The sequence below is a fragment of the Oscillibacter sp. GMB15532 genome (assembly GCF_041020825.1).
Lineage (GTDB): Bacteria > Bacillota > Clostridia > Oscillospirales > Oscillospiraceae > Oscillibacter.
This window is the reverse complement of sequence record NZ_JBEVTO010000005.1, coordinates 112,014-168,331: the sequence shown is the minus strand read 5'-3', so window position 1 is coordinate 168,331 and position 56,318 is coordinate 112,014. Positions and strand designations below refer to the sequence as shown.

At 58.0% G+C, this 56,318-nt stretch carries 55 protein-coding genes, 3 tRNA genes and 1 pseudogene (2 of these 59 cut by a window edge); 28 read left to right on the top strand and 31 right to left on the bottom strand.

Features of this window, described 5'->3' with window-relative positions:
- The 10 genes from rimP to ribF form a co-directional block, all read left to right on the top strand.
- Positions 1-236 carry the 3' portion of a ribosome maturation factor RimP gene (rimP, locus tag ABVS15_RS07875; protein WP_369283181.1) on the top strand. The gene continues 229 nt to the left of window position 1, outside the view, so the window shows 236 of its 465 coding nt (coding positions 230-465); its start codon lies off the left edge, out of view; the stop codon is at positions 234-236.
- 88 nt (positions 237-324) lie between these two features.
- Complete coding sequence (nusA, locus tag ABVS15_RS07870; RefSeq protein WP_369283180.1) at positions 325-1,494, top strand: transcription termination factor NusA; 1,170 nt, start codon at positions 325-327, stop codon at positions 1,492-1,494.
- A gap of 24 nt (positions 1,495-1,518) precedes the next feature.
- Positions 1,519-1,794: an RNase P modulator RnpM gene (rnpM, locus tag ABVS15_RS07865; RefSeq protein WP_369283179.1), complete on the top strand. Its 276-nt coding sequence runs from the start codon at positions 1,519-1,521 to the stop codon at positions 1,792-1,794.
- Positions 1,787-3,127, top strand: a complete 1,341-nt coding sequence (locus tag ABVS15_RS07860) for a hypothetical protein (protein ID WP_369283178.1) — start codon at positions 1,787-1,789, stop codon at positions 3,125-3,127. The genes rnpM and ABVS15_RS07860 overlap by 8 nt, the downstream gene beginning before the upstream one ends.
- Positions 3,128-3,305: 178 nt before the next feature.
- Positions 3,306-5,732, top strand: coding sequence for a translation initiation factor IF-2 (gene infB, locus ABVS15_RS07855; protein ID WP_369283177.1), 2,427 nt, complete (start codon positions 3,306-3,308; stop codon positions 5,730-5,732).
- A gap of 95 nt (positions 5,733-5,827) precedes the next feature.
- Entirely contained in the window at positions 5,828-6,208 is a 381-nt protein-coding gene (gene rbfA, locus ABVS15_RS07850; RefSeq protein WP_369283266.1) for a 30S ribosome-binding factor RbfA, read from the top strand.
- On the top strand, positions 6,205-7,167 hold the full coding sequence (locus tag ABVS15_RS07845) for a bifunctional oligoribonuclease/PAP phosphatase NrnA (protein WP_369283176.1): 963 nt from the start codon (positions 6,205-6,207) through the stop codon (positions 7,165-7,167). Before rbfA ends, ABVS15_RS07845 begins: the two co-directional genes overlap by 4 nt.
- Before the next feature lie 16 nt (positions 7,168-7,183).
- Positions 7,184-7,549, top strand: coding sequence for a DUF4180 domain-containing protein (locus ABVS15_RS07840; RefSeq protein ID WP_369283175.1), 366 nt, complete (start codon positions 7,184-7,186; stop codon positions 7,547-7,549).
- Positions 7,550-7,582: 33 nt separating this feature from the next.
- Complete coding sequence (gene truB, locus ABVS15_RS07835) at positions 7,583-8,449, top strand: tRNA pseudouridine(55) synthase TruB (protein WP_369283174.1); 867 nt, start codon at positions 7,583-7,585, stop codon at positions 8,447-8,449.
- Between the two features lie 3 nt (positions 8,450-8,452).
- On the top strand, positions 8,453-9,346 hold the full coding sequence (ribF, locus tag ABVS15_RS07830; RefSeq protein ID WP_369283173.1) for a riboflavin biosynthesis protein RibF: 894 nt from the start codon (positions 8,453-8,455) through the stop codon (positions 9,344-9,346).
- A 131-nt stretch (positions 9,347-9,477) separates the two neighbouring features.
- Here the strand turns inward: ribF and ABVS15_RS07825 are convergent, their stop codons facing one another.
- From ABVS15_RS07825 to ABVS15_RS07815, 3 genes are all read right to left on the bottom strand, one after another.
- Positions 9,478-10,584, bottom strand: coding sequence for a M20 family metallopeptidase (locus ABVS15_RS07825; RefSeq protein ID WP_369283172.1), 1,107 nt, complete (start codon positions 10,582-10,584; stop codon positions 9,478-9,480).
- 195 nt (positions 10,585-10,779) lie between these two features.
- Positions 10,780-12,465, bottom strand: a complete 1,686-nt coding sequence (locus ABVS15_RS07820) for a peptide ABC transporter substrate-binding protein (protein WP_369283171.1) — start codon at positions 12,463-12,465, stop codon at positions 10,780-10,782.
- 302 nt (positions 12,466-12,767) lie between these two features.
- Complete coding sequence (locus ABVS15_RS07815) at positions 12,768-13,424, bottom strand: HAD hydrolase-like protein (RefSeq protein ID WP_369283170.1); 657 nt, start codon at positions 13,422-13,424, stop codon at positions 12,768-12,770.
- Positions 13,425-13,615: 191 nt separating this feature from the next.
- Between ABVS15_RS07815 and ABVS15_RS07810 the strand changes: the two genes are divergently transcribed.
- The 3 genes from ABVS15_RS07810 to rbr are packed head-to-tail and all read left to right on the top strand — an operon-like array spanning position 13,616 to position 15,684.
- On the top strand, positions 13,616-14,083 hold the full coding sequence (locus tag ABVS15_RS07810; protein WP_369283169.1) for a metallophosphoesterase: 468 nt from the start codon (positions 13,616-13,618) through the stop codon (positions 14,081-14,083).
- Positions 14,080-15,033, top strand: coding sequence for a tRNA glutamyl-Q(34) synthetase GluQRS (gene gluQRS / locus ABVS15_RS07805; RefSeq protein WP_369283168.1), 954 nt, complete (start codon positions 14,080-14,082; stop codon positions 15,031-15,033). Before ABVS15_RS07810 ends, gluQRS begins: the two co-directional genes overlap by 4 nt.
- 57 nt (positions 15,034-15,090) lie before the next feature.
- Entirely contained in the window at positions 15,091-15,684 is a 594-nt protein-coding gene (rbr, locus tag ABVS15_RS07800; protein ID WP_369283167.1) for a rubrerythrin, read from the top strand.
- A 79-nt stretch (positions 15,685-15,763) separates the two neighbouring features.
- Here the strand turns inward: rbr and ABVS15_RS07795 are convergent, their stop codons facing one another.
- The 4 genes from ABVS15_RS07795 to ABVS15_RS07780 form a co-directional block, all read right to left on the bottom strand.
- Complete coding sequence (locus tag ABVS15_RS07795) at positions 15,764-17,020, bottom strand: coproporphyrinogen-III oxidase family protein (protein ID WP_369283166.1); 1,257 nt, start codon at positions 17,018-17,020, stop codon at positions 15,764-15,766.
- Between the two features lie 66 nt (positions 17,021-17,086).
- Complete coding sequence (locus ABVS15_RS07790) at positions 17,087-17,842, bottom strand: helix-turn-helix transcriptional regulator (RefSeq protein ID WP_369283165.1); 756 nt, start codon at positions 17,840-17,842, stop codon at positions 17,087-17,089.
- Positions 17,843-18,185: 343 nt separating this feature from the next.
- A tRNA-Tyr gene (locus ABVS15_RS07785) sits at positions 18,186-18,270 on the bottom strand.
- 9 nt (positions 18,271-18,279) lie between these two features.
- Positions 18,280-18,355, bottom strand: a tRNA-Thr gene (locus ABVS15_RS07780).
- Between the two features lie 78 nt (positions 18,356-18,433).
- On the opposite strand from ABVS15_RS07780, the gene ABVS15_RS07775 reads away from it, so the two are divergent.
- The 6 genes from ABVS15_RS07775 to ABVS15_RS07750 all read left to right on the top strand — a co-directional run bounded on the left by ABVS15_RS07775 (position 18,434) and on the right by ABVS15_RS07750 (position 21,214).
- On the top strand, positions 18,434-18,619 hold the full coding sequence (locus ABVS15_RS07775) for a hypothetical protein (protein WP_369283164.1): 186 nt from the start codon (positions 18,434-18,436) through the stop codon (positions 18,617-18,619).
- Positions 18,619-18,852, top strand: a complete 234-nt coding sequence (locus ABVS15_RS07770; RefSeq protein WP_369283163.1) for a hypothetical protein — start codon at positions 18,619-18,621, stop codon at positions 18,850-18,852. Before ABVS15_RS07775 ends, ABVS15_RS07770 begins: the two co-directional genes overlap by 1 nt.
- Positions 18,833-19,138, top strand: a complete 306-nt coding sequence (locus ABVS15_RS07765; RefSeq protein ID WP_369283162.1) for a sigma-70 family RNA polymerase sigma factor — start codon at positions 18,833-18,835, stop codon at positions 19,136-19,138. Before ABVS15_RS07770 ends, ABVS15_RS07765 begins: the two co-directional genes overlap by 20 nt.
- Positions 19,139-19,264: 126 nt before the next feature.
- Entirely contained in the window at positions 19,265-20,152 is an 888-nt protein-coding gene (locus tag ABVS15_RS07760; protein ID WP_369283161.1) for a YitT family protein, read from the top strand.
- Positions 20,153-20,336: 184 nt separating this feature from the next.
- On the top strand, positions 20,337-20,981 hold the full coding sequence (locus ABVS15_RS07755; protein WP_369283160.1) for an HAD family hydrolase: 645 nt from the start codon (positions 20,337-20,339) through the stop codon (positions 20,979-20,981).
- Entirely contained in the window at positions 20,963-21,214 is a 252-nt protein-coding gene (locus ABVS15_RS07750) for a hypothetical protein (RefSeq protein WP_369283159.1), read from the top strand. Before ABVS15_RS07755 ends, ABVS15_RS07750 begins: the two co-directional genes overlap by 19 nt.
- Before the next feature lie 22 nt (positions 21,215-21,236).
- Here the strand turns inward: ABVS15_RS07750 and ABVS15_RS07745 are convergent, their stop codons facing one another.
- The 15 genes and pseudogenes from ABVS15_RS07745 to recJ all read right to left on the bottom strand — a co-directional run bounded on the left by ABVS15_RS07745 (position 21,237) and on the right by recJ (position 34,960).
- Positions 21,237-21,734: a S1 RNA-binding domain-containing protein gene (locus tag ABVS15_RS07745; protein ID WP_369283158.1), complete on the bottom strand. Its 498-nt coding sequence runs from the start codon at positions 21,732-21,734 to the stop codon at positions 21,237-21,239.
- A 94-nt stretch (positions 21,735-21,828) separates the two neighbouring features.
- On the bottom strand, positions 21,829-22,137 hold the full coding sequence (locus ABVS15_RS07740) for a septum formation initiator family protein (protein ID WP_369283268.1): 309 nt from the start codon (positions 22,135-22,137) through the stop codon (positions 21,829-21,831).
- Positions 22,138-22,351: 214 nt separating this feature from the next.
- Positions 22,352-22,603, bottom strand: a pseudogene (yabQ, locus tag ABVS15_RS07735) (spore cortex biosynthesis protein YabQ); the annotation flags it as partial.
- Position 22,604: 1 nt separating this feature from the next.
- On the bottom strand, positions 22,605-22,886 hold the full coding sequence (locus ABVS15_RS07730) for a YabP/YqfC family sporulation protein (protein ID WP_293009085.1): 282 nt from the start codon (positions 22,884-22,886) through the stop codon (positions 22,605-22,607).
- 70 nt (positions 22,887-22,956) lie between these two features.
- A complete protein-coding gene (locus ABVS15_RS07725) occupies positions 22,957-23,208 on the bottom strand; it encodes an RNA-binding S4 domain-containing protein (protein WP_369283157.1) in 252 nt (83 codons plus the stop codon).
- A gap of 102 nt (positions 23,209-23,310) precedes the next feature.
- Entirely contained in the window at positions 23,311-23,586 is a 276-nt protein-coding gene (locus ABVS15_RS07720) for an HU family DNA-binding protein (RefSeq protein ID WP_312611283.1), read from the bottom strand.
- 60 nt (positions 23,587-23,646) lie between these two features.
- Positions 23,647-24,453, bottom strand: coding sequence for a nucleoside triphosphate pyrophosphohydrolase (gene mazG / locus ABVS15_RS07715; RefSeq protein WP_369283156.1), 807 nt, complete (start codon positions 24,451-24,453; stop codon positions 23,647-23,649).
- Positions 24,454-24,511: 58 nt separating this feature from the next.
- Complete coding sequence (locus tag ABVS15_RS07710) at positions 24,512-26,134, bottom strand: polysaccharide biosynthesis C-terminal domain-containing protein (RefSeq protein ID WP_369283155.1); 1,623 nt, start codon at positions 26,132-26,134, stop codon at positions 24,512-24,514.
- 79 nt (positions 26,135-26,213) lie between these two features.
- Positions 26,214-26,612 carry a zinc ribbon domain-containing protein gene (locus ABVS15_RS07705; RefSeq protein ID WP_369283154.1) on the bottom strand — a complete coding sequence of 133 codons (399 nt, stop codon included), beginning with the start codon at positions 26,610-26,612 and terminating at the stop codon, positions 26,214-26,216.
- 18 nt (positions 26,613-26,630) lie between these two features.
- The gene (locus ABVS15_RS07700; RefSeq protein ID WP_369283153.1) at positions 26,631-27,563 is read right to left on the bottom strand and encodes a uridine kinase; all 933 of its coding nucleotides are present in this window, start codon (positions 27,561-27,563) and stop codon (positions 26,631-26,633) included.
- 57 nt (positions 27,564-27,620) lie between these two features.
- Positions 27,621-29,126, bottom strand: coding sequence for a coproporphyrinogen dehydrogenase HemZ (gene hemZ, locus ABVS15_RS07695; RefSeq protein WP_369283152.1), 1,506 nt, complete (start codon positions 29,124-29,126; stop codon positions 27,621-27,623).
- Between the two features lie 3 nt (positions 29,127-29,129).
- Positions 29,130-29,750, bottom strand: a complete 621-nt coding sequence (locus ABVS15_RS07690) for an MBL fold metallo-hydrolase (RefSeq protein WP_369283151.1) — start codon at positions 29,748-29,750, stop codon at positions 29,130-29,132.
- 12 nt (positions 29,751-29,762) lie between these two features.
- A complete protein-coding gene (gene dtd / locus ABVS15_RS07685; protein ID WP_369283150.1) occupies positions 29,763-30,209 on the bottom strand; it encodes a D-aminoacyl-tRNA deacylase in 447 nt (148 codons plus the stop codon).
- A 438-nt stretch (positions 30,210-30,647) separates the two neighbouring features.
- A complete protein-coding gene (locus ABVS15_RS07680) occupies positions 30,648-32,861 on the bottom strand; it encodes a bifunctional (p)ppGpp synthetase/guanosine-3',5'-bis(diphosphate) 3'-pyrophosphohydrolase (RefSeq protein WP_369283149.1) in 2,214 nt (737 codons plus the stop codon).
- Complete coding sequence (recJ, locus tag ABVS15_RS07675; RefSeq protein WP_369283148.1) at positions 32,858-34,960, bottom strand: single-stranded-DNA-specific exonuclease RecJ; 2,103 nt, start codon at positions 34,958-34,960, stop codon at positions 32,858-32,860. Before recJ ends, ABVS15_RS07680 begins: the two co-directional genes overlap by 4 nt.
- 239 nt (positions 34,961-35,199) lie before the next feature.
- Between recJ and ABVS15_RS07670 the strand changes: the two genes are divergently transcribed.
- On the top strand, positions 35,200-36,723 hold the full coding sequence (locus ABVS15_RS07670) for an S-layer homology domain-containing protein (RefSeq protein WP_369283147.1): 1,524 nt from the start codon (positions 35,200-35,202) through the stop codon (positions 36,721-36,723).
- Between the two features lie 108 nt (positions 36,724-36,831).
- On the opposite strand, the gene ABVS15_RS07665 is transcribed toward ABVS15_RS07670, so the two are convergent.
- The 3 genes from ABVS15_RS07665 to ABVS15_RS07655 all read right to left on the bottom strand — a co-directional run bounded on the left by ABVS15_RS07665 (position 36,832) and on the right by ABVS15_RS07655 (position 39,955).
- Positions 36,832-37,242 carry a hypothetical protein gene (locus tag ABVS15_RS07665; protein ID WP_369283146.1) on the bottom strand — a complete coding sequence of 137 codons (411 nt, stop codon included), beginning with the start codon at positions 37,240-37,242 and terminating at the stop codon, positions 36,832-36,834.
- Between the two features lie 146 nt (positions 37,243-37,388).
- The gene (locus tag ABVS15_RS07660; protein WP_369283145.1) at positions 37,389-38,723 is read right to left on the bottom strand and encodes a glucose-6-phosphate isomerase; all 1,335 of its coding nucleotides are present in this window, start codon (positions 38,721-38,723) and stop codon (positions 37,389-37,391) included.
- Between the two features lie 113 nt (positions 38,724-38,836).
- Positions 38,837-39,955 carry a D-alanyl-D-alanine carboxypeptidase family protein gene (locus tag ABVS15_RS07655; RefSeq protein ID WP_369283144.1) on the bottom strand — a complete coding sequence of 373 codons (1,119 nt, stop codon included), beginning with the start codon at positions 39,953-39,955 and terminating at the stop codon, positions 38,837-38,839.
- A gap of 233 nt (positions 39,956-40,188) precedes the next feature.
- On the opposite strand from ABVS15_RS07655, the gene ABVS15_RS07650 reads away from it, so the two are divergent.
- Positions 40,189-40,262 (top strand) — tRNA-Gly (locus tag ABVS15_RS07650).
- Positions 40,263-40,651: 389 nt separating this feature from the next.
- On the opposite strand, the gene nhaC is transcribed toward ABVS15_RS07650, so the two are convergent.
- Together nhaC and ABVS15_RS07640 are read right to left on the bottom strand one after the other, a co-directional pair.
- Complete coding sequence (gene nhaC, locus ABVS15_RS07645; protein WP_369283143.1) at positions 40,652-42,061, bottom strand: Na+/H+ antiporter NhaC; 1,410 nt, start codon at positions 42,059-42,061, stop codon at positions 40,652-40,654.
- Between the two features lie 13 nt (positions 42,062-42,074).
- Positions 42,075-43,268, bottom strand: coding sequence for a MalY/PatB family protein (locus tag ABVS15_RS07640; protein ID WP_369283142.1), 1,194 nt, complete (start codon positions 43,266-43,268; stop codon positions 42,075-42,077).
- On the opposite strand from ABVS15_RS07640, the gene ABVS15_RS07635 reads away from it, so the two are divergent.
- The 4 genes from ABVS15_RS07635 to ABVS15_RS07620 all read left to right on the top strand — a co-directional run bounded on the left by ABVS15_RS07635 (position 43,258) and on the right by ABVS15_RS07620 (position 47,397).
- The gene (locus ABVS15_RS07635) at positions 43,258-43,620 is read left to right on the top strand and encodes a hypothetical protein (protein ID WP_369283141.1); all 363 of its coding nucleotides are present in this window, start codon (positions 43,258-43,260) and stop codon (positions 43,618-43,620) included. The two genes, ABVS15_RS07640 and ABVS15_RS07635, sit on opposite strands and share 11 nt — an antisense overlap.
- Before the next feature lie 678 nt (positions 43,621-44,298).
- Positions 44,299-45,717 (top strand): GntP family permease, encoded by a 1,419-nt coding sequence (locus ABVS15_RS07630; RefSeq protein WP_369283140.1) that lies wholly within the window; start codon positions 44,299-44,301, stop codon positions 45,715-45,717.
- A gap of 109 nt (positions 45,718-45,826) precedes the next feature.
- On the top strand, positions 45,827-46,615 hold the full coding sequence (locus ABVS15_RS07625; RefSeq protein ID WP_369283139.1) for an SDR family NAD(P)-dependent oxidoreductase: 789 nt from the start codon (positions 45,827-45,829) through the stop codon (positions 46,613-46,615).
- 29 nt (positions 46,616-46,644) lie between these two features.
- Positions 46,645-47,397, top strand: a complete 753-nt coding sequence (locus ABVS15_RS07620; RefSeq protein WP_369283138.1) for an SDR family NAD(P)-dependent oxidoreductase — start codon at positions 46,645-46,647, stop codon at positions 47,395-47,397.
- A gap of 210 nt (positions 47,398-47,607) precedes the next feature.
- Here ABVS15_RS07620 and ABVS15_RS07615 read toward each other — a convergent pair whose 3' ends face one another.
- Positions 47,608-48,405, bottom strand: coding sequence for an IclR family transcriptional regulator (locus tag ABVS15_RS07615; RefSeq protein WP_369283137.1), 798 nt, complete (start codon positions 48,403-48,405; stop codon positions 47,608-47,610).
- 273 nt (positions 48,406-48,678) lie between these two features.
- Here ABVS15_RS07615 and ilvD point away from each other — a divergent pair, with 273 nt between their 5' ends.
- A complete protein-coding gene (ilvD, locus tag ABVS15_RS07610; RefSeq protein ID WP_369283136.1) occupies positions 48,679-50,361 on the top strand; it encodes a dihydroxy-acid dehydratase in 1,683 nt (560 codons plus the stop codon).
- Between the two features lie 61 nt (positions 50,362-50,422).
- Positions 50,423-53,947, top strand: a complete 3,525-nt coding sequence (gene nifJ / locus ABVS15_RS07605; RefSeq protein WP_369283135.1) for a pyruvate:ferredoxin (flavodoxin) oxidoreductase — start codon at positions 50,423-50,425, stop codon at positions 53,945-53,947.
- A 206-nt stretch (positions 53,948-54,153) separates the two neighbouring features.
- Here the strand turns inward: nifJ and ABVS15_RS07600 are convergent, their stop codons facing one another.
- On the bottom strand, positions 54,154-54,555 hold the full coding sequence (locus tag ABVS15_RS07600) for a bacteriohemerythrin (protein ID WP_293009273.1): 402 nt from the start codon (positions 54,553-54,555) through the stop codon (positions 54,154-54,156).
- Between the two features lie 268 nt (positions 54,556-54,823).
- Positions 54,824-55,171, bottom strand: a complete 348-nt coding sequence (locus ABVS15_RS07595) for a DUF6176 family protein (RefSeq protein ID WP_369283134.1) — start codon at positions 55,169-55,171, stop codon at positions 54,824-54,826.
- 347 nt (positions 55,172-55,518) lie between these two features.
- On the opposite strand from ABVS15_RS07595, the gene ABVS15_RS07590 reads away from it, so the two are divergent.
- Positions 55,519-55,854 carry a hypothetical protein gene (locus ABVS15_RS07590; RefSeq protein ID WP_369283133.1) on the top strand — a complete coding sequence of 112 codons (336 nt, stop codon included), beginning with the start codon at positions 55,519-55,521 and terminating at the stop codon, positions 55,852-55,854.
- 67 nt (positions 55,855-55,921) lie between these two features.
- Here ABVS15_RS07590 and ABVS15_RS07585 read toward each other — a convergent pair whose 3' ends face one another.
- A protein-coding gene (locus ABVS15_RS07585) for a YfcC family protein (RefSeq protein ID WP_369283132.1) crosses the window boundary here: on the bottom strand, positions 55,922-56,318 show its final stretch. The gene runs 989 nt beyond the window's last position; only the last 397 of its 1,386 coding nucleotides appear in the window; its start codon lies off the right edge, out of view; its stop codon occupies positions 55,922-55,924.

The following is a 56,318-nucleotide window of genomic DNA, read 5'->3' as shown; positions in this document are numbered from 1 at the left end:
TCGGCTCCGCCGGCGCGGAGCGGGCGCTGAAGCGGCCCGGTGATTTCGTGCGCTTTATGGGCAGCCCCGTGGCCGTCCGGCTGTATCGCAACCGGGACGGGCGGAAGGAATTTGCAGGGACGCTTACGGGCTACGACGAGGGGACCGGAGCCGTCACCGTGCGCATCGGCGACAATGAGACGACCTTTGAAAAGGCGGACACCGCGCTGGTGCGCCTGCGGGTGGAGTTCTCCTGAAAAGGCGCCGCTGCCGGGCGCGCGGATTTTTTGCTGCAAAATAAAACGAACGAAGAAGACGTATCATATCATAAAAGGAGTACAGGCAATGAGAGGCAAGAAGCAGAAGGAACTCGTCGGCATGAACTGCGACGAGATTTTCACCGCGCTTGAGATGATCGAAAAGGAGCGCAACATCCCCCAGTCCTTTATGCTGGAGAAAATTGTCCAGGCGCTGATCACCGCCTATAAACGCGATTGCAAGGATCAGGTGGATAACGTGATCGTGGACGTGGATGTGGAGCACCGGACGCTTCAGATGTTTGTCCAGAAAAACGTGGTGGACGAGGAAGACTACGTGGACCCTTTCAACGAAATGCCCTTGGAGGAGGCCAAAAAGCTCTCTGCCAAATACGAAATCGGTGACGTAATTAATGTTGCCGTGAATAATACGGATTTTGGACGCATCGCTGCCGGCAACGGCAAGCAGGTGATTATTCAGGGCCTGCGGGAAGCCGAGCGCGGCATGGTGTACGAGGAGTTTAACTCCAAGCAGCACGAGATTCTCACCGGTGTGGTCACCCGGCTGGACCCGAGAAACGGAAACGTCTCTTTGCGCATCGGCACCGGAACCGAGTCCACCGAAGCGCTTTTGATGTCCGGCGAACAGGTTCCCGGCGAGGAACTGGTGGAGGGAATGCACGTCAAGGTCTACGTGGTGGAGGTCCGTCGGTCCACCCGTGGTCCGCAGGTGCTGATTTCCCGGACCCATCCGGGCCTTGTCAAGCGCCTGTTTGAACTGGAGGTTCCCGAGATTTTCGACGGAATCGTGGAGGTTCGCTCCATCGCCCGGGAGGCGGGAAGCCGCACGAAGATGGCCGTCTGGTCCAACGAGGACAACGTGGACCCCATTGGCGCCTGCGTGGGCCCCAAGGGCCAGCGGGTGGAGAGCATCGTGGCGGAGCTGCGGGGCGAGAAAATCGACATTGTGAAGTACAGCGAGGACCCGGCAGAGTTTATCGCGGCCGCACTGGCGCCCGCCGACGTGGTGGATGTTTGGATGGCGGACGAGGGCAAGGCCTGCCGTGTGCTGGTGCCGGACGATCAACTGTCTCTGGCCATCGGCAAGGAGGGGCAGAACGCCCGTCTGGCGGCCCGGCTTACCGGCTATAAAATTGACATCAAGCCCGAGAGCTTCCGAGAGGAAGCGGCGGAAGAGAGCGCCCCCGCAGGCGAGAAGCCCGCAGAAGACGACTTGCCCGCGGACGACGCGGAATAAGCGCGCGGAAACGGGGGGAACGCCATGCCGAAGGTGAAAAAAGTTCCGCAGCGGCAGTGTGTGGGCTGCCGGGAGATGAAAGATAAAAAGGCGTTGATCCGGGTGGTCAAGTCCCCTGAGGGGGAGGTCAGCCTGGACGACAAGGGCCGCAAGCCCGGCCGCGGTGCATATGTGTGCCGGGATGTGGAGTGCCTGCGCAAAGCGCGCAAGTCCCGGGCGCTGGAGCGGGCCTTTGAGGCCCAGATTCCCCCGGAGGTATATGACGCCATGGAGCGTCAGTTGGGAGAAGCCGATGAATAAAGAATTACTGTCTACGCTGGGCCTTTGCAAGCGAGCCGGGCTGCTGGAGGTGGGCGAAGAGCCGGTGGAGGCCGCCGCCCGGGCACGGGAAGTGCGCTTGCTGCTGCTGGCGTCCGACGCGGCGGAAAATACCGCACGGAGGGCTGACCACTTCTCGGAGATGGGCCAGTGCATGAAACTTCAGCTTCCCTTTACTAAGGAGGAGCTGGGGCAGGCCATGGGCCGGGGCGAGTGTGCCATTATGGGCGTGACCGACGTGGGCTTTGCATCCGCTATTGCCCGCCGATTGGCGGACGAGGATGCGGAAACCTACGGCGACGCAGCAAACCGGCTGGAGGTCAAGGCTCAGCGGGCGTCTCTGCGTAAAACAGAGGAGGCGCTTCACGAAAAGAACCTCCGCCGGGGTAAAAAGCGTAAACCCGGCGAGGCAAAAGCGGCGGAGAAGCCGCCGGAGCCGTCGGCGCCGGCGCGGCCTTTGCGCCAAGCCCGAGGTGGCGGCAAGCCACCTGCCGGGAAAAGCTTTGGAAGAAAGCCCTTTGAGCGAAGCGAAGCGGGCCGAGATCGGAAGCCCTACGGTAAGCCCGGCGCACCCAGCGGAGACCGGAAGCCCTACGGTAAGCCCGGCGCACCCAGCGGAGACCGGAAGCCCTACGGCAAGCCCGGCGCATCCGGCGGAGACCGGAAGCCCTACGGTAAGCCCGGCGCACCCAGCGGAGACCGGAAGCCCTACGATAAGCCGTATACACCAAGCGGTGACCGGAAGCCTTACGGCAAGCCCGGCGTACCCGGTGGAGATCCGAAACCCTACGATAAGCCGTATACACCAAGCGGTGACCGGAAGCCTTACGGCAAGCCCGGCGCACCCGGCGGCGAACGGAAGCCCTACGGCAGACCCGGTGCACCGACTGGTGACCGGAAGCCCTACGGCAAACCCGGCGCACCCGGCGGAGATCGGAAACCCTACGGCAGACCCGGTGCACCGACTGGTGACCGGAAGCCCTACGGCAAACCCGGCGCACCCGGCGGTGCTCGGAAGCCCTATGGTAAACCCGGCGTACCCGGTGGAGATCGGAAACCCTACGATAAGCCGTATACACCAAGCGGCGAACGGAAGCCCTACGGCAAGCCCGGTGTACCCAGCGGTGATCGCAAGCCTTACGGCAAGCCCGGCGCACCCGGCGGTGATCGCAAGCCTTACGGCAAACCCGGCGCACCCGGCGGAGATCGCAAGCCTTACGGCAAACCCGCGTTCAGCGGCAAGGGGCCCAAGCCCTTTGCCCACAGCTATCCCGTAAAGCGCGGGAAGGGCACCTTCCCTAAGAAGGACAACTGAGAATACTCCCCCATCCGGGGGGTGGCAGAGGGCGACGCTCCCTTTGCTTCGCCGCGAGGCGGCGATAGATATATTGCGTTTCCGGCGGTGATTTTCCGGAGACGTGCCCTGACCCACCCGCCAAGGAAGGCGGCGCGGGCCGCAGAGAGGAGACGGCGTCCCCCCTCGCAAGCGAACGATGGAGGTGGCTTTATTGAGTACGAGTGCAGCAAATAAATACAGGGTCCGGGAGCTGGCCAAGGATTTAGGCCTGAGCAACAAGGACATCATGGAGATTTTGGGGAAGTATGGCGAGGCCCCCAAGAGTAATATGCAGGCATTGACGGACAAAGAGCTGTCGTTGGTGTTTGAGGCCTTGACCCAGGCCCATCCGGCGTCCGGCATTCAGGAGATTTTCGCCGATACCTACCGGGAGCCGGCAAAGCAGGAGCAAAGCGTCCCCACGCCTGCACCCGCTCAGGCCGTTGTGGAAAAGCCCGCCGCGCCCGCAGCTCCGGCGGCTCCGGTTCAGAGGGCGGCGGCTCCCGCGCCCCATGCGGCGCCCCGGCCTGTTAATCCCCAGCCTGCCGCTGGGCAGGCGAAGCCTGTGCTTTCCCAGCCCGCGACCCGGGTCCCCCAGAAAAAGGTGGTGGATACCCGCAAGGGCGGCGACGTGAATCTGGCGAAGTATGACGAGCGGCTGGAGCAGATGGCGCCCGATAAGGCCCGACGGATGCAGGCGCCCCCTGCGGGAAAGCAGAAGCTCCGCCCCAATAACAACCGCCGTCCCGGCCCCGGCATGACCTTTTCCAACAAGCGGCGGCAGGATGAGCAGGAGAAAATGCGCCGCCTTCAGCTTGAGATTGCCAAAAAGGCGCCTCTGAAGGTTTCTATTCCCGATGAAATTAGCGTGGGCGAGCTGGCCTCCCGCATGAAGAAGACCGGCGCGGATGTGGTCAAGGTGCTGATGAAAAGCGGCATCATGGCCTCCCTGTCCCAGATCATTGACTATGATACCGCCGCTTTGGTGGCGCTGGAATTTAACTGCAAGGTGGAGCACGAAGTCACCGTCACCATCGAAGAGCAGTTGATTGACACCCACCAGGACAAGGAAGAGGAGCTGATTTCCCGCGCCCCCGTGGTGGTGGTCATGGGCCACGTCGACCACGGCAAGACCTCTTTGCTGGACGCCATCCGCGACACCTCTGTCGCCGAGGGCGAGGCGGGCGGCATCACCCAACACATCGGTGCGTATCAGGTGCAGCTGGACGGAAAGCCCATCACCTTCCTGGATACGCCGGGCCACGAGGCATTTACCTCCATGCGCGCCCGCGGCGCGATGATTACGGACATTGCCATTCTGGTGGTGGCTGCGGACGACGGCATCATGCCCCAGACCGTGGAGTCCATCAACCATGCAAAGGCCGCCGGAATTCCCATCGTGGTGGCCATCAACAAAATCGACAAGCCTGCTGCCAACCCCGAGAAGATCAAGCAGCAGCTGACGGAATACGGCCTTGTCACCGAGGACTGGGGCGGCGAAACCATCTGTTGTCCCATCTCCGCTAAAAAGCGCACCGGCATCGACAAGCTGCTGGAAATGGTGCTGCTCACCGCCGAAATGGCAGAGCTGAAAGCCAATCCCAACCGCGCCGCCTCCGGCACTGTGATTGAGGCCCGGCTGGACAAGGGCCGCGGCCCTGTGGCGACGCTTTTGGTCCAAAACGGAACCCTGCGGCAGGGTGATACGATTATCGCCGGAACCGGCGTGGGCCGCGTGCGGACCATGACCAACTCCAAGGGCAAGCGCATCGAAGAGGCCGGCCCCTCGGTCCCCGTGGAGATCGCGGGCCTGTCTGAGGCCCCTGCCGCCGGCTGCACCTTTAACGTGGTGGCTGATGAGCGTATGGCCCGGGAGCTGGTTGAACAGCGCAAGGAAGAGGAAAAGTTCAAGTTCGCCGCGCCGGTGCAGAAGGTGTCTCTGGAGAATTTGTTCGACCAGATTCAGGCAGGCGAGCGCAAGGAACTGGCCCTCATTGTCAAGGCCGACGTGCAGGGCAGTGTGGAGGCCGTTCGCGTGTCTCTTGAAAAGCTCAGCAATGCTGAGGTGGCCGTCCGGGTCATCCATGGCGGCGTGGGCGCGATCAACGAGTCCGACGTGATGCTGGCCGCCTCCACAGGCGCCATCATCGTGGGCTTTAACGTCCGGCCCGACGCAGCCGCCAGAGACGGCGCGATCCGGCAGAACGTGGATATGCGGATGTACCGCGTGATTTACGACTGCATTGACGAAATCGAGTCCGCCATGAAGGGCATGCTGGCTCCCAAGTTTAAGGAAGTGGTTCTGGGCCACGCGGAAATCCGCCAGACCTATAAGGTGTCCTCCATCGGCACCGTGGCGGGCGCATATGTGCAGGACGGCAAGCTGGTCCGGGATTGCAGCGTGCGCGTGGTGCGGGACGGCATCGTGATTCACGAGGGGAAGCTTGGCTCTCTCCAGCGGTTTAAAGACACTGTCAAGGAGGTCACCACCAACTACGAGTGCGGCCTGACGGTGGATCGGTTCAACGACATCCGAGAGGGCGATATTATCGAGGGATTCACCATGGAGGAGATTCCCCGGTAACCGGATACAATAAGGGGGCGGCGGCATGGCCGCCGCCCCCTGCTTTTGATACAGAGGATGGCGTTCTGATGGACGCCTATGGAAAGGAGCATATTATGGCCAGTAATCGCATCGGCCGCATCAACGAGGAAATCCAGCGGGAGCTGGCGGCCCAGCTTCGCGGATTGAAGGACCCACGGGTCAGCGGCGTGGGCATGGTGAGCATTACCCGGGTGAACACTACGCCGGATTTGCGCTATGCTCAGGTATTTGTCAGCGTGTTGGATAAGGAGCAGGAAAAAGAAGTGCTCAAGGGTCTGAAATCCGCGGCGGGCTTTCTGCGGCGGGAGCTTGGCGGTGCACTGCGTCTGCGCTATACTCCGGAGCTGCAATTTGTAGCGGACGATTCCATTGCCCACGGAGCCCATATTTTAGAGCTGCTTCGCAGCGTGGAGCGCAGGGATGCCGAACAAAACGGGCAGGGGGAAGAGGAATGACGGACTTGACGGCGGCTCAGGTTGCCGCGCTGCTGCGGGAGTTTGACGACATTCTGATTCTGACCCATGTGCGCCCCGACGGGGACACGGTGGGCTGCGCGGCGGCCCTGTGCGCGGGACTGCGGCACATTGGCAAGCGGGCCTATCTGCTGGAAAATGACGGCAAAACCCGCACCACTGCGCCCTATATGCAGCCCTATGAAGCGCCGGAGGGCTTTGTTCCCGCCCATGTGGTGTCCACCGATATCGCGGTGACGGACCTGTTTCCCAAAAACGCGGAGCAATACAAAGGTCGGGTGGATTTGGCGATTGACCACCACCCCTCCTTTGCGCGCTTTGGTAAGGCGAACATGGTTCGGACGGAGGCTGGGGCCTGCGGCGAAATTATCTACGACATTTTAAAGGAACTTGGCCCCGTCACGGCGGAGATGGCCCTGCCTTTGTATGTGGCGATTTCCACCGATACGGGCTGCTTTCAATACAGCAACACCACCGCCAATACCCATCGGGTGGCGGCCGAGCTCCTGGACACCGGCATTGACTATCGAACCGTAAATCAGGTGTTCTTCCGCACCAAAAGCCGCAAGCGGCTGGAGCTGGAGGGCGACATGCTGGCGGGTATGGAGTTTTACGACGGTGGACGAATCGTAGTGATGAAGGTTCCCATTTCGCTGATGGAGCGGGTTGGCGCGGACGAGACGGACGCAGAGGATTTAAGCTCTCTCGGCGGGCAGATCGAAGGCACCGACTGCGGTATTACCATGCGGGAGCTGCGGCCCAACGTGTGGAAGTTTTCTGTGCGCACCGGGCCCCGCATCAACGCCAGCGTTGTGTGCGCCGAGCTTGGCGGCGGCGGGCATGCGGCCGCCGCGGGCTGCACCATAGAGGCCCCCATGGCGGAGGCCAAACGGCAAATGCTGGCGGCGGTAGAAAAGACGACCGGGAAATTCGCCGACTGACAGAGAGGAGCAAACCATGCAGATCGAAAGTATTTTACGCGGCGGCGCGAAAATCGCCGTGGTGACTGGCGGCGAAAAGATCCTGACCGATGCGCAGTCAGCTTTGGATTTGCTGGCCACGGTGAACTATGAAACCGGCACGGACAGGATTGCGATTGACAAGGATGCTGTGGTGGACGACTTTTTTGTTCTGAGCACGGGCCTTGCGGGCGACGTGCTTCAAAAATTTGTGACGTACCGTACCAAGCTTGCCATCTACGGCGACTATACCGGATACACCAGCAAGCCGCTGAAGGACTTTATCTATGAATCCAACAAGGGAAGCCATGTCTTTTTCGTGCCGACGAAGGAAGAGGCTCTCGAAAGGCTTGCGGGCGGCTGACAGACCGCCAAATTTCAACGGGGAGGGCGCGTTATGCCCAGCGGAATCATCATCATCGACAAGCCCATGGACTGGACCAGCATGGACGTATGCGCCAAGCTGCGGGGCATCCTGAAAGAAAAGCGGGTGGGCCACGGCGGGACGCTGGACCCCATGGCCACCGGCGTGCTGCCCGTTTTTGTAGGACAGGCCACTCGGGCTGTGGAGTTTGCCGAAAAGGGGAAAAAGGAATACGTGGCGGGACTGCGTCTGGGCCTTGTCACCGACACGCAGGACGTGACGGGGACGGCGCTGGAGCGCTGTGAGCCAGCGGTTTCCCGGGAAATGCTGGTGGCGGTGCTGCCCCGGTTTACGGGGGAGATTTTGCAGATCCCGCCCATGTACTCCGCCATTAAAATCGGCGGAAAGAAGCTGTATGACATTGCCCGAAAGGGCGGCGAGGTGGAGCGCGCACCCCGGCCCATCACCATTTTCGAGCTGGAGCTTTTGGAGCAGACCGGCCCCGCCGAGTTTACCCTGCGGTGCCTGTGCTCCAAGGGAACCTACATCCGCACCCTCTGCCACGACATCGGACAGGCCCTTGGCTGCGGCGGGTGCATGTCCTCGCTACGGCGGACTATGGCGGCGGGCTTTACGCTCAGTCAGGCGGTGAGCCTTGAAGATGTGCAGGAGCGCGGCGCGGCACTGCTGATGCCCACGGATACGTATTTTTTAGAGTACCCCGCCCTTCACCTATCCACGGAGCGGCAGGAACACCGCTGCCGGAACGGAAATCCGGTGGACGCCGCTGCGTGTCCCGACGGGACAGTGCGGGTATACGGGCGGGAGGGAGACTTTCTCTGTCTCTCCCAAGCCAGAGACGGCGTGCTGACGTCGGTTAAAAACTTTTTTGGAGCGTAAGATATGAAAGAACGCGTGATTGCTCTGGGCTTTTTCGACGGGGTTCACCTGGGCCACGCCGCCCTGCTTCGCCGCGCGGTGGAGGAGGCCGCCCACCGCGGCTGCATCCCCGCCGTATTCACTTTCAGCCGTCCGCCCAAAGAGGTGGTCACGGGGATTCCCTGCCCGCTTATCAATTCTCCGGAGGACCGGCAGGGCCTTCTTCGGCGGCTGTTTGGCATCAAGGATGTCCTGATGGTGCCCTTTGATCAGGAAATGATGACGACCCCTTGGGATGCGTTTGTAACGGAAATTATGGTGAAGCGGTACCATGCTGTCCATCTGGTAGCGGGGCATGATCACCATTTTGGACATAAGAATCAAGGTTCGCCCGAGCTCTTGCTGGAAAAATGCGTCCAGCTTGGGATTGGCTGCGACATCATTCCCAAAGTGGAGCGGGGCGGCATCGAGGTCAGCTCCACTTACATCCGCCGATTGGTGGAAATGGGACAGATGGAGCGGGCGGCGGAATTTCTGGGGCATCCTCACGTATTGTCTCAGGAGGTGAAGCATGGGCGGCGCATCGGCCGGACCATCGGCATTCCCACCATCAACCTCACGGTGCCGCCCCATGTGCTGGTGCCCGGACACGGGGTTTACGCCGCCAAGGCCTGCCTGCCGGACGGCAGAGAGCTGGCTGGCGTGACGAATGTAGGGACCCGGCCCACCGTGGAAAACGGGACGGACGTGACCGTGGAAACCTTTTTGCTGGACTTTGACGGGGATTTGTACGGACAGACAGTCCGGCTGGAGTTTTATAAGCGGCTGCGGGACGAAATCCGCTTTGATTCTCTGGAGAGCCTGAAGGCACAGATTGCCCGGGACGCGGAGACGGTGCGGGCTTTGCTTGCGAAATAGCCCAGGGCTTCTGCCCGAAAGGTTTGCCCTTCGGGTGGCGAAGCGGCTAATTTGGATATGGAACGCGGGGCGTCTCATCGAGATGCCCCGCGTTGGCTTTATCATCGGAAACAGTCCGGTTGGCCTTGGGTTTAGGCCAGAACCAGCAGCTTCTTTAAAAATTCCACACCCTTGGGTAGAATCTGCTCGTCATCAAAGGAAAAGGTGCTTGCGTGAAGCTGGGGCACATCTCCCGCGCCCAAAAAGAAAAACACGCCGGGGATTTGCTGCTGGTAGAAGGAGAAGTCCTCCGCCGCCAGCGCGGGCTGGGGGAGCAGGGAGACTTCGCCGTTCCCCAGACCGGCGCGGATCGTTTCAAACAGGCCCTCGTGGTTCCATACCGGAGGATAACCCTCGTTGAGGTGAAGTAACACCTCGCAGCCGGTGGAGCGCTCCACCCGACGGCAGGTCTCCGCCAGCTCCCGGCGCAGCAAGTCAAAGGATGCGTCGGAAAAGGTGCGCAGACAGCCTAAAAGCTCCGAATGGCCGCTGACCACATTTCGAGCATCGCCGGAGTGCAGCGTGCCGAATCGCAAAACGCGGGGGTCCTCCGGGGGCAGGGCGCTTCGCTCCGTCTCCGTCACCTGGCGCACCAGCTCCACGGCGGCAAGGAGTGCGTCCCGGCCCTGATCGGCCCGGGAGATGTGAACGCTTTCTCCGGTAATGTTCACGGTAATCTGACTGGCCCGGGCCATCTGTGGGCCGGGCTTCGCCCACACCGTTCCCTCCGGAAGACCTGGCCACAGGTGCAGCCCGAAAATCCGGCGGACCTCCAGCCGCTCCAAAAGGCCTGTTTCACAGATCAACCGCGCGCCGCCGGTGGTTTCCTCCGCAGGCTGAAAAATAAAAAGCACGTTCCGCGGAAGGGCTTCCATATGACTGTCAACGTATTCCGCCAGCGCCAAAGCCATGGCGGTGTGCCCGTCGTGGCCGCAGGCGTGCATTTGGCCCGGATGCTCCGAGGCAAAGAAAAGGCCCGTCTCTTCCGTCTCCGGCAGGGCGTCCATATCCGCCCGAAAGGCCACCGTCTCCGCCTTTCCCACATCAAAAAATGCGCAGATGCCGCCCTTGATGGGTGATGAAAGACGGCAGCGCAGCTTCTCCAGCCGACTTTGTACGAAGGCCAGGGTTTTCGGAAGCTCATTGTCCAGCTCCGGAATGCGATGCAGCGTTCGGCGATACGTGATGACGGAGTCCATGCCGCCACCTCCCTTTTTTTTCGCTCAGTATAGCACTGCCCGGAGTAAAAAGACAGAGGGCAAAACCGAATTGTAAAAACCCCACAAGAACAGTGCTGGAAGGTCTTTTAAATCAGGGAAAGTTGACAAACAGCGTTCGCCGCCAATTGGCAGCGAACGCTGTTAAAAATTAATATAAGGATTCCACGACCTCCGTCAGGAGACAGCCGCCACGCCCGCAAAGCTGAACCAGCCTCTGGGGTCCCGGCACAGGCCGGACCAGCCCTCCCGCAGCTTCCACAGCGTTCCCGTGGTGTAGAGCGGGGAAACCGCCGCATCCTCCAGCAGAAGAACCTCTGCGTCGTGGAGGCAGGCAATCCGCGCGGCAGGGTCTGAGGCGCTGTCAATGATTTTCAGCAAGGTGTCGTAAGCGCCGCTGGAATAGCGGGCGGTATTGAGCGCGGACTTGCTGGAAAAGGGCGCGAGAAACGTCTCTGCATCATTGACGGATGCCGACATATCTACGTCCGCCAGCGCGTATTCCCCGGTGCGCAGGGCGGCGGACAGCTCCGCACGGGTCACGGCCCGGGGCTGAATGTGCAGCCCCAGCACGGAGCGCCACTGCTCCGCCAGCGCGGTGGCAATGGCTGCTGCCGGACCTTCATCCACATAGAGATAGTCCAGAGCGCTGTTTCTGACATAGCTGCTGGCGCCGCTGTCATAGCCGCTGCCGGATAAAAGCTGCTCTGCCTTTTCGCAGTTGCTTTCATAATCCTCTGCGGAAGAGTTTAAAAGGTCGCCGCCCTCGGTGCGGAAGTCCTCTTCCGCGCTGCCGGGCACACCGTAGGGTACCAGCCCCGTGGCCGCGCTGGCAGAGCCCCCAGCCAAGGCGGCCACGGCCTGCCGGTCCACCGCAAGGGTCAGCGCCTTGCGGAACGAGGGGTCGTCCAGGGGGTATTGTGCTCCGTTGAACAGCACCGTGTGGGTGGTGAGCACCGGGGTGAGGGACTGACCGTGGGCAACCTGTGCGTCCACTTGTTCCTGAGGCAGGGCATACGCCAGGTCCACCGTTTCTCCGTCATACAGAGCCCACGCCGTTTCCGGACTGTCGGCAAAGAAAACGCGTACCCCATCGTTTCTCACCCGGCCGTAATAATGCTCGCTGCGGGTCAGCTCCAGCGTCTTTCCCGATTGATAAGCGGAAGCCTGATAGGCCCCGTTGGTGACAAGCAGGGTGGGGGCGTACCACCATTTCAGGGGCGCGGCGTCCTCTCCCGCAGTTTCGGAGGCGGCCTGCGCCTGCTCCTTCAGGGACAGCACTACATCCTGCCGCAGGGGCACGGTGGCGGGGGAGGAGCACACGCCGGTCAAAAACCAGTCGTACTTCCCGGACAAAACCACCTCCAGCGTGGTGTCGTTCTTGGCGGTGACGGCCAGCTCCTCCGGGGCTCCCCCATCCTGAACCGCGTCGTAGCCCTGTACCACTGACAGCAGCGCCGCATTGGGAGACAGGGTCAGGGGATTTGCAAGGCGCTGCCAGGCGTATACAAAGTCCTGCGCCTTCACCTCTGTTCCATCGGACCAGCGTGCACTGCGCAGCCGGAAGGTGTAGACCACCGTGCCGTCAAAATTCTCCGTTATATCCACGGACTTTGCCATGCCCTCGGTCACAGTGGTGCTGCCGTCGCCGTCGCAGGTCATGCGCATCAGCGGCTCGTAAAGGCTGAGCGCCACCGTGTTGTCCGTGTCGGTGGAAACATAGGCCGGGTCAAAGGTGGTCACTCCGTTCCCCACAGACACCGGCAGAATGGATGGGGCTTCTTCCTCGCCGCAGCCGCTCAGGATTCCGGCGCACAGTACGGCGGACAGCACCAGAGCCGCCCATCGCTTCATTCGTCTCATGTGTGATTCTCCTTATGGAACACGGCCCGCCGCGCGGCGTTCTCCGTTTTATATGAATTGTGTATGCAATCAGCGCACTTCCGCCGGAACGCGGGAAATGCCAAATAGCATTATACGCGGTTTTGCAGGCAATTGTAAAGCAAAAGAGAAAATTTAGTAACAAATATTTACAAAATTAAGAAAATTTTAATAAATATAGGCCGACGGGGCAGACAGAAGACCTGCGGCGCGCAAAAGACCCGCCGAAAAAGCAGTTGCTCCTTCAGCGGGTTAAAATTAAAAAGCAGAGGGCGCAAGCCCCGTCAATGGGCCAGAATAAACCGCTCCAGCTCCGCCGCGGAGCGTACCACCGCCACGGCACCGGCCTCCTCCAGCTCACCGGGGGCGGCATAGCCGAAAAATTCCACGCCGACGCAGTCCACGCCGCACTCTTTTGCACCCAGCACGTCGTATTTCCGGTCGCCCACCATCAGGATGTCGGGCCGGTCCGCCTCGCTCAGGTTCAGGCGGTCAAAGGTGTCCCGGATCACGTCGGCCTTCGTGTGGTCCCCGTGGAGCGGGCCGCCTGCGATGACGCTGAGAGACGGTGTGTAGCCAAACCGCGCACAGATATCCACGCACAGCTTTTCCGGCTTGGAGGACGACAGCGCCAGCACGTATCCCGCTTCCTTCAAGCGCCCGCACAGCTCGGGCATTCCGGGAGCCGCCGCGTTTTCAAATTTCCCGATGGGCTCATACCGCTCACGAAACGCCTCCACAGCCGCAAAGGCCTGTTCCTTTGTAAAACCGCATACATCCATAAAGGTTTCCTGCAAAGGTGGGCCGATAAATTGAAGCAGAGTGGCCTCGCCGGGCACGGGTTTGCCAAGCTTTTCAAACGCGTAACATAACGAATTCAGGATGCCCTCCTTGGAATCCGTCAAAGTTCCGTCCAAATCAAAAAAAATATAACGATACAAAAATTTCTCGCCTCCGTTCCACAAAATTCTATCATGTTTTGCCGCTTCATGCAAGACGGTAGTAAGGTCCGCGCCCGCGCCTCCGGGACGAAGAGGCAAATCCCCACGTTCCGAAAAGAAAAGCGAATTTGGTTGCCAAATCGTTTCGCAGGGGGTATACTGGCGGCATCAAAACCGAAGGACGGAACTTTATGAAGATACTGGTATTCTCCGATTCCCACGGCAACGTGGAGCATATGGTGACCGCTCTGGAGCGGGAGAGGCCGCAGCGCATCTTCCATCTGGGGGACGGCTGGCGGGATGCGGAGCACCTCCGGGACATGTTTCCCGATATTCCGCTGGATCAGGTTCCCGGCAACTGCGACCTCCGTCTGGAGGAGGCGCCCATGAAGCTATTGGAGCTGGAAGGCAAGCGCATCCTTCTTTGTCACGGGCACACCTGCCGGGTGAAGGAGGGCCTGATGGACGTGAGCTATGCCGCCCGGGAGCACAAGGCGGATTTGCTATGCTTTGGACATACCCATGTTCCCACGCAGGAGTGGGTTGGGGAGTCTCTTTTATTAAATCCCGGCAGCATTGGCTATTGGGGACGGCCTACCTATGCCGTGGTCCGGATTGAACGCGGCCGTCTTACGGCGGACCTGCGCAGGCTGCTGTGACAAGCGGAGCCGAACGGGGCCGATTTGCCCCCTCTCCCAGCGGGCGGATGCATCTTGGAAATCTGTTTACAAGCCTTCTGGCGTGGCTCTCTGCAAAAGCCTCGGGGGGCCGGGTTGTTTTGCGGATTGAGGATTTGGACGCGGGGCGCTGTACCCGGGCCTGTGGGGACCAACTGGAGGAGGACTACCGTACGCTGGGGCTTTTCTGGGACGAGGGGGGCAGCGCGGGCGGGCCAGGCGGACCCTATTACCAAAGTGAGCGGGAAGAGCGCTATATCGCCGCGCTGGAGACACTGCGGGAAAAGGGACTGGTGTATCCTTGCTTTTGCACCCGCGCCCAGCTCCACGCCGCCTCGGCCCCCCACCGGGAGGATGGGCAGGCAATTTATCCCGGAGCATGCCGGGACTTGACGCCCGATCAGGCGGCGGAGCGGGCAAAAATTCGTCCTCCCGCTGATCGCCTGCGGGTTCCGGACCGGGAGATCGCATTTGAAGACGGGCATCTTGGCCCATACGCTGAGAATCTCGCCCGGGACTGCGGGGACTTCCTGCTCCGCCGGTCTGACGGCCTGTGGGCCTATCAGCTTGCGGTGGTGGTGGACGACGCGGCCATGCAGGTTACGCAGGTGGTGCGGGGGAGCGATTTGCTGTCCTCTACGCCCCGGCAGTTGTACCTCTATGGGCTGCTGGGGCTGACGCCGCCGAAATTTTACCATGTGCCTTTGCTGCTGTCGTCTGACGGGCGGCGGCTGAGCAAGCGGGACGGAGATTTGAGCCTGGATGCGCTGCTCTTGCGAAGTACGCCGGAGGAGTTAATTGGAAAGCTCGCGTATCTTGCGGGGCTGAATCCCTCTGCCAGGCCCCGGACTCCTGAAAGTCTGCTGGCAGAGTTTGACTGGGAGCGGGTTCCGAAGAAGGATCTCTTCGTACCACTGGGTCTGTTTTTCTGAAATCCGCATAAAACCGCCCCCTTTGCGCAAGCTGGCACAAAGGGGGCGGCTTATTTTATGGATTTGAAAAACAGCGAAACAAAAATCAGCCTGATGCGGGCCTTTGCGGGGGAAAGTCAGGCCCGGAACCGCTATACGTTTGCAGCGTCTCAGGCGAAAAAGCAGGGACTGCACGTCATCGAGGCGGCGTTTCTGTTTACGGCGAATCAGGAAAAAGAGCACGCGGAGGTGTTCTACAAGCATCTGGAGGCGCTTTCCGGTGAGACGGTGCTAATCGACGGGGGCTACCCCGTGGATGCGGCGCAGGATATGGCGGCGCTTTTGCGGATGGCGCGGCACAACGAGCTGGAGGAATTTGAAGACGCCTATCCCGCCTTTGCAGAGATTGCAAAAAAAGAGGGTTTCTCCCGCATTGCCGACTCCTTCTCCCGCATCGCGGCCATTGAAAAAACCCATGCCGACCGGTTTGAATTGTTGGCGGACCTGCTGGAGCGGGAGCGCCTGTTCGTGGCGGATGCGGAATGCGGCTGGATGTGCCTGAACTGCGGCTATGTCTTCACCGGGAAGGCTGCCCCGGAAAAATGCCCTGCCTGCGACCACGACCGGGGTTATTTCATTCGCCTGACCATGGCTCCGTACACGGAGCTGTAACCAGAGAAAACGCCGGCATAAAAAATCGGCGACACAGACGGCCCGGACGCTGTAACGCGTCCGGGCCGTATTATATCGCTCATAAAATAATTTCCTTGGGAAACGCTTCCCTTCGGAGAATGCCCCACATTTTATCGATGTACGCCAGCGTGTAGTAATTTTCGTAATAGTGATAGTAGAATGCGCCCTTGAGCGTCATGCGGAAGATTCCTTGCTCCTCCGTGGCAAAGCCAAGCTTTTTCGCAAGCCAGAATTCAAAGCCGTAGACCTTGTTCAGCGGCACGCCAAAAAATTCTTCAAATCCCCTTGGGTCCACCTCCGTGCTGTAAGCCGTCCAAAACAGGTAGTAGAGCATCCGCTGGCGGGTTGTAAAGCGCAGGGTCAGTGAGGTGGGCAACGTGCCACCCTGAATTCTCCTGCGGTATTCCTCCACGGAAAAGGTGTTGACCTTGAACTGATTCTTTAACAGCGTGGTGGCGGAGCAGCCGAAGCCTAAAAAATTCTCCCGGGTCATGGAGGAATAGCTTGCCCCCGGCGTGCCGGAAAAGGTCCAGATGGACTCCCGCCGGTATCCCATAGCCTCGCAATACCCGGTGATGTCGTCTAGCAGTCGTCGTTTTTGCTGCTTGCCCATGGGCTTGACGGTGGAGCCGGTGAAGGCAAAGTCAATAAAGGGATAGATGGCCACATGGTTTGCCCCGATGGAAAAAGCTGTGGCAATATCCGTCTTTAAATCCTCCACCGTCTGTCCCGGCAGGGCAAAAATAAAATCCATGGACACAGTTTCAAAGGGCACGGCCCGCAGAGTAGCAGAGAGACGCTCCGGGTCAAAGCCCTTGCGCCCCAGAATCCCCAGAAATTTATCCCCAAAGGACTGAATCCCGATGCTGATTTTCGTAACGCCCGCCGCCCGCAGGGCCGAAAGCGTCTCCACCGTCACATTGTCCGGGTGAAGCTCCAGACCGATGCCCTCCGTGATGATGAAATGCTCTTGCAGCGCGGCGACAAGCTCCCCAATCCGCCGGACGGCAAGCGCAGGCGTTCCGCCGCCGAAATACAGGCTGGTGGCCTGCTTTTTCTCCTGCGTCTGCCCGCCCACCAGATGGATTTCCCGAAGCAGGCAGTCGATATATTCATCGCACAGCGCTTCGTCGTACAGTTCCTTGCAATAGGGGCAGAAGGTGCAAAGCTGCCTGCAAAAGGGAATGTGGACATACAGGCCCAGCCTCCGGCTTCCAGCAAAGGGCAGCGCTTCGTCATATTCATTCTGAAACCGAAACGGACGAAGCGACCGCGTGAGAAACGCCCGGGTCAATGTCGTTAAATAGCTCATCATTCACCTGCATGCACTTCCGTTGATATTCAGCGGCACAAAAAGCAGCCGGGTAAGCCATGTCAACCGTTATCTGTCCAGCTTCGGCAAGGGCAGTTTATGCATCATCACGCGGCCAAAGGATACCAGCGTCTGTCCGCTGTCGGCGGTGAGCACCACGTCCGCGTCTGAGCGCGCCCGGTTCAGGGAGAACAGGTACACCGTCCCCATGGGGTCCCGGTAATACTGCTTACAAACCATTTCCCCGTCCACGCAGAAGATGCCGACGTCCCCTGCCTGTAATGGGTCCCGATTCACATAGACCGTCGCCCCGTCCGCAATCCATGGAGACATGGAGTCGCCCCGGATCTGTACGGCAAACTCCGCAGCGGGCGGTACGTCCCCGCCTACGGACACATAATCGAAATCCTCGCCAAACACCGGCGCGGCAAAGCCCGCCGCTGCCGGGCTGCAATACAGGGGGATGCGCCGCTCCGCAAGTTGGGGCCGGGCAAGCTCCAGCTCGTCCTGATACTGGCACAGCGCCCTCAGCACGGAGCGCACGGTGTCCCGCCCCACAGCGGAAAGACTTCGGTACTGGTCTAAAACCTCCCGCTCATCGTGGCTTAAAACGCTCTTTCCGCCCCAGAAGTGGTCCCGGTACAGTGTGTTGGGGTCCACCCGCAGGCTGTCAAACAGGCGCAGAAGTACCTCTTCTTTAGGGAAGCTGATCCCCGTTTCATAATTGCCAATGGCGGAAACCGTCACGCCCAGCGCCTCGGCCAGCTCCCGACGGGACATATTCAATTCTTCTCTCCGCTCCCGCAGCCGTTCTCCAAACCCCATGTGGCGCGCCTCCCCGCAGTTTCTTGGACAAGATTAAACTTTGCTTTATCCTATCGTTATTTTTTGGCTTTGTCAATTGCGAAAAACAGGAAACTTGTAGAATGCACCTTGACAAAACATAATACTTGTGATATTTTGGGATTGCTCACAGGATTCTTGTGAGTTGCAGGAAATAGCGCACGAGGAAAGGCAGAGGGACAAGCTCTGGGAGCGGGCAGATCCCCGGGGTGTGGAACCCGGCGCAAGGGACCTCTTTAAAGCAAGGTGCCGGGCTTTCCCCGAATACGCGAAGGCTTTTCCAAAATAAAAGCACTCACATGTTCCGAAAAACATGTGAGCGCAATGGTGGGGGAAGATGGATTCGAACCATCGAAGTCGTAGACAACAGATTTACAGTCTGCCCCATTTGACCGCTCTGGAATTCCCCCATATTCACTTGGAGCTGGTGGACGGATTCGAACCCCCGACCTGCTGATTACAAATCAGCTGCTCTACCAGCTGAGCTACACCAGCGCATCCAACAGCAAAAGTTATTCTAGCAGACGGAGAAGAGTTTGTCAACCTTGTTTTTTAATGGGAGGGTAATTTTTTATGAGAAAGAGATTGTACAAGGGGAAGGGAGGTCCCCGCTGTGGCCTGTGCGGCGGGGAACTATGCCCGGAAGAATCCTATTGGCAGATCAACGGAGCGCTGATTTGTGCCGCATGTCTTCCGGAATATGCCCGGGGAGAGCTGGAGCCCTTTCGCCGGGTGCTGGGGGAAGAGGTGAACGCCTGATGACCATGCTTGAAATGTCCGTTACATACCGGGCCGGGGCCGATGCCCTGCGCCTGCGCATCCGGGAGCTGCGGCAGGCGCGGCAGGGAGAATCCGATCCGGGGAAAATTTTTCGGCTGACCCGGCGCATCGCGGAGCTGGAGCCGCTCCTGCGGGAGGCGCGGGAGCTGGCGGCGGTGACCGCCCATTATTACGAAAGGGGATATCACAAGGATGAAAAGTACTGCTTCTGATACCTTTTCCACCCGCTCCAGCGAGTGGATGGGAGATATGACGGTGTGGCTGCGTGAAAACAGCGGGGACAACGCAGATCGTCTGGCTCGCCTGCGCCGCCAGCTCCATGTGGCGCGCCAAAGAGAGCTGACACCCCGACAGCGCCAGTTTTTGGAGAGGTACTTTGACGACGGACTGACCATGCGGGAAATTGCGGAGGAGGCAGGCGTGGATCCTTCCACTGTGTCCCGTACGCTTCACCGGGCAAAGCAGCGCCTGCGCCGCGCCCTGCAATATGCGCTGTAAGGAATTTCCCGGCTTTGCCCCTTGTGCTTTTGCCCTGCTTTACGTATAATAAGCTTGCGACAATCTTTGCTGTGCTTGAACCCCGCGCGTTCCTCCGGGAGCCGGGGAAATAGAAGGAGGAGCCTTATGATTTACACCGCGCTGCACAACCGCTGGCTGCGTCTTCTGGGCGCCGTATTCGGGCAATTTCTCGCCGCGCTGGCGATGAATTTATTTCTGGTTCCCATGCACCTGTACACCGGCGGAGTCATGGGGTTTTGCCAATTGCTCCGGACGCTGATGACGGACTATATGGGGATGAACTTCGGGCAGTATGACATTGCGGGAATTCTTTATTTTCTGCTGAACATCCCCATTCTGCTCTTTGCGTGGAAGACGCTGGGGCGCGGGTTCGTGGTGCGGACATTGATCTGCACGCTGGCGTTCTCTGTTTTTTACTCGGTCATTCCCGCAGCGACCACGCCCATTGTGGAGGATATGCTGACCTCCTGTCTTCTGGGCGGCATTATCACGGGCGTGGCCTATGGCATCGTGCTGACCTGTGGCTGCTCCGGCGGCGGGCTGGACGTGGTGGGGCTGGCGCTGGCGGCACGGGGAACCAATATTACCGTGGGCAGGTTCAGCTTGGGGATCAACGCGGTGCTGTACACTGCGTGCCTCGTGCTGTTCAGCCCGGAAATTGCGATCTACTCCGTGATTTACAACTACTTTTCCGCCACCATTCTGGACCGGATGCACCAGCAGAACATCTCCATTCAGGCCATGATTTTTACCAAGCAAAACGAGAAGGAACTGGCAAAGTATATTACCCAATCCTTCGGCCGGGGCGTTACCTATTGGATGGGAGTGGGGGCCTATACCGGGGAAAACGTCCATGTATTGTACGTGTGCCTGTCCAAATACGAGGTGGAGGAACTGCGCCGGGCGGTTCATACCATGGACCCCCATGCGTTTTTTGTAATTCAGTCCGGCATTGAGGTGGACGGCAACTTCCGCCGGAATCTGGGGAACTGAGAAGCGGACACAAACTGGTGGAGCGGCGGCTGTTCCGGCGGGAGCGTTTGGGGATATCCGGGCGCGTGCTTTTTTGCGGACCCGACGCGGAACTGCTTGGATATTCAGAAACGGAAAAAACGAAGGAAAGACAAAAGGCGCCGCTCCGGCGGCGCCTTTTTCATGAAAGGGGAGCATAAAAGCTATGCGGCTGCAAGGTGCAATTTTTGATATGGATGGAACGCTGCTGGATTCCATGGGGGCATGGAGGGCCTTGGGTTCCGCCTTTATCCGACGGCAGGGGAAGGAGCCGGAGGAGGGGCTTGACCGAACGCTCCATGCCATGAGCATGGAGGAGAGCGCGGCCTACTGTGTGGAGCGGTACGGCCTGGAGGTCAGGCCGGAGGAGATTTCCCGGCTGCTGTACGCGGAGATGGAGGAGTTTTACCGGTTTCAGGTGAAGCCAAAGGCGGGCGTAGAACGGCTGCTGTCCATTTTGAAGATGGAGGGTGTGTGGATGTATGTTGCGACAGCCACGGACCACCCTTTGGCAGATCTGGCCCTGGAGGTTTCGGGTCTTGGAAAATATTTTCGTGGGCTGATCACCTGCGGCGACGCGGGCCATGAAAAGAACCATCCAGAGGTGTATGAAATGGCGCTGCGCCGCCTGCGCTGCCGGAAGGAGGACACCGTGGTGTTTGAGGACTCCCTCTTTGCCCTGCGCACGGCCAAGGCCGCAGGCTTTCGCACGGCGGCGGTTTACGACCCGACCGAGCCCAATCAGGACGTCATGCGGGCGGAGGCGGACTATTACATCCGCTCCTTTGAGGATTGGACGCAGATGGAGTAAGCAGCTCTTGGCGGCCTGTTGACGCCGGAGAAAATCAGCCTGAAAATGAAAAAAAGGGGCCGCCGGCGAATGATACGCCAGCGGCCCAAATGGGTGGGATATTGGAAAGCTTCCATGACTATCGTACTCCATACGCCCCAAAAACGCAAGGGGGAAAATTGGTCGATTTTTCACTTATTTTGGAGAAACCCGCCTTTTTCAAACAGGGTAAAAAAGAAAATCCGCAGCTCTGAAAAGGAGCCGCGGATTTTTTGGTTATTTTCTTCTTTTGCCGCCGCGCTTTCCGTCTACGCTGCGATTCAGATCGGCCATCTTTCCCTCGGAGGCGGAAAGAAATTTTTTCAGCTTGTCCTCAAAGTCCACGTCGCCGGAGGGCGGAATCGCCTGCGCCCGGGCGGGGCCGGAACGGTTCGCCGGCGCATATCCGCCGCCGGCAGGACGGGGACCACCGCTGCTGACAGCAGCAGGGCGCGGACCTCCCATGCCCCGGGGCGCGAAAGAACGGCCCTCCTCCGGAGGAAGCGCCTTTTTAATAGAAAGATTGAGCTTTCCGTTTTCCGAGGTCAGCACCCGGACCTTGACGCTCTGTCCCTCCTGTAAATAGTCGTGGACATCGTTTACGTAGCTGTTTGCAATCTCCGAAATATGTACGAGGCCGGAGCGGCCTCCCTCCAGGGCGACGAACGCGCCAAACTTCATAATGGCGGTTACCTTGCCCTCCATGATGCTCCCAACCTCAGGCTCTACTCCCATATTGCGTCCTGTTTCTCCCTTCTCAGGTTTCGTTTGTCCGCCAAAGGCGGAAAGATATTTAGATGACCGGCAGGGCGCACCGCGCCCGTGCCGCTCAATTGCTCACATCGTAGAACACCCGGTCCCCCGGGGCCACAAGACCCAGCTCATCCCGGGCGATTTGCTCCATCTGATCCTGTGTGCCGCCGCCATCGATGGCCTTTTGAAGCTGATCGTTGCCCTGCTGGCTGCTGCGAACCTGCTCGCTCAGCAGAACCTTCTGGGTTTCCGCCTGCTCCACCTGCGTCCGCAGATGGTACAGCTGTAACCCCAGCGCGACGATGAGCGTTGCCAGCAGCAGCTTTCCGAACAAGCCCAGCCTGAGCTGCCGACGGCTTTTTTTGGGCGCGCCTGTCTTTGCCACGGCTGCTCCCTCCTCGACCAATTTTGTAACGCCGACACGCAATTTTCTCTATTGTATAGCATTTTTTCATAAAAAGAAAGATGTTTTTCAGACGAAGGCCCATTTTTTTGGAGAAATTTTTCAGCCAAATCCAAGGAATTTGCAGCAAATGAAGCAAAAAGTCCAGCGTATCGGCCCAAAAATCCCAAATCGGACGCAGAAGCGCGGAAAATAAGGTGAAAAACAGTACCGTGCCGCCAAGGGTGCCAATCAGCGCAAAAATGCGAAGCTGCCCCTGGGTTCGGTTCAGGGCGAAGAGAAACAGCGCCGCCGCTGCCCACAGGCAGTAGACCGCGTCCAGCACCCACGCAAATCGGGGCAAACGAAGGCGGAAGGGGCGAAGCAGGTCGTGGGCCACCCCGATGGCCAGCCCCAGCAGAATCGACTGGAGAAAGATCCCCAGCTGCTGGTCCACAAAATTCCGCATATCATCCCAGCAGCCGCCGCAGCAGCCCGCCCCGGCTTGCGGACGGCTCCTCGTAGGATAGGGAATCAATTTTCCCGTCCACCCGCAGCTCGCCGCCCTCCAGCGAAAGCTGGCCGATATGCAGTTCTTCCCCTGTCACCACCAGTGTTCCGGCGGCGGTGGACATGACAATCCCCGTCTCATCAAACCGCTCCACATCCTCCACGCCGGAGACAATCAGGTGCTCCCGTCCGTTCAGCTCGACGCGATGGGCCTGCGGCATGGCGTTTCCATAGTCGTTCATCTTACGTCCCTCCCCGGTCTGCGCCGGTCCAAGCCGGCGGTCACACCATTCTATGGGAGAGAGCGGCGGATTATGCCCCTCCGGTAATTTCGCGGTACAGGCCTGCCGCGTCTGCCTGACGGACGTTTTCCGAAACCGCCAGAACCTCCACCGTCAGGGCCCTTACGCCGAACCGCAAAGAGAGCACGTCGCCCACCTTCACCTCATAGCTGGCTCTGGCAGGCTTTCCGTTGACCGTTACAAGACCGTTGTCGCAGGCCTCGTTGGCCACGGTGCGCCGCTTAATCAGGCGCGAGGTTTTGAGATATTTGTCCAGCCGCATAAAATTGCTCCTTTTTAAAAGTTCCTGAAAACCCTGGATTGGAAAACGCGCGGGGGGACGTAAGTCCCTCCGCGCGAGGCGTTTATTTGGTGTTAACCGCGCTTACTTCGCGACGGTGTCCTTCAGCGCCTTGCCGGCCTTAAAGGTGGGGATCTTGGAGGCGGGAATCTTGATCTCCTCCTTGGTCTTGGGGTTGCGGCCGATGCGCTCGGCGCGGCTCTTCACTTCAAAGGAACCGAAACCAACCAGCTGGACCTTGTCGCCCTCTTTCATGGCGGTGGTAATCGCGTCCAGCGTGGCGGCAATAACAGCCTCGGCCTCTTTCTTGGAAACCTCCGTCTTGGCGGCAACAGCGTTGATCAGTTCAGCTTTGTTCATTTGTATTTCCTCCTATAAAATTCACATCTTCCAGAATATATCTCAAAGCGAAGTCCGCTTTTAAGATTCTTGTTTTTTGGCCCGTTCCCACAGGGCCGTCTTTTCCGCAAAGGGAAGGGAAGCAAGGTCCTCCGAAGCGTGCTCTTCCACAAATCGGAAGCGGCGGGCAAATTTATCGCACCCGGCGTGCAGCGCCTCCTCGGGGTCTATTCCGTAGCGCTGGGCAATCCGCGCGGCCACAAACAGCACGTCGCCAATCTCTTCTCGGATGCCGTGGGGCGCGTCCAGGGGACGGGCGGCGTCCTCCGCCGCTTCGCGGAGCTCGGCAACCTCCTCGGACAGCTTGTCCATCGCGCCCGAGGCCTCCGGCCAGTCGAATCCGGCTGCGGAGGCTTTGCGCTGGATTTTCTCGGCCCGCCACAGGGCGGGAAGGGTTTTGGCAACCGCATCCACCGCGTCCGCGGCAGAGGTCTGGCCCTTTTCCTTGCGTTTCATGACCTCCCACCGGGCGGATTCCTCGGCGGAGTCTTTCACCTCCTCGGAGCCGAACACGTGTGGGTGGCGGTAAATCAGCTTTTTACAGATGCCGTCTGTCACGTCGTCCATGGTGAAGCCGCCCTGCTCGCGTTCAAGCTGCGCGTGAAACACCACCTGCAGCAGTACGTCGCCCAGCTCCTCGCACAGGGCCGCCGGGTCCCCCCGGTCGATGGCCTCCGCAGTCTCGCAGCACTCCTCCATAAGATTTCGCCGGAGGGAGGCGTGATCCTGCTCCCGGTCCCAGGGACAGCCGCCGGGGGAGCGAAGCAGCTCCATAATCCGTAGAAGGTCCTCATATCCGTATCGGGGCTTACATTGAAAATCTATCATATCTTTTCTGCCTTTGCAAGATAAATTCACGGGAAATCCTTGATTGTTCAGGTTTTTTTCACTTCAGCCTTAAAATTTTTGCCAACTTTTTGCCATGGGGCACGGATTCCAGATCCTCCGCCCGCAGAATCCGCAAAGCCAGCACCAGAATGCCGTATACCACAACTGCCACCGCGATGGCGCCCAAGGTAGCCGCGGCACCGGCCAGATATCCTGCGCCGGGACCCGCCAGCAGACGGCTGAGAATGCCGTGGGCCGCCCAGGCGGAGAGGCCCATTGCTACGGAGGCAATAGCCGGTTTTGCAAAAATCTGGAGATACCGGGGCTTTTCCGGAGAGTATTTCCATACAAAGTACAGGTTAAATCCGGCGATGACCAGATAGCAGCAAAGGGTGGAGATGGGCGCGCCCATGATATTGATGGAGGGCGTGCCCACCAGAACATAGTTCATGGCAATTTTGGTGACGCCGCCGGCAACCATGGTGTAAATAGGAATTTTCTCCTTGCCGTAAGACTGCAAAATGGCGTTGGTCAGGTTCATCAGGCAGATGAAGATGCACGCCACGCCCTGGACCCGCAAAAGCGGTGCGCAGGCAATGGCATCCTGAACCTGCGCGGGATACAGCAGCAACAGAATCGGCCCGGCCAGAACGCTTAACCCAACGCCTGCGGGAATGGCCAGCAGGGCAATCAGACGCAGAGCGGAGGAGACGACCCGGTTGGCCCTGGCGTTTTCATGCCGGGCCAGCGCCGCCGCCACAAAGGGAATCAGGCTCATGGTCACGGGGAAGACAAAGGAGGGCGGCAGGTTCACCAAGTCCGTGCCGTAGCCGTATTGTCCAAACAGGACGCTGGGCGCGGCGGGAAGCTGGTTTTGGATATCGGACAGCCGACGCAGGACAATGGTGGTATCCAGCATGGTCAGAAGACTCATGGCGGAATTGCTCAGCGTGATGGGAATTCCGATGTGCAGAACCTGCTTCATCAATACCCCACTGGAAGGGGGCACATCGGCGGAAAGAGCCTGATTGTCCCGATGGCGGAACAGATAGAGCGACATAAAGCCCAGAGAGATCACTTCGCTGACCGTGACGCCCAATATGGCGCCGGCGGCGCCGTAGGCCACGCCCTTTTGCACCACGCGGATCAGATACCATGCCAGCGGCAGGCCCACGCCCAGCTTGAAGGTGACCTCAATGACCTGTGACACGGCTGTGGGCGTCATATTGCCCTGCCCCTGGGTGTAGCCCCGCATACAGGCCAAAAGGCTGACGCACAAAATAGTGGGCGCCAGCGCGCGGATGGCGTGGGCGGCCATGGGCTGGCGCTGGAGGTCGGCCAGCTGAGATGCCCCGAAAAACATCAGCAGAGAGCCCACAAGGCCGATTCCTAAAAACAGCCAGATTGCCGTGCGGAATAGCTTTCGCTTTTCATTTTCCCGCCCCGTGGCATGGGCCCGGCTGGTGAGCTTGGAAATGGCAAGGGGAAGTCCCGCTGTGGACACGGTCATCAGGACGTTGAAAATATCGTAGGCCACCTTGAAATAGGTTTTGCCCTCGGCACTGAGAAGGTTGTTCACCGGAATGCGGTAAACCGCGCCCACGAGCTTGACAATGGCCACGGCGGAGGCTAAAATCGCCGCGCCGCCCAGAAAAGACTGCTTTTTCGCGTTATTCGCCATGAAGTTACCTCAATTTTTTCAAAAGGTTGGAGCTGTTTCTCCAACAAGGATATGCGTGCATCCTGCTGTCATGTCTCCATCACAGACGGGTTCCGCAGTGGCGGCAGAAAACGTCGCCCTGATTCGGCCCGAACCCGCACAGGGGGCATACACGGGGTTCACTCTGCCGCAGCCGCGCAATCTCCGCATCGGTACGGTCCAGCTCCGCGTTCACCTCGTCAATTTCACGGAGCTTGCCAAGAAGCGTATCGGAGTCGGCAATGTTGCCGGTATGGGTCCCATACACCATGGAGCCCACCTCCTGCAAAAGAACGCTCCGCCGGGCCTTCAGGTCAGCTACGCGGACATTCAGCTTGCTGACGGAGAGAAGAGAGGAGGCCTTTTGGCTAGCGGCGGTAAAAAGGTCGCCTGCGGCGGTGCCCACCTCCTCGGCGGTTTTCTGCACGGTATCCAGAAGTTCCTGCAATCTTTCATCCATGTTGACGCCCTCCTTAACTTAATAGGTATAGGTGCCGCCGCCCACAAACTCGCGGGCCAGAGAATCCAGCGCCAGATATTCGGCGGTCATGCCCTCAAAGCGCTCGTAGGCCGTGAGAATCTGATCTGCCACGGGGTATTTGCCCCGGGGCAGTTCCTCCAGCAGGGGAACTACGTAGGGCTTGAGCACGGAAAATTCGCACGCAAGGGACGAGTCAAACATCAAGTCCGCGTTTTCCTTATAGGGGGAGATGTACAGCTTTTCTCCCCGGCGAACATTATCCCACATTTTCAGGGTGAATTCAGCGCTGCTGCCCCGGAAGTTATGGTCCCGGACAATCCGGCGGCAAAGGCGCAGCCAGGCATGGTCGAACAAGGAAGTTCCCGCCTCGTCCAGCACGCTGCTGCGGGCCGCGATGTAGAGCTTGAAGGCATGGGGGTTCTTACCCACAATCACGTCGTTCAAAGCGTGGATGCCCTCGAAAATCACCAGCTCGTCGGGCCCCAGACGCATGGGCTGGGACATGATGTCCGAGCGCATCTGGCGGGCAAACTCATACTTGGGGACATGAATCGTCTCGCCCCGGTCCAGCATGGCGAAGTGGCGGTTCAAAAGATCAATGTCCAGACAGAAGGGGGACTCAAAGTCAATGGCCCCCTCCCGGTTCCGCGGGGCGGTTTCCGGGTCCACGGTGTTAAAATAGTTGTCCATAGACACTGTGTAGGTCATGATTCCCATGGATTTAAGCACGTCTTCCACCTTCAGGGCTGTGGTGGTCTTTCCGGAGCCGGAGGGGCCGGACAACAAAATGATACGGGACTCGCCCCGGTGAGCGGCAATTTTTTCGGCCGCCATGCGCACCTTCTTCTGAAAGTCCTCGTCGCAGCGCCGGGAAAATTCCTCGGGATTGCTGCGGGTCGCCTGGTTGATATCAATGAGAGAATATGCCATGGTTTCAAACCCCTTTCCAAAGTGGACCCGCAGTGCGCTTTTCCTGCACGGCCCGATTCAATCCCCCGCTGTCTCCCGCCCAAGGGCGGAAGGGGAGAGGGCGACCGCGGCATTTTGGTAAAACGCGGCAAAGGCCGCCTGATTTTCCGAAATCTTACCGGGCCGTGATGTGTATTCCACCGGGTACTTCAAATTGAATACCCGGCTGATACGGCCCGGCCCGCCCACCATTTTTGTGGACCCGCCCGCGCCGCAGGACAGGATGGAGCACAGCTCCGACATGATATAGACGTTGTAAAGATTCTCGGCTCCCGGCTTGCACCAGCCCGTGTTTTCAAAGCTGCCAGACATATACTTCTGCCGGTAGAGATAATAAGGCCCGTACCCGGCGGCACGAAGCGTGGGGTCCGCGTAGTCCAGCATTTCGCCCACCGCCTCGGCGGAGGGAATGCGCAGGCCCTCCAGCGTGATGCGGCTGCCCTTTTTCAGGCTCAGAGTGTGGACCGTGATATTGTCCGCCCCCAAATTGATGCAGGCGTCCAGCGACCGGCGAAAGCCCTCCGGGTCGTCCTCAGGCAGGCCCGCAATCAGGTCCATGTTGACATGTTCAAACCCGGCGTCGGTCGCCTGCTCCATGGCCGAGAAAATCTGGGCGGCGCTGTGGCGGCGGCCGATGGCCGCAAGCACACGGTCCTCCATGGTCTGGGGGTTCACGGAAATCCGCGTCACGCCCCGGTTTTTCAGCACCCGCAGCTTTTCCGGCGTCACCGTGTCGGGCCGTCCGGCCTCGACAGTATACTCGCGGCAGGCCGCAAAGTCAAACGAATCGGCGAGGCCGCCCAGTAAACTGTCCATTTGCTCTGCCGTAAGAGTAGTAGGGGTTCCGCCTCCCATGTAAAAGGAGCGGACCCGCAGGCCCAGCTCCCGGCAGAGCTTTCCCGCAGAGGAAATCTCCGCTTTCAGCGCCGTGAGATACGGCTCCACCAGATGAAAGCTCCGTTCCACGCTGGCGCTGACAAAGCTGCAATAGGCGCAGCGGGTGGGGCAGAAGGGAATGCCTACGTAGAGGGCAATATCCTTGGGGCCCAGTTCCTCCCGCACGCGGCGGGTGACGCAGGCCGTCTCTGTTGCAAGTCTTGCGCGGCGGGGTGTGACGAAATACTCATCCTCCAGCATCCGACGGACCTCTTCGGGCGAATCGCCCAAATCCAAAGCGGCTACCGCCGTTTTGTCGGGACGCACGCCCGTAAGGCTCCCCCACGGGGGCGTCAGTCCGGCGGCCTCCCGGGCGGCCTTAAAAAAGCTCATTTGCAGCAGCCTGCGGCGCTGGCCCTCTTGTTCATAGTCGGTGCCGCTCAGTTCACGCACGGCGTTGCCCCGACCTGTGTGCCCCTGATAGAGCATTTCAGTCACCGCTTCGGCATGATTGCCGCTCTGGCGCAGCGTGATTACAGCCCGGTTGGGGTCATCCCCCTCGTAGACGGGCCGCTCCTCCGGCAGCAGGGCCATCAGGGTCTGCTCCATGGAATACAGCTCCTGATGTCCCTCAAATTTCAAAAGCATGGCTCAGCGCCCCAGCGCCTGCAGCATAAAGGGGTTGTATTCCCGCTCCCGGCTGAGAAGGGAGGGACCCATGTGGCCGGGGAGCACGGTGTATTCTCCCGCAAGCTGCCCCAGACGGGACAGGGACGACAGCATGTCGCCCACATTGCCGCCGGGCAGGTCCGTCCGACCACAGGAGCCGGCGAACAGAGTGTCTCCGGCGAACATGGCGTCGCCGCACAGCAGCGTCACGGAGCCGGGAGAATGGCCGGGAGTAGACATAACCGAGACGGTCAAGCCGCCCACCTGCACCATGGTTCCCTCGCCGTAGTCCACCGTGGCAGGCAGGGATAAAAACAGCTCCCGGGTCCGCCGGTCCGCGTCGTCACCATGGACATCCCGGCGATTCAAATAGGCGGGAATGCCGGGGTACCGCTCCAAAAGCTCCGCCACAGCGCCGGTGTGGTCGTAGTGTCCGTGTGTCAGGAAAATGCAGACGGGGGCACAGCCGGTTTCCTCCACGGCATGGAAAACCCGGTCCGCGTCGGCGCCGGGGTCCACAATGGCGCAGACCTTCGCGTCCTCATCGCAAAAAATATAGCAGTTGGTCATAATCGCGCCAACCTGCATGGTAATGATTTTCATGGCAAAAGCTCCTTACAGCGTGTCGGTATCCAAAATCAGCGTCAGGGGGCCGTCGTTTAGTGAGTCTACTTTCATATCTGCACCAAATTCCCCGGTTTCCACCCGCGAAACCTTTTCCCGGCAGGCCGCGATAAAAGCTTCATACAGCGGGATGGCAACTTCCGGCCGTGCGGCCGCAAGAAAATCGGGTCTGCGGCCCCGCTTGCAGCTTCCGTACAGAGTGAACTGAGAGATAATCAGAAGTTCACCATTCACTGCGTCAAGTCCCAAATTCATTTTGCCATGTTCATCCTCAAAAATGCGAAGACCGCAAATTTTATCGGCCAGCTTGAGGACTTCGTCCTCGGTATCCTCGTGGGTAACGCCCAGAAGGATGAGAAAGCCCTGGCCGATTTCGCCCTTTACGGCTCCGTCGATGGAGACGGAGGCCCGGGTAACTCTTGTGACTACCGCGCGCATGTGCAGATCTCCTTTACTGATAATGATATCGGATGTGTTTTCGGTTTCAAGAAAGGGACGCAGAGGGTTTTGCCCGCAGGGCAAAGCGAGGGATATGGCTGTGCTCCGACACATCTCCCGTCTCATCACGGGAAATCCGCTCTGCGGCTTTCCCGTGAAAAGGAGCGGCAATGGAGTGAATGATACGGAATTTAGTCCGTTCCCTCGTCCCATCTCCCCGAAAAGCGGTTACACCGCATTTCGGGGAAAAGGAGGAGCGGTGAAATGAGCGAACTTTGCCCGCAGGGCAAAGCGAAGAATACGGAGCATGCTTCGACGCGTCTCCCGTCTTACCTCCCCGAAAAGCGGTTACACCGCATTTCGGGGAAAAGGAGGAGCGGCGAAATGAGCGAACTTTGCCCGCAGGGCAAAGCGAGGGATATGGAGCATGCTTCGACGTTATCCGGCGGGCCGCGTGACGTTCAAAACACCCGAAACCTGATTAAGCCGCTTCATCAGCGACTGAAGCTGCTCACCATCCTTGACGCTGACCTCCAGCGTGATAACGGCAAAGCGGTCCTCGGTGGTGCGGACGTTCAGCGCCGCCACCCGGGTGTTGGTCACGGACAGGGCTGCGGAAACGTCCAGAACCAGATTGTTGCGATCCTTTGCAAGAATTTCCAGAGAGGTGCGGTAGCTGTCGTTGGTATCCACGCCCCAGGTGACCTTAATCCACCGGCCCTGTTGGTCCGGCTGGCTGCGGCGCTCCTCCGAGGCGTTGGGACAGTCGTGCCGGTGGACGGACACGCCATATCCCCGGGTGATAAAGCCGATAATCTCATCCCCGGGCACGGGGGTGCAGCACTTTGAAAACTTCACAAGGCAATTGGAAAGCCCCTCTACGATGATACCCTGCTCGCTGCGGGCACGCTTGGGGATGGCGGTCTTTGCCGGTTCTTCGGCCTTACCGGCCTCCATGGCGTCCTCCAGAGACTTTTCCTGCTGGTGCAGCTTTTGAATGCGCATCAGCTCGCCCTGCATCCGGTTCACGGCCTTCTGGGCCGAAAACCCGCCGTAGCCGATAGCGGCATACATCTCATCCAGCGTCCCGAAGGACACCCGCTTTAAAAGCTCCGGGAGATTTTCAAGGGCCAGCACATCCCGCATGGCAATGCCGCAGTGCTTCAGCTCCGATTCAAAGGCGGCACGGCCGTTGGCAATGTTTTCCTCTCGCCGCTCCTTTTTAAACCACTGGCGGATTTTGCTGCGGGCCTCGCTGGACTTGGCGATTTTCAGCCAGTCCCGGCTGGGGCCTTTGGCAGTTTTAGAGGTAAGAATCTCCACAATGTCGCCGTTTTTAAGCTGGAAGTCATAGGTGACGATGCGCCCGTTGACCTTGGCGCCGATCATGTGGTTGCCCACGGCGGAGTGGACGGAATAGGCAAAGTCGATGGGCGTGGCTCCGGCGGGAAGGTTCTGCACGTCGCCGCCCGGGGTGAACACGAACACCTCGTCGGAGAACATGTCGATTTTCAGCGAGCGGATATATTCCTCCGCGTCGGTGCCCTCCTGATTTTCAAGGAGGCGGCGGACCCACTCGTATTTCCCCTCGGTGCCGCCGCCCTGCCCGTTCTGCTTGTATTTCCAGTGGGCAGCCACGCCGTATTCCGCAATTTCGTGCATTTCCTGCGTGCGGATCTGCACCTCGAAGGGAATGCCGTCTCCGCCCATCACGGTGGTATGGAGAGACTGGTAGCCGTTGGGCTTGGGTGTTCCGATATAGTCCTTGAAGCGGCCCAGAATCGGCTTATAAATGTCGTGGATGACGCCCAGCACGTTATAGCAGTCTCCCACAGAGTCCACCACCACGCGGAAGGCAAACAGGTCAAAAATCTCATCCAGAGATTTGTTCTGGTTAAACATTTTGCGGTAAATGGAGTAGGGGTGCTTCATCCGCCCATAGACCTTGTGGCGGATTTCCATTTCCGTCAGGCGCTGGTCAATCTGGGCCTGCGTGCGGTTCATAAAGTCGTCATACTCGGCTTTTTTCGCGCTCAGGGTTGAAACGATTTCGTCAAACCCAACCGGGTCCAGATATTTCAGGGAAAGGTCTTCCAGCTCCCACTTCATGCGCTGCATGCCCAGACGGTGGGCAATGGGTGCGTAAATCTCCATCGTCTCCAGGGATTTTTGCTTCTGCTTCTCCGGGGACTGGTACTCCATGGTGCGCATATTGTGCAGCCGGTCGGAAATTTTGATAAGGATGACCCGGATGTCCTTGCTCATGGCGATGAGCATTTTGCGCAGATTTTCCATCTGCTCGTCTTCCTTGGTGGCGTACTGGATGCGGGTCAGCTTGCTGACCCCCTCCACCAGATTCGCAACCGTGGGAGAAAAAAGCCGGGCAACCTCTTCATGGCTGGCAGGAGTGTCTTCAATCACGTCGTGGAGAAGCGCCGCTTCGATGGACTCGGAGTCCAGCCGCAGCTCCTCCGCCACAATCTGGGCCACTGCCAGAGGATGGATGATATAAGGCTCGCCGCTTTTGCGCTTCTGGGCCACGTGGCTTTTTTCCGCAAATTCGTACGCGGCCCGGATATGGGCAAAGTCCGCCGAGGGGTTATAGGCCCGAATGGTGTCTTCCAGCAGCTGATATTCCTCTTCTACGGTCATTGGGCCTCCCTCCCTTCCCAGACCTGCGCCCCGGCATGAAGCCTCTGCAAAAGGGGGCAGGCGCAAAGATCCACGCTGTCTTCCCATGGAAGCAGCGCAATGTCGAAAAATTCCTCATCTACGGGAGCGGTGCGCAGAAGTCCCCGCTCCTCAAACACCGCCAGCGCCAGAACGGCGCGCAAAAACGCTTCCCGTCCGCCGGACAGCTCGGCGACGGCGCGGAGAAACGGCAGCTTTGCAGCCGTCGCCCGCCCTTGGGGCAGCAGACGGCGAATGGCTCTCAGCAGTACGCGAAACTGCTCCAAGGACGCGTCCAGACGGTCTGCCTCCTGCGCTGTCAGGGTTTCACTGCCGCGCAGCCGCCGGATCAGCTCAAGGCTTTCTATCTCACTGCGGCTGGGGACGCGGCTGAGCCGCAGGTCCACCAATTGCAATTGCAGGGTGGTCCGGCCACGGAAGGTGTTGCCCTGGAGATAAAAAGCAGCGTCTACCCGGTCCCCCACCCGAATGCCGCACTCTTCCGCCGTGGCGGAGAAAAAGATGGCGTCAAACCGGCAAAGGCCCCGGCTCAGCTGCAATTTCAGGTGCTTTCCCTGCCCCACTCCCTGAAGGCCCTCCACCCGCGCGCCAAGCAGCGCGAAGACGGGCCGGGGATTTCCAGCGCCGTAAGGGTCCAGATGGCCAAGCTGCTCCACCTCATCCATGGTCAAATCCGCCGGGTCGGATACGGCAGCGTCAATCTCCAGCGCGGGAACGGGAATACCCTTACCGCAGTGGGCCCGGACGTAGCCGTTCATTTTCTCCCGGAAGGGGGCGATGTTCTCCTTTCGGATGGTGAAGCCTGCCGCCAGCTCGTGGCCGCCGAACCCTTCCAGCAGGCTGGAGCACGCCTCCAGCGCGGCAAAGAGGTTGAAGCCCCCGAAGCTCCGGCAGGAGCCCTTGCCCAGATCGTCCTGAATGTGAATCATAAAGCTGGGGCAGGAAAATTTCTCGCTGATGCGGGAGGCCACAATGCCCACCACACCCTGGTGCCAGTCGTCGCTGTCCAGCACCAGCGCGGAGCGCTGGGAGTCCGGCAGGGACTCAATCTGGCGCAGCGCGTCGGCGCAGATGTCCTGCTCCACGGCCTGACGCTCCCGGTTCAAATCACAAAGCGCCCGGGCCAACTCTTCGGCGCGGGCGGGGTCTTCGGTTTCCAGCAGGTCGGCGGCAAGATCCGCCGCCCCCATGCGCCCCGCCGCATTGATGCGGGGGGCCAGGGAAAAGCCGATCTGCACGGAGGTGACGGGCTTTCCATCCAGCCCCGCTTCTTTTAAAAGGGCGTGAATGCCCACGAAATCCGTTCTCGGCAGGGCGGCAAGGCCACGCTGGACAATCACCCGGTTCTCTCCCTCCATCCGCATCACGTCGGCAATGGTGCCGATGGCGGCAAGGGTGCAGTACCGGCTGAACAGCCGCTCCTCGTTGCCGGAGCCCCCCAGGGCCAGCACCAGCTTCAGCGCCACGCCCACCCCGGCCAAATGCTTGAAGGGATAAGGACAGTCTGGCCGGTGAGGGTCTACCACGGCGGCGGCCTTGGGCAGGGGGCCTTTGCATTCATGGTGGTCGGTGACCACCACGTCCAACCCCAAAGAGGCTGCAAAGTCTACCTCCTCCGCCCCGGTGACGCCGCAGTCCACCGTTACCATCAGCGTGGCCCCCTGATCGTGGAGGGACTGGATGGCCTCCCGGCTGAGACCGTAGCCGTCCTCAATGCGCCGTGGAATATAGCGCAGGCAGGGAACGCCGCAGTTTTTCAAGTAGTCCAGCAACAGCACGGTGGAGGTAATGCCGTCCACGTCGTAGTCGCCAAAGACGGCCACAGTCTCCCCGTCCGTAATGGCACGGCGGATGCGCTCCACGGCCTGATTCATATCCGCCATAGCAAAGGGAGAAAGGGTCAACGCACCGTCGCACTCCAGCCGCTTGGCTGCTTCCTCGGCGGAAGAGACGCCCCGGCCTGCCAGCACAGAGGCCAGCAGCGCGGGATATCCCGCCTGACGCAGCGCTTCCACCGCGCCCGGGGAGGGCGTTCCGATGTTCCACTTTTCAAATTTCATCACGGCAGCCCCCCTTCCGACAAATTTTGCGGCACAGTTGTGCTATTTTCCAAAATAACTTCACTATTATACCAAAGTTCCACGGAAACGTAAAGAAAATTCTAACCTTTGGCGGCAAATTTGACGGGCGGGCCGGATTCTGCTAAAATAACCGGGATTGTGATGCTGGAAGATTTTACGCGTCCCGGGCTGCGCCCGGCAGATTATTTTATGAAGCGCTTTGAAAAGGAGATGATTGTTTGCTGAAATACCTGAAACGACTGACTGCTGCGGGCCTTTGCTGTCTGTGCCTTTTATCGGTGCTGCCGGTGAGCGCGGCGGCGGCCCCCAAGTTTTCCGATGTGCCCAAGACACACTGGGCGGCGGAGTCCATTTCCCGTGCGGCTGAAAAGGGACTTTTGAACGGGCGGAGCGACGGAACGTTCGGCATGGGAGGGTCCATGACCCGTGCGGCGTTTGCCGCGGTGCTGTGCCGCCTGTTTGAATGGGAGACGGTGTCTCCTGCTGTCGGGTCCTTTGCCGACAACCGGGACCCCTCCAAATGGTATTATGGCGCGGTGGAAACCGTGTTTGTCCGGGGGGCGGTGACGCAGCAGGAGGAGAACTTCCGCCCGGGCGACGCCATTACCCGGGCGGAGATGGCGGTGATGCTGGTGCGCTCGCTGGGCTATGGGACCTTGGCGGGTCTTGCGGGAGAACGCAAATCTCCCTTTACCGACGTGACCTTCAGTCTGGGCTATCTGATTCTGGCCAGCGACCTTGGCATTATGACGGGGAACACCCGTGGCGAATTTCAGCCGGACAAGCCTGTCACCCGGGAGCAGGCTGCCGCCGTGCTGATGCGGGTTTATGACAAGATGCACGCCCCTGCGCCGGAGATCATGGGGGTTGCCCGGGAGACGGCGGGGCTGAGCCTTACTGGTGTCGGGGCCGTGGCGGTCCCCGCACTGAAGCTGGTTTACAACGGGGCGCTTCAACTGGTCTCCGACGTTTCTGAGGAAACGGCTGCTGCTATCCGGTTGGCGGCGGGGGACAAGCGCGTGCTGCTTCAGGTTTCCGGCTCCGGCTCCGTTCTTGCCGGGACGGACCCTGCGGCGCTGGCGAAAAAAATTGCAGCAGCAGTTGCTGACGGCGGCTGGGACGGTGTGCTGCTGGACATCTCAAAGCTGACGGGGACGGACAGGGCGGCGCTTACCGCGCTGGCGACTGCCCTGCGAACGGCCTTGGGGAAGGATAAGCTTTTCTCCGTAGCGACGGAAGCGCCCGTCCGGCAGGGGGGTACGTCCTACAACGGCTATGACTTTGCCGCGCTGGCGGCTTTGGCGGATAAAATTATTTTGCGCATTGCGCCCTATTATCAGGTGATTTCCGATCTGCCCACCACGCCTAAAGAGCCGCTGGAGGAGGTTTATTACGCGCTGGAAGCCGTGGCGGCCGCCGTACCGGCGGAAAAGCGGGTGCTTTTGCTCACCGTATCCGGCTCTAAGTGGCGAGGGGAGCGGGCCGAGGGGGATGTGTCCGCGGCGGAGCTTTCCGTCCTGCTGTCCACCTCCGGCGTCACGAGCTACTGGTCCGGCCGGTATGCCGCGCCTTATCTCAGCTATACGAACGCAGGACAGCGGGTGGTGGTCTGGTATAACGACGCCCGCTCCGCGCAGATGCGGTGGCAGCTTTTGTCGTTTTTCGGCGGCGGCGGGGTGTGCCTTGACAATTTGACCGGCCCTCTGGATGGGGAGAACGGAATTCTCACGGGTCTGAAATAAGCCCGGGAACCGCCAAAAAATCCGAAAATAGAAGCGGCGGGATGTGCAATGCACATCCCGCCGTCGCTTGTTAAAAATTTATGTAGAAAAGAGTCTTCGCGCGGACGCTTACAGGAATTTCTGCATCCCGTCGGTGGCAAGGCCCACCTCGGCGCTGATGGTGACGGTGAATTTAATGCTGTTCTTCTCGCCAAAAGCGTCCAGCCAGTTCAAAAATTCCTCAGTCCTGTGGTCCACGTCCCCGCCGGTCACCTTGCACAGGTTGTCGATGAAAACGTGGGAAATGTCGTAGTTCCCGGCATACAGGCCGCTGATAAAGCCGCGCATGGACTCGTAGTTGTTCAGTTTATATTCCTTTACGTCAATCAGGCGGATATGGTAGTGGATGTCGTAAGTCAGAGCGGAGTTTGATTCAATGCAAACCACGTTGCCCGGCTCGTCCTTTGCCGCGCTGTTGATGAGGTCGATGAGCTGCTTGGTTTTCCCGGAGCCTTTGACGCCCATAATCAATCTAACCATAGTATATCACTCCTGTTCTTTTGAAATCACGGGGTGGATTTCTATGTCTTCAGCATAGCATAGATCCCCCGAAAAGACAATGCAGAATTCCTGCAAAAAAGTTTGTGAATAATGCCGGGGGCGAAAAATTCGCCCCCGGTATTCGTTTACAGGTTCAGCTTTGCCCGAAGCTCCGCGCCCCGGTCCTCGAAGCCGGGTTTCCCCAGCAGAGCGAACATATTCTTCTTATAGTCCTCCACGCCCGGCTGGTCAAAGGGATTTACGTCCAGCAGATATCCGCTGAGACCGCAGGCGTATTCAAAGAAGTAAATCAGACCTCCCACAGTCTCGGCGTTCCGAGGCCCGGCCTCAATGATGAGGTTGGGAACGCCGCCCTCTGTATGGGCCAGAAGCGTCCCTTCGGCGGCTTTGTCCCGGATGAAGTCCAGAGACTTTCCCGCAAGGAAATTCAGCCCGTCGCCGTCCTCTTCATCCCGCTCCACGGAAAGCTGCCGGACCGACGGGCCAAACCGGACCACCGTTTCAAACATCAGCCGCCGTCCCTGCTGGATGTACTGGCCCATGGAGTGGAGGTCGGCGGTGAATTCCACGCTGGCGGGAAACAGGCCCTTGCCCTCTTTTCCCTCGCTCTCGCCGTAAAGCTGCTTCCACCATTCCGCCATCATGCGAAACGCCGGGTCAAAGCAGCCGAGGATTTCAACGGTTTTCCCGTCCCGGTACAGCTGATACCGGGCGGCGGCATACCGCCAGGCGGGGCAGTCATAGCCGGGAACGGCGCACCGCTCCATCATCTCCGCCGCGCCGCGCAGCAGCCCGTCAATGTCCACGCCTGCCGCGGCGATGGGTAAAAGGCCCACGGCGGTGAGCACGGAATACCGCCCGCCCACGTCGTCGGGCACCACGAAGGTTTCCCAACCCTCTTTGTCTGCAAGAGACTTCAGTGCGCCTCGGCTGCGGTCGGTGGTGGCGAAAATGCGCTGCTGCGCGCCGTCCTTGCCGTACCGTGCCTCCAAGAGCTTTCGGAGAAAGCGGAAGGCCACGGCGGGCTCTGTGGTGGTGCCGGACTTGGAGATGATGTTTACGGAAAAGTCCACGCCGTCCAAGAGGTCCAGCGTTTCGCCCAGTGCGTCTGCGTCCAGACCGTTGCCCGCAAAGTAGATGTTGGGACCGTCCTTCTTTTTCAGGTTATAGCTGGGGGAGCACAAAAGGTCAATGACGCCCCGGGCGCCAAGATAGGACCCGCCGATGCCCACCACCACCAGCGCGGCGGAGTTTTTGCGGATTTTGTCCGCCGCCGCCTTGATGCGGGCATACTCCTCCCGGTCATAGTCCTCGGGCAGACGGACCCAGCCGGTAAACTCGCCGCCCGGGCCGGTTCCGTTTTGCAGCTTTTGGTGGGCCAGCCCCAGCCGGGGGGCGATGGCCTCCTCATAGGGCATGGGGATAAAGGAGTCCATATGAAAGGTTTTCACTTCCAGCATAACAACCGTCCTTTCCGGATCGCCCCGCGACCATGGGTGATGCACCTATTATACTAGCATTCCCCCTGTGCCACAAGGAAAAATCCAAAAAAGGCCGGAAATTCGGACTGAAATTAACGGCCCAAAAATGCCGTGCGCAGGTACCGCAGGGCAAGAGCCCCCCACGTGACGCGGGGAACGTCTTCTCCCGCCACCAGCGGCACCTCCGCCACCGTCTCACCCCCGGAGGAGAGAATCAGCGTTCCCAGCACGTCGCCCTTTGCGATGGGAGCCGATGCCTGCTCGGTAAGGGACACGGTTTTTTCAAGCTTTGCTGCCTTGGCCTTTTCCAGCAGCAAAGATTCACCCGACGGCACGGGCTGCACCGTGGCCTGCGTCCCCAGAGAAACGTTCACCGGAGGCAGCGCCCCATCCGGCATGGCTTTTACCAGCGCATAGGTAGAAAAGCCGTGGCTCAACAGGGCCTTTGCATCCTCAAACCGCTGGGCAGAGGTGGGGCCTTTCATAATGACGGCAATCAGCTCCATCCCGTCCCGCTCCGCCGTTCCGGAGAGGCAGTATTGGGCTGCACCGGTAGAGCCGGTTTTCAGGCCGGTGGCTCCCTCATAGAAGCGGATAAGCTTGTTGGTATTCACCAGAGACGAGGCTCCGTTCCGCAGGGTGTCCATCCAGATGGTGGTGTACTTACGAATGTCCGGGTGGTTTAAAATCAGCTCCCGGCTCATCAGGGCAATGTCATAAGAGGAGGTGACGTGTCCCTCGGCGGGAAGGCCTGTGGGGTTGACGAAATGGGTGTCGTTCATGCCCAGCTCCTTGGCTCGCTGGTTCATTCGCTCCACAAAGGCGTCTTCACTTCCAGCGATGTGCTCCGCCAGAGCCACGGAGCAGTCGTTGGCTGAGACAACGCACACGGCCTTGAGCATGTCGTCAACGCTTAGCTGCTCGTTTTCCTTCAGCCAGATCTGGCTGCCGCCCATGGAGCAGGCGTGGGCCGAGGCGGTGATCATGTCGTCATAGTGGAGGGTCCCGTTTTCGATGGCCTCCATGGTCAAAAGCAGGGTCATCACCTTCGTGACGCTGGCGGGCTCCAGCTTTTCATGCTCGTTTTTGGCGAACAGAACGGTTCCCGTCTCCTTTTCCATCAGCAGCGCGGAGGGTGCGGATACCTCCAGCGCCTTGGCCGGGATCATCAGCACCAGTGCCGCCGCCAGCGCGAACAGCAGTTTTTTCATAACGCTCCCCCTTTTATTGGGCAATACCGCATGATTCCAAATACGCAGGTGTGCCGGCAAATTTGCAGGCAGATGCATATGTAAGGCGACAGCCGTGAATTGCGCGGAGGTGCCCTTGCTGTCCCATACTATGAGAAATAAGAAAAACAAATGCGCCCTTGGCCATTTTTCGTCTTGCAAAATGGAAAAGGGTCTGCTATACTATCCTCACGCGCAATTTGTAAGAGCGATGCGCGGCTGTAGTTCATCGGTAGAACGGCAGCTTCCCAAGCTGCATAGGTGGGTTCGACTCCCATCAGCCGCTCCAGAAAAATCCCCGGAATCATTGAAATATCAGTGGTTCTGGGGATTTTTATTTTCTGCATGTGTTGCGCCGTAGGAAAGAAACGGCCAAGATTAACCCGGATTTTTAAAATGTACAGGTCAAAATATAAGTCAAGCGTTCTGCTTTTTTCGATATGCGTCCAGCTTGACATACAAAGCCCCCCTGATGTAGTGATAAAATCCTACATCAGGGGGCTTCTTGCCCATTATTTCTCTTTACAGGGCTTGCTTCTACGCGCGGATAGCTTTCACTTAAAAAACCGGCGCGCACCACATTGGACGATCTTTACAGCACTGCTTCTCTCAAATGCCGAATAGCAAAGAGAGGAGATGGGTGCACAGGAGCGCGCGCCGGATTGCAGGGGGAGAGGTTTATGCGGGAGTCTGTTCCGGCTCGGATTTCATGGGCTCAATCTTGCCCACGCAGCGTCCGGTTGCAATGTAGATAAAGGCAAAGACGACGCCCAGCCAAGTCATTGGAGCGTAAAGCGCATAATCCATCACCGAAACGCCAAACACGCCGGAGGCATAAATGCCCGACATGCCCCAGGGAATTACCCAGCAGAGGGCCGTGCTGGTATCCTCCAGCATACGGGACAGGTTCTTTTTGGGAATGCCATACCGCTCGTAAATGGGCTGGAAAATGGGCCCGATTACGGTGAAACAGACATAATAGCTAGTGGTAACCATCAGGAAGACAATATTGGCAAGATAGGAGCCCGCCATGATGGTCTTCCAGCTTTTGGTGGAGCGCTCAAGTGCGCTCACCAGCGTATGGAGTACGCCGGAGGCTTTTAGCGGCGCGCCGAAAACAGCTGCACACAGCATGATGCCCACGGTACTCAGTGTTCCGTTTAAACCGCCGCGGGAAAGCATGGTATCCACAATTTCAACGCCCGTATCCGAAGCAAAGCCGGAACCCAGCGCAGCGGCCATTTGGCTCAGGGTTGCCCCCTGGAAGATAAGCGCGAACACGCAGCCCGCCAGAACGCCGACTGCGTAGACGGGAATGCTGGGCATTTTTTTGACAATTAAGGCAATGACAATGATTGGAGGAAGCAAGGTCAGCGGATTGAGATTGAAGTGCTCCCCCAGCGTCTTCAAAATCAGGGTGGAAGTCTCGCTGGAGACGCTTCCGGAAAACCGGGAGCCAATCACAAGATAGAGAGCCAGAGAGATGATATAGCCCGGAATGGTTGTGAAGAGCATGTGCTTGATGTGAGAAATGATGTCGGTTCCCGACATGGCAGGTGCCATGATGGTCGTGTCCGAAAGCGGAGAAAGCTTATCGCCGAACATCGCGCCAACAATAATTGCGCCGGCGGTATACTGCATGGGGATTCCAAGCCCCTGAGACACGCCGATCAGCGCAATGCCAAGGGTTCCGATGGTTCCCCACGAGGTTCCTGTGGCCAGCGACATGATGGAGCAAAGCAGGCAGGCAATAAACAAAAAGGCGGAGGGCGCAATCATCTGCATTCCGTAATAGATAATGGTGGGGATTGTCCCGGACAAAATCCAGGAGCCCACGATCAGGCCGATGGCCATGGTAATAAAAATACCAATTCCCATCAGGCGCACATTATCAAACAGCGTCTTTTCAATTTCATCCCATTTGGTTCCCCAAAGGACTGCGACGGCGGAGGTGATCGATCCGCCAACCAGCAGCGTGATGGACGTGGAGGCTTTGACAAATTTCAGTCCAATTACAATAACGACAATGGACAATACCAGTAATATAATTGCTTTTGGCAAGCTGTTTTCACTTTTCTTCTCTTTCACAGGGGTGCCCTCCTCAATTGCTCTTTTTCTTTAATTCACTGACCAGGCGGTCGACTGCCTGACGGATATTGGCGCGGGGTGTGGCCAGATTCAGGCGGATATGGGTGTCTTGCGCTCTCTCTGCGGGGAAGAACCAGGCCCCATAGTCTACCGCAAGACCGCAGTTGTCCTGAACAAAGGGCTGAAGCTCCTCGCTTGTCAGGTATTCCTTCATATCTACCCAGGCAAGATAGGTTCCCTCCAGCGGCGTGACCTGCACCAGAGGCGCTTCTTTAGATAATGTGTCGCGCAAATAGACAAAGTTATCCCAAATGACTTCCAGCACAGTCTCCAACCAGGGTTCTCCGTGGTTATAAACCGCTTCCACGGCCGCATATCCAAAGGTTCCGCCCTTGGTTGCCTGAATTGAGAGAACAAACCGGTCAAAACGACGACGGATCTCTTCGCTGGGAATAATGGCAAAGGAGTTTTTCAGGCCCGCAATATTAAACGTTTTCGAGGCCGCGGAAAGAATGACCAGCTTGTCGCTATAATCTCCCACGGTTGCGGCCGGATGATGTATGTGACCCGGCATCAGAATGTCCTGGTGAATTTCATCGCTGATTACATAAATACCGTGTCGCTTGCAGGCTTCCAGCATTGTTCGCAATTCCTCGGGGGTCCACACGCGTCCGGTAGGATTGTGGGGAGAGCAGAGGACGAAAAGCTTTACCTGATGTTCAATCAGGTCCTGTTCAAACTTCTCCGCATCCAATGTATAATGCCCATCCTGATTGATTAGCTCAGAGCAAACCAGACGGCGCCCTGTGTTTTGAATCGCCTCCATAAACGGATAATAGGACGGCGTCAATATCATACAGGCATCGTCCGGAGCAGTCAGAATGCTGATTAGCCAATAAATTCCGGGGACGACACCGCACGTATACCGCAGCCACTCGGGCTGTATACGATATCCATGGCGCCGTTCCTCCCAGGAAACGACTGCGTCGGAGTAACTCTTTGGCGGCACAAAATAACCGTATACGCCAAAGTCTACCATCTCGCGAAATGCCTTTTCCACGCACTCAGGGGCCCGAAAATCCATATCCGCAACCCAGAGCGGAAGAAGATTATCCGTCCCAAATTTACCGCCCATTGCATCCCACTTATAAGAATTTGTGTTGCGGCGGTCCGGGGCATACTGTGTCTCTAGTTCTGTGATTGTCATTGCTGTTGTCCCCTCCTGTATTCGATTGCTGGCTGACCAGGTTCATGCGCCGTGTGGTTTGGCGCTTGCCGGATTGCAACTGCTTTTCGGCACAATTGCCTGCTATAAGTTGAGCAAATACTATGCCAATCAGAGCATCTCCGTCAAAAGGTACTTATTTGGGCATGTTCAAGGAAAATATTTGTGTGTGGCTGGTCTGTCGCACGGCTTGACATCGCCAGAACCGCATAAAACAAATTGGCCTGAGCAGTACAGAAGCTGTGAATCCATTGTGCTGCAAGCATTTTGGAAAAAAGTTAGTTTTGGCCCGTCGATGCAAAAGTGGTTTACTGAGAAGAATGCCGGGAATTAAGATAATTGCAGCCGAAAGGGTGGTGGAATATCCACTCAATAAGCATCGCGCCTTGACTTACCTTAATAGGTGGGTTCGACTCTCATCGCCCGATCCGGAAATAGATCCCCGGAACCATTGTAACATCAGTGATTCCGGGGATTTCTATTTTCTCGTATGTGCTGCGCGTGGTGAAGAAGACGGTCAAAATCGGCCTGAATTATTAAAATGTATGGGTCAAGGTGAGGACTGAGCTCTCTACTTTTGAATATGAGCCCAGCCTGTGGGCAGACTTTCTCTTAAAGGCGGCGTTTGGGCAGATATGGCTTTTCAACAACATACAAGTGCGTAATCGAATTTTTGAACGCAATATTCTTTATTGTAGAACAAATTTTGGAATATTTATGTAAATTACTAATTTTTTAGATTTTGTTAAAATAAATTCACTCGCTGTTTTTGTGAAAACGCACGATAAACAACCGTAAATAACGGCGTTGTGCATAAAAATAAGCTTCAGATGTTGACAAAATATGTCGACCGGTCTATTATTCTCTTAGTTCTCCATTATAGAATAATAATTGATAAAAAAGAACAACGCAAGTGGAGAATAGCTGTCTATACTAAGGAGGGTGATAGTCCCGGCGTGTGCGCTTTCCCGGCAAGGAACTAACACAGGTATGAAAAAGGAGAGAAACGATTATGTCCGCAGGAACATTTCTGTTAATTCTGGTGATCGCAATTCTTGCTCTGGTAGTAATGATTGTAAAGCTGAAGATGCACCCGGTGCTGGCGCTGTTTATAGCGGCCCTGGGTACCGGTATCTCCCTTGGCTATGGCGTGATCGGCACGGTCGATTATGTCAGCAGCGGCTTTGGCAACACGCTGGGCAGCGTGGGTATCACCATCATTCTGGGCGCCATTATTTCCATGGCGATTGAAGATACCGGCGCAGCCAAGTCCATCGCAAACTTTTTTATCAAGCTTTTTCGCGGCAAGAACATGGAGCTGGCCCCGTCCCTGACCGCTTTCATTATGTCCATCCCCGTTTTCGGTGACATTACCATGGTGCTGACCGCACCCATCGCTTCCATGCTTTCCAAGCGCAAGCACATTTCCATGTCCACCATGGCATCCTTCACCGGTCTGGGCCTGTTCCTGACGCACGCTCTGGTGCCCCCTACTCCCGGTATTCTGGCCATCGCCATTATGTTTAAGTGCGATCTTGGCCTGACCATTATGTGGGGTATTGTTGTGTCTCTGGTGGGCTTCTTTATCCCCTATTTCCTGCTGCGCAAGTGGACGGAAAAAGAGTGGATTGAGCCCAATCCCGAGTTTGTCCGGGGCATGGCGGAGACTCACTCCGACAGCGTGGACGATATCCTGATTAAGGATCCCGGCCTGCCCAGTACAGTTCTGGGCTTCCTCCCCCTGTTGCTGCCCGTGCTGCTGATCTCTGCTTCTTCTTTCGCTGAGATGTATGCCACCGAGGGCAGCCTCATCTACACCCTCTGCACCGTCATGGGCAACAAGGTGATTGCTCTGTTCATGGGCCTTGTGTACTCTGTGTGGCTGGGCTATCGTCAGCGCACGATGGTGCGCGGCGTTTATGCCTCTGCTTACAACGAGCCTAATATTAAATTCAACGAGATCATGTTGGAGAGATGGGTTGCCCGTGGCCTGGTGGTCTGCCTGGCTCCTCTGCTGATCACCGCTATGGGCGGCGCATTCGGCAACGTGCTGAAGAACTCTCCCGCTCTGGCACCCCTGTCTGAGATGATCGGCAACAGCTCCATCCCCACGATCGTGGTGCCCTGGGCCATTGCCGCCATTATGATGATTGCCGTTGGCTCCATGACCACCGCCGGCATGACCGCCGCGGCGATTGTGCTTCCCATGATGCCCGACCTGGGTCTGGCTCCCTTGGCCGCCGTGATGGCGATTGGCAGCGGCTGCCTGATGGGCAATCACTACAATAACTCCGGCTTCTGGGTCATGGGCCAGTTCTTCCACCTGAACACACAGCAGTCCGTGAAGTACGTGACCATCCCCTGTGCCGTGTCTTCCGTGGTGTGCATCATCACTGTGGCGATTATGAACGCCGTGGGTATCTTCGGCTAATCACCCGCACTCCTTTCGAGGGTATCGCGTTTATCTCAGTGCCCTCGGTTTTTTAAAAGACGGCTTTCGCGGTGTGCGCAAAGCCTGAAAGAACAGAAAGGACACGATCATGAACATTCGCTTTGACAACAGGGTGATTCTCGTCACCGGCGGCACCGGGGGCATTGGCCTGTCCTACGCGGAGCTTGTGGGCACGCTTGGGGCCAAGGTGGCCGTCTGCGGTACGAATCCCAAGAAACTGGAGGCGGCACTGGAGAGCCTCCGGTCCAAGGGGATCTCCGCCTTCGGTGAAACCTGCGACGTTTCCGACGCCGCTTCTCTGGAGAGCTTCGCTGCTCACACGGAAGCCGCGCTGGGTCCCATTGACGTGTGGGTCAGCAACGCCGGTGTTTATCCCCAGCACAGTATTATTGACACGCCCGAAGAGGTGTGGGACCGGACGGTGGACACCAATCTGAAATCCGTCTATCTGGGCGCCCGCATCGGCTATCGCTTTATGAAGGAACGGGGCGGCGTGATGCTGCTGGCATCGTCCTTTGCCGCCCTGTTTCCCTCCGTCGGCAGCGGCGTGTATGCCGCAACCAAGTCCGCCATCAGTTCCATGGTCAAAACGCTGGCGGCCGAGCTGGCCCCCTACGGCATCCGTGTTAACGGGTATATCCCGGGCCTGATTGACACGGATATGAACCACGGGCCCATTGCGGAGCGGGGCGAACAGCTTCGCGCTCCCATTGCGCTGCAAACCTTTGGAGAAGCAATCGACGTAGCCTGGGCCATGGCATTTCTGTCCTCCGACTACGCCCGCTATATCACCGGTACCAGCATAGAGATCAGCGGCGGCAAAATGGGCGTTCAAAATCCCATGAAAGCATGGCAGGATAAGGAAACCCGGGAGTAATCCGGGGGACAGGAAGGAACAGCCTGAATATGAATGTAAAAGATAAGGTAATTGTCGTTACCGGCGGTGCTGGCGCAATCGGCACCACCCAGACAAAGCTTCTGGCCGAAAATGGCGCGGAGGTCTGGGTGATCGATTTGGCGGCTGACCGGGCGGAGGCTCTGGCAAAAGAGCTGACGGCGGCTGGCTGCCGGGCCCACAGCGCGGGAATGGATGTATCCAGCGAAGAGGCTTGGAAGTCTGTGACAGAACAAATTGTGGAGCAGAGCGGCCGGCTGGATGTGATCGTAAACAACGCAGGCATCAATATCCGCAAGAACATTGAGGAAATGACAAAGGACGAGTGGATGCAGATGATGGAGGTCAATACCGCCAGCGTCTTCCTTGCCACGAAGTATGCCATTCCCATTATGCGGCGGCAGGGGGGCGGTGTCATTATCAACACATCCTCTATCTGCGGGCTGATCGGACACATGAACACGCCTGAGGCCTACACCGCCACCAAGGGTGCCGTGACGCTGCTGACAAAATCAGTGGCAGCCCGCTACGGCAAGGATAACATTCGCTGCAATTCAATTCATCCCGCTACCATTGACACGCCCTTTGTGGCGGCCCTGATGGCAGACCCGGTGAAAAAGCAGGCCCGGATTGATGAGATTCCCCTCGGTCGGCTGACCACCGCGGAGGATGTGGCCAACGCGGTGCTGTATCTGGCAAGCGAAGAAGGCTCTTTTCTCAACGGCGTCAACCTGCCCATCGACGGCGGCGTGACCTGCTACTAAAAAACGCATTTACAGGCGGCGGGAATCAGTCACTTTTACAGAGATTGCCCGGCGGTTTCACCGGGGAGAACATATCCCGCGCCTGCGTGTTCAAACTTCTGCGGAAACAGCAAAAAACGCCGCGAGTAGCGGCGTTTTTTGCTTAACTCCTATGATTGGCCGGGCGTGTCCGACGGATTTTCCAAAGACGCCCGGCGGGACTGTGCAGCCTTAGGTAAGGTCGTCTGCCGTCGCCAGTTCCGGCACATACCCAAACATTTTTTTGGAAATAGCTACGCTGGTTCGTTTCAGCTCATTCACCAGCCCGTTGTCGCAGGCCATGCGAATGCGGGAGGTCATACCCGACACACTAATGGCGCAGGACACGATCCCCGGAGCGGAAAACACCGGGACGGCGACGCAGGACAGGCCGAAGGCAATTTCTTCATTATCCTCAGCATAGCCCTTTGCCCGGACCTTGAGAATCTCCTCCCGGAGCTGCTCGGAATTTGTAATGGTGTTATAGGTCATGGTTTTCAGGTTGCTGGAAAAAATCCGCTCCTGCGTGGCGGGATCCATGTAGGCGAGAATGCATTTTCCCACGCCTGTGCAGTGGAGGTCGTTGTGGGTGCCGATCTGGGTGCTGATAAAAATGGAGCCGGTGGCCTCGACCTTATCCACGTAAATCACGCCGTCGTTTTGCTCTATCGCACAGTGTACGGTTTCGCCGTACTTAAGATTGATTTGCTCCAGGTATGCATGGACAGAGCGGATGATGATATTCTGGACCTTGACCGTGTTGGAAAAGCTCAGCAGCTTTAAGCCGAGCACGTATTTCTGGTTTTCCGGATTCTGCTGAAGATATCCCAGGTTGGTCAGTGTATTGATCAGACCGAAGGTTGTGCTTTTGTTGAGCTCCAGCGCATTGGAAATCTCCTTTACGCTGTGCTCCGAACAACCGGTCTGCTGAAATAACTCCAAAATGGAGAAGGCGCGTTCCACCGATTGAATGTTCTTTGTAGTAGCCATAGTCAACCTCTTCTATATGTTCTGTATTGCAGAATACTGTTGGCTATATTATAAGATACAGGATTCTTCCTGTCAATAAAGCGTAAAAACTTCCAGAGATATTTTATATAATTAAACCGCATACGATATTGACAGACAAGATGTAAAATAATATAATATTTTTGAGGACGAGAGACGACAGTGTAGAATGGCGGGCGTAAAAGTGCCTATTGTCGCTTCTGAAAACAGATTTTAAACAAACCCATCCCGCTAAAGGTTAAGGAGGAAATTTTTATGGAATTTCGCAGTAAAACAATTTTAGGCGAGGAGGACAGCGCCTTTGCGCGGTCCCTGTTTAAGTCCATGGGTTATACGGACAGCGAGCTGAAAGAGGGAAAGCCCCTCATCGGAATCGCCAACACATGGAACACCGTGGTACCCGGCCATTACAATTTGGACAAGGTTGCGGAATATGCCAAGAACGGCATCTACGCAGGCGGAGGCACTCCCGTGGAGTTTGGAACCATCGCCGCCTGTGACGGTGTGGCGCAGGGTCACGAGGGAATGCACTATATTCTGCCCTCCCGGGAGATTATCTGCAACTCCGTGGAGATTATGGCCCAGGCCCACCGGCTGGACGGGCTGGTGCTGCTGGCCTCCTGCGACAAAATCGTGCCCGCCATGCTGATGGCTGCGGCCCGGCTGGATATTCCCTGCATCGTCTGCGTGGGTGGCCCCATGCTGGGCGGTATTGAGTTTGACGGACGCAAATCCGACCTGACCTCCATTTCCGAGGCCTTGGGTATGGTAAAGGCAGACAAGCTTTCCGAAGGCGAGTACGCCGCGCTGGAGAACACCGCCTGCCCCGGCTGCGGTTCCTGCTCTTTCTACGGCACCGCCAACACCATGTGCTGCGTGTCCGAGGCTTTGGGCATGTCCCTGCCCGGCAGCGCCCTGATTCCCGCCGCCTACGCTGCCCGTCTGCGCAGCTCCTTCGAGGCGGGCAGGACCATTGTGGACCTGTGCAAAAAGGGCATCACCGCCCGCCAGATCCTGACCCCCGAAGCGATTCGCAACGGCATCAAGATGACCATGGCCACCTGCGGTTCTACCAACGCCGTGCTGCACCTGTCCGCCATCGCCAACGAGGCGGAGCTGGACATGAACGTGGTGGAGGAGTTTGAAGAGCTGAGCAAGACCACTCCCCAGATTGCCAAGGTCAACCCTGCCGCCAAGCCTGAGATGGAGGCATTCTTCCGGGCTGGCGGAATCCCCAGAGTTTCTCAGCATCTGGGCGACATTCTGGATACCTCCGTCATGACCGTCACCGGAAAGACCCTGAAGGAAAATCTGGCGGAATACGTCTATGAGTATCCTGAAAATCCCACGATTATCAAGACCGTGGAGGAGCCCTTCTCCAAGACCGGCGGCGTGGCGGTGCTTCACGGCAACCTTTGCCCCAACACCGCTGTGACTAAGCCCGGCGCCATCGATCCCTCCATGCACCGCTTCGTGGGCAAGGCAAAGTGCTACAACAGCGAGGAGGAAGCCGAGGAGGCCATTCTGGGCGGCAAGGTTCAGGCCGGCGATGTGGTGGTCATCCGCTATGAGGGTCCCAAGGGCGGACCGGGCATGCGCGAGATGTTCAAGGCCATGAAGTATATGTACGGCGTGGGCCTGAGCAAATCCGCCGCTCTGATTACCGACGGGCGCTTCTCCGGCACCAACAACGGCTGCTTCGTGGGTCATATTTCTCCTGAAGCTGCGGAGGGCGGCCCTCTTGCAATCGTTCAGGACGGCGACGAAATTCTGATTGACGTGGACGCGGGTAAGCTGGAGCTTCACGTGTCCGACGAGGAGATCGCGCAGCGCTACAAGAGCTGGAAGCTGCCTGAGAAGCACATTCCCAACGGCTACCTGCGTTTGTATGCCAAGGCGGCTACTTCCGCCGATCAGGGTGCCATTATTAAGATGTAACAGCTCCGTTTCCGGCGCAGAAGAATTCTGCGCCGGAGACGATATGCCAGGAGGAATATAGATGTCTGAGAAAAAAATTATGAAAACCATGGACGGCAACGAGGCCTGTGCCACCGTTGCTTACCACTTTACGGACGTAGCCGGGATATTCCCGATTACGCCGTCCTCTCCCATGTCCGAAAAGGTGGACGAATGGTCTGCCGCCGGACGCAAGAATATGTTCGGCCAGCGGGTGACGCTGGTGGAGATGCAGTCCGAGGGCGGCGCCGCCGGTGCACTGCACGGCGTGGCCGAGGCGGGCGCTTTAGCCACCACCTTCACCTCGTCCCAGGGTCTGCTTTTGATGATTCCCAACCTGTATATTATGGCCGGACACCGGATGCCCGCCGTGTTTCACGTGGCGGCTCGCTCTGTGGCCCAGCACGCCAATAACATTTTTGGCGACCATCAGGATGTGATGACCTGCCGCACCACCGGCGTGACCATGCTGTCCTCGTCCAGCGTACAGGAGGTAATGGACCTTGCGGCGATTGCCCATCTGGCCACCGTCAAGACCCGGGTCCCCTTCATTCACTTCCATGACGGCTTCCGCACCAGCCACGAGATTCAGAAGATTGAGATGATTGATCTGGACCGTGTTTCCGCCCTGATGGACAAGGACGCGCTGGATGAGTTTCACCGCATCGCCATGAACCCCGAGCATCCCGTTATGCGTACCACCGTGCAGGGCCCGGACGTGTATTTCCAGTCTCAGGAAGCCAACAACGGCACGTATGACACGATTCCCTCCGTGGTGGAGGGCTATATGCAGGAGATCAACAAGATCACCGGCCGGGATTACCATATCTTCAATTATTACGGCGCGCCCGATGCAGAGCGCGTGATGGTCATGATGGGCTCCGCCTGCGAGTGCGCCAAGGAGGTTGTGGACCATCTGTGCGAAAAGGGAGAAAAGGTGGGCCTTCTTCAGATTCACCTGTTCCGTCCCTTCGATATGCAGTATTTCCTGAACGCCCTGCCCAAAACGGTGAAGAAAATCACCGCCATGGATCGTTCCAAGGAGCCGGGCGCCATTGCCGGAGCAGTGTATCTGGACGTGTGCGCCAGCTATGTCAACGACGGAAATGCTCCGGAGATTTTCGGCGGGCGGTACGGCCTTGCGTCCAAGGACGTGACTCCTGCCCAGATGAAGTCCGTGTTTGACAACATGAACGAGACCGCGCCCAAGCGCATGTTTACCATCGGCGTGAACGACGATGTGACAAACCTGTCTCTCGAGGTTCGCGAGCCCCTCATCACCGAGTCCGCCGACACGGTTTCCTGCAAGTTCTGGGGTCTTGGCTCCGACGGTACCGTGGGCGCCAACAAGAACTCCGCCAAGATTATCGGTGACCACGCGGGGATGTATACGCAGGCGTATTTCGAGTACGACTCCAAGAAGTCCTACGGCATTACCAAGAGCCACCTGCGCTTCTCCAAGGATCCGATCCGTTCCACCTATCTCATTAAGGCGGCGGACTTCCTGGCCTGCCACTCCCAGTCCTATATCAACAGCTACGACATGATTCACGAGGTGAAGGACGGCGGAACCTTCCTGCTGAACACCGCGTGGACGGAGGAAGAGCTGGGCGAAAAGCTGCCCGGCGACGTGAAAAATTATATTGCCAACCACGATGTGCAGTTTTATATTGTGGATGCCAATAAGATTGCCCGGGAGCTGGGCCTTGGAAACCATGCCAATCTGATTTTGCAGTCCGCATTTTTCAAGCTTGCCCGTGTCATGCCGGTGGATGACGCTATCCGCTTTATGAAAGAGGCTGCGCAGAAGACCTATGCCAAAAAGGGCGAAAAGGTCGTGAACATGAATCTGGCCGCCGTGGACGCGGGAATCAACAGTCCCGTCAAGGTGACGGTTCCCGCCGAGTGGGCGCAGGCGAAGGACGACCGCACGGTGGACGAGAACCTGCCCGCCGTGGTGAAAAACATCGTCATTCCCTGCAACCGCCAGAGAGGCGACGACCTGCCGGTGTCCGCGCTGTTGCCCTATCAGGACGGCACGTATCCTCTGGGCACCTCCAAATACGACAAGCGCGGCATTGCCGCGGCAGTGCCCTCTTGGGATCCCAACAAGTGCCTGCAATGCAACCAGTGCACCTTCGTCTGTCCCCACGCGTCCATCCGGGCGTATCTGGTGAACGAGGAAGAGGCTGCCGCTGCGCCCGCCGGCTTTGAAATGGTGGACGCCAAGGGTGCTGCGGGCCTGAAATACCGTCTGCAGGTCAGCACGCTGGACTGCACCGGCTGCGGAAGCTGCGCCGCCTCGTGCTTGGCCAAGGACAAGGCCCTGACCATGAAGCCCGTGGATGACAGCATGTATGACGAAACCAACTGGAACTATGCCCTGACACTGACCGACAAGCCCGGCGTGTTCAACCGCAAGACCCTGAAGGGCAGCCAGTTCTCTCAGCCCCTGGTAGAGTTCTCCGGGGCCTGCGCGGGCTGCGGCGAAACACCCTATGCAAAGCTCCTCACCCAGCTCTACGGCGATAAGACCTATTGGGTCAACGGCGTTGGCTGCTCTCTGGCGTGGGCGGGCGCGTTCCCGTCCCTGCCCTATACTGTCAACAAAGAGGGGCGCGGCCCCGCGTTCTACGGGACGCTGTTTGAGGATCAGGCGGAGAACGGCCTTGGCATGGTGCTGGCTGTGAAGCAGCGCCGGGCCTATGTCCGCCAGCAGGTGGAAGCCTTGCTTCCTCTCGTGTCCGGTTTGGAAGTGGAAGCCGCCTGCAAGGCATGGCTTGCCTCCTTTGAGGATTTGGACACCAATGATGTCGATGCCCGGGCACTGACTGCGGCGCTGGAGCGTGCAGAGCTTACCGGAGAAGCCAAGGCTTTGGCTGATGAGATTCTGCTGCACCGCGACCAGTTGGGCAAGAAAACGGTCTGGCTCTTCGGCGGCGACGGCTGGGCCTATGACATCGGCTACGGCGGCCTGGACCACGTGATGGCCTCCGGCGAGGACATTAACGTGTTCGTGGTGGATACCGAGGTGTATTCCAACACCGGCGGACAGTCCTCCAAGGCCACGCCCGTGGGTGCCTCCGCCAAGTTTGCCGACGGCGGAAAGAGAACTGCCAAGAAGGATTTGGGCCGTCTCATGATGACCTATCCCGATGTATACGTGGCCTCCGTGGCTATGGGCGCCAATCCCGGACAGCTGATGAAGGCCGTCAACGAGGCTGTCAGCCATAAGGGACCCTCCATCATCATCGCCTATGCCCCCTGCATCAACCATGGCATCAAGGCGGGTATGAACAATGTGCAGGCCGAAATGAAAAAGGCCGTGGACTGCGGATTGTGGCCCCTGTATCGCTATAATTCTCACAGCAAGGAAAAGCCCTTCTCTCTGGATTATAAAAAGCCCTCTGTGCCTGTCAGCGAATTCCTGAATGGAGAGGTTCGCTATTCCGGGCTGAAGGTGAAGTATCCCGAGGCTGCCGAGAAGCTCTTTGCCCAGGCACAGCAAGAGGCGGATGACCGCTATCGGACCTATGTCCGGCTGGAAAAGAGCTATAACGAAGCGTAACCCCCTTGGGTCCGCCACCCTTCTCCACCCGTCTATGCTTACCTTCTCTTTCCCCTTTTCCCGGGGCGGACTCGGCGAACCCTTATACAGGACAGCAGGCCATTGGGCCTGCTGTCCTGTCGCTTTCTGCGGAAAATGTTTTACTGCCCGCAGAGAAAAACATCTGCCGCGCCGGGGTTTAACCGGTGCGGCAGATGTTTAGCATTTTATTTTCCCTGCGTTTTCGCAAATTCTCCAATCTTTTTGTCCATGTTGGAGATATGCTTTGTCAGCCAGTCCACCACGATTTGATTGGCGCTGATAATCACCAGAATATTGCCTCCCGAGGCGGCGTAATCGCTGCGCAGCTTTTGCAGTTGGGCGATGAAGGCGGTATGCGCGGCCTTTTGCTCCGCATAGCCCGGATAGTGAATACGCTGCATATAGCTCTCTTCATCCGCAAAATGCTTTTTGGTGTAGCTATCCAGAAATTCCAGCAGCTCGCCTATGTATTCTTTGGCCTGATTTCGTTTCCCTGCTTCAAAAAGCAGCTCGGCTTTTTCAAACAGAAGTTTGTGCTGATCGTCAATTTCCCTGACCCCAACGGAGAGATTCGGCGTCCACGGCATGGTGATTCCCCCTTTTTATATGTCTCAAATCTTTTTACTATCATACATCATCATAAGACGATGTTCAACTGTTCCGTGGATAAACCAGATGCATATTTTGAAGAACATATGTGAAAATGATTAATCACCACAGAGGACGAATACTTGGGAAAGTGTAAAAAGCGAGATAGCCTGTAAAAGCTTTTCAAGAGCAAGGATTGACCTGAGGCCAATCCTTGCGGGCCTGCGCAAGTCGCCCCCGGCACACCGGAATTTTAGTCAGGGCGTATCAGCGTTCCCCAAAGACGGACAGATCCCCCAGAATCAGCTCAGGTGGAATTTGCACGGCGCTTTCTCCGTCGATGCACTCGGCCATATATTCAAAGTGCTTTTTGTCCAATGGATTTTCGCTTTTCGCCGCGACCTGATTTGCATATTGAAAATCATCGGCGAGAACAAACATGTAGATATAGCTGATGCCATTCTCCGTGTTCATAAAGTAAACCTCAAGGTGCTCTCGCTCGTTTTTCAGAGTTTCTTCGCCCTGTTCCTTGTTGGCCGTTAAAAAATCAATCCATTCGCGGGCAACGGCTTCCTTTCCCGCCTTCACTTTGGCCTTGAACAATACCGCATCCACTGTCATGTCCTCCCGTCATTTAATTGAATTAGTGCAGACTAACTACTATTATGGCACAAGATTTACGAAGCTGTCAAGTAAAACGCACCAGCCGTCTGATTCTGCCTGCGCGCATGCGGCATGGAAAGAACGGACTTATGGGGAGACAAGGATATGGAGTAAAGGTACGACCGATAAGAGTGAATTTCCGGGTGGCTTCTGGCTCCTACGGAGGATATCAAACGCCCGCCCATTGAATACACTGAGAATGGAAGGAGTGAATGCCCGTGTTTGACAGGGTCGCAGCGCCGCGTATAGACATTTATGACGGTATCACAAACGAATACTATGGAAGATCAATCTTTCCCGTGACCACAGAAATTGAAGACAACCTGCTTCAAATTGTGAATTATGAGGGAGCGCCCAGAGCAATGCTGTTTCAGGACGATACGTTTCTCCCGGCATCCAGCAGCTATGTCCCGCCGGGGCTTTTTGAAAAGGTCAGACGCAACGGGATTGCCCGCGCAACCTTTCGAGACGCAAATTCGCTTTTGTGGGTGCCCGTAGAAATTCACATGAGCTTTGACTCGCAGGTGCGGGGAAATCTGCTGGGCGACAAATATCATTTTGACAGCGTTGTATATACCGATATCGATGTGCAGGATGTAAAGGTTCTTCCTCAGGGAGCGATGGATATCACGTAAAATAAATTAACTCCCCGGAGCCTGTCAAAAGGCAGGCTCCGGGGAGAGTTTGCGCAGTCGCACATCCTTAGGAAAAGTTGATTGCGAGGGCAATGGCCACCAGCGCCATTTGAGTCAGCAGCAGCAGCCCAAACAGGGGGACAAACCATTTCCACCATGTTTCCACCTTTACGCCCGCAATGCCGCATACGATGGGGGCCGAAGCAGTGGGCCAGAGAATGTTGGACAGGCCGTCGCCAAACTGGAAGGCCAGCACGGCCACCTGACGGGGGATATTCAGAAGGTCGGACAGGGGGGCCATGATGGGCATGCTGACCACCGCCTGACCGGAGCCGGAGGGAATCACAAAGTTCAAAAGCGTCTGGACCAGCAGCATGGCCTCTCCGGCCAGCCACCGGGGCAGGTAGGACAGTGGGATGGACATGCCGTACACCACGGTGTCAATAATGTTGCCCGCCTGAAGG

Coding starts and splice junctions, on each gene's coding strand:
- nusA (WP_369283180.1), top strand. CDS start 325: ATGAGAGGCAAGAAGCAGAAGGAACTCGTCGGCATGAACTGCGACGAG.
- rnpM (WP_369283179.1), top strand. CDS start 1,519: ATGCCGAAGGTGAAAAAAGTTCCGCAGCGGCAGTGTGTGGGCTGCCGG.
- ABVS15_RS07860 (WP_369283178.1), top strand. CDS start 1,787: ATGAATAAAGAATTACTGTCTACGCTGGGCCTTTGCAAGCGAGCCGGG.
- infB (WP_369283177.1), top strand. CDS start 3,306: ATGGAGGTGGCTTTATTGAGTACGAGTGCAGCAAATAAATACAGGGTC.
- rbfA (WP_369283266.1), top strand. CDS start 5,828: ATGGCCAGTAATCGCATCGGCCGCATCAACGAGGAAATCCAGCGGGAG.
- ABVS15_RS07845 (WP_369283176.1), top strand. CDS start 6,205: ATGACGGACTTGACGGCGGCTCAGGTTGCCGCGCTGCTGCGGGAGTTT.
- ABVS15_RS07840 (WP_369283175.1), top strand. CDS start 7,184: ATGCAGATCGAAAGTATTTTACGCGGCGGCGCGAAAATCGCCGTGGTG.
- truB (WP_369283174.1), top strand. CDS start 7,583: ATGCCCAGCGGAATCATCATCATCGACAAGCCCATGGACTGGACCAGC.
- ribF (WP_369283173.1), top strand. CDS start 8,453: ATGAAAGAACGCGTGATTGCTCTGGGCTTTTTCGACGGGGTTCACCTG.
- ABVS15_RS07825 (WP_369283172.1), bottom strand. CDS start 10,584: ATGGACTCCGTCATCACGTATCGCCGAACGCTGCATCGCATTCCGGAG.
- ABVS15_RS07820 (WP_369283171.1), bottom strand. CDS start 12,465: ATGAGACGAATGAAGCGATGGGCGGCTCTGGTGCTGTCCGCCGTACTG.
- ABVS15_RS07810 (WP_369283169.1), top strand. CDS start 13,616: ATGAAGATACTGGTATTCTCCGATTCCCACGGCAACGTGGAGCATATG.
- rbr (WP_369283167.1), top strand. CDS start 15,091: ATGGATTTGAAAAACAGCGAAACAAAAATCAGCCTGATGCGGGCCTTT.
- ABVS15_RS07795 (WP_369283166.1), bottom strand. CDS start 17,020: ATGATGAGCTATTTAACGACATTGACCCGGGCGTTTCTCACGCGGTCG.
- ABVS15_RS07790 (WP_369283165.1), bottom strand. CDS start 17,842: ATGGGGTTTGGAGAACGGCTGCGGGAGCGGAGAGAAGAATTGAATATG.
- ABVS15_RS07775 (WP_369283164.1), top strand. CDS start 18,434: ATGAGAAAGAGATTGTACAAGGGGAAGGGAGGTCCCCGCTGTGGCCTG.
- ABVS15_RS07770 (WP_369283163.1), top strand. CDS start 18,619: ATGACCATGCTTGAAATGTCCGTTACATACCGGGCCGGGGCCGATGCC.
- ABVS15_RS07765 (WP_369283162.1), top strand. CDS start 18,833: ATGAAAAGTACTGCTTCTGATACCTTTTCCACCCGCTCCAGCGAGTGG.
- ABVS15_RS07760 (WP_369283161.1), top strand. CDS start 19,265: ATGATTTACACCGCGCTGCACAACCGCTGGCTGCGTCTTCTGGGCGCC.
- ABVS15_RS07755 (WP_369283160.1), top strand. CDS start 20,337: ATGCGGCTGCAAGGTGCAATTTTTGATATGGATGGAACGCTGCTGGAT.
- ABVS15_RS07745 (WP_369283158.1), bottom strand. CDS start 21,734: ATGGGAGTAGAGCCTGAGGTTGGGAGCATCATGGAGGGCAAGGTAACC.
- ABVS15_RS07730 (WP_293009085.1), bottom strand. CDS start 22,886: ATGAACGACTATGGAAACGCCATGCCGCAGGCCCATCGCGTCGAGCTG.
- ABVS15_RS07725 (WP_369283157.1), bottom strand. CDS start 23,208: ATGCGGCTGGACAAATATCTCAAAACCTCGCGCCTGATTAAGCGGCGC.
- ABVS15_RS07720 (WP_312611283.1), bottom strand. CDS start 23,586: ATGAACAAAGCTGAACTGATCAACGCTGTTGCCGCCAAGACGGAGGTT.
- mazG (WP_369283156.1), bottom strand. CDS start 24,453: ATGATAGATTTTCAATGTAAGCCCCGATACGGATATGAGGACCTTCTA.
- ABVS15_RS07710 (WP_369283155.1), bottom strand. CDS start 26,134: ATGGCGAATAACGCGAAAAAGCAGTCTTTTCTGGGCGGCGCGGCGATT.
- ABVS15_RS07705 (WP_369283154.1), bottom strand. CDS start 26,612: ATGGATGAAAGATTGCAGGAACTTCTGGATACCGTGCAGAAAACCGCC.
- ABVS15_RS07700 (WP_369283153.1), bottom strand. CDS start 27,563: ATGGCATATTCTCTCATTGATATCAACCAGGCGACCCGCAGCAATCCC.
- hemZ (WP_369283152.1), bottom strand. CDS start 29,126: ATGCTTTTGAAATTTGAGGGACATCAGGAGCTGTATTCCATGGAGCAG.
- ABVS15_RS07690 (WP_369283151.1), bottom strand. CDS start 29,750: ATGAAAATCATTACCATGCAGGTTGGCGCGATTATGACCAACTGCTAT.
- dtd (WP_369283150.1), bottom strand. CDS start 30,209: ATGCGCGCGGTAGTCACAAGAGTTACCCGGGCCTCCGTCTCCATCGAC.
- ABVS15_RS07680 (WP_369283149.1), bottom strand. CDS start 32,861: ATGACCGTAGAAGAGGAATATCAGCTGCTGGAAGACACCATTCGGGCC.
- recJ (WP_369283148.1), bottom strand. CDS start 34,960: ATGAAATTTGAAAAGTGGAACATCGGAACGCCCTCCCCGGGCGCGGTG.
- ABVS15_RS07665 (WP_369283146.1), bottom strand. CDS start 37,242: ATGGTTAGATTGATTATGGGCGTCAAAGGCTCCGGGAAAACCAAGCAG.
- ABVS15_RS07660 (WP_369283145.1), bottom strand. CDS start 38,723: ATGCTGGAAGTGAAAACCTTTCATATGGACTCCTTTATCCCCATGCCC.
- ABVS15_RS07655 (WP_369283144.1), bottom strand. CDS start 39,955: ATGAAAAAACTGCTGTTCGCGCTGGCGGCGGCACTGGTGCTGATGATC.
- ABVS15_RS07640 (WP_369283142.1), bottom strand. CDS start 43,268: ATGACAATCACAGAACTAGAGACACAGTATGCCCCGGACCGCCGCAAC.
- ABVS15_RS07630 (WP_369283140.1), top strand. CDS start 44,299: ATGTCCGCAGGAACATTTCTGTTAATTCTGGTGATCGCAATTCTTGCT.
- ABVS15_RS07625 (WP_369283139.1), top strand. CDS start 45,827: ATGAACATTCGCTTTGACAACAGGGTGATTCTCGTCACCGGCGGCACC.
- ABVS15_RS07620 (WP_369283138.1), top strand. CDS start 46,645: ATGAATGTAAAAGATAAGGTAATTGTCGTTACCGGCGGTGCTGGCGCA.
- ABVS15_RS07615 (WP_369283137.1), bottom strand. CDS start 48,405: ATGGCTACTACAAAGAACATTCAATCGGTGGAACGCGCCTTCTCCATT.
- ilvD (WP_369283136.1), top strand. CDS start 48,679: ATGGAATTTCGCAGTAAAACAATTTTAGGCGAGGAGGACAGCGCCTTT.
- nifJ (WP_369283135.1), top strand. CDS start 50,423: ATGTCTGAGAAAAAAATTATGAAAACCATGGACGGCAACGAGGCCTGT.
- ABVS15_RS07600 (WP_293009273.1), bottom strand. CDS start 54,555: ATGCCGTGGACGCCGAATCTCTCCGTTGGGGTCAGGGAAATTGACGAT.